The sequence below is a fragment of the Azospirillum brasilense genome, assembly GCF_003349955.1.
Taxonomy (GTDB): Bacteria; Pseudomonadota; Alphaproteobacteria; order Azospirillales; family Azospirillaceae; genus Azospirillum; species Azospirillum brasilense_B.
This window is the reverse complement of record NZ_QLKQ01000011.1, coordinates 54,871-107,500: the sequence shown is the minus strand read 5'-3', so window position 1 is coordinate 107,500 and position 52,630 is coordinate 54,871. Positions and strand designations below refer to the sequence as shown.

At 69.9% G+C, this 52,630-nt stretch carries 55 protein-coding genes and 1 riboswitch (2 of these 56 running past the window's edge); of the genes, 37 read left to right on the top strand and 18 right to left on the bottom strand.

The window, feature by feature from the left end; genetic code table 11:
* Both DXK32_RS33415 and DXK32_RS07565 read left to right on the top strand, forming a co-directional pair.
* Positions 1 to 59, top strand: the end of a protein-coding gene (locus tag DXK32_RS33415; protein ID WP_114857949.1) for an exonuclease SbcCD subunit D. Its footprint begins 1,198 nt before the window's first position; only the last 59 of its 1,257 coding nucleotides appear in the window; the start codon falls outside the window, past its left edge; it ends in the stop codon at positions 57 to 59.
* On the top strand, positions 59 to 3,820 hold the full coding sequence (locus DXK32_RS07565; protein ID WP_114857941.1) for an AAA family ATPase: 3,762 nt from the start codon (positions 59 to 61) through the stop codon (positions 3,818 to 3,820). Before DXK32_RS33415 ends, DXK32_RS07565 begins: the two co-directional genes overlap by 1 nt.
* Positions 3,821 to 3,841: 21 nt before the next feature.
* On the opposite strand, the gene DXK32_RS33410 is transcribed toward DXK32_RS07565, so the two are convergent.
* Entirely contained in the window at positions 3,842 to 5,077 is a 1,236-nt protein-coding gene (locus DXK32_RS33410; RefSeq protein WP_114857940.1) for a trypsin-like peptidase domain-containing protein, read from the bottom strand.
* A gap of 160 nt (positions 5,078 to 5,237) precedes the next feature.
* Positions 5,238 to 6,209, bottom strand: a complete 972-nt coding sequence (locus DXK32_RS07555) for a replication protein RepA (protein ID WP_014197970.1) — start codon at positions 6,207 to 6,209, stop codon at positions 5,238 to 5,240.
* Between the two features lie 1,093 nt (positions 6,210 to 7,302).
* On the opposite strand from DXK32_RS07555, the gene DXK32_RS07550 reads away from it, so the two are divergent.
* Positions 7,303 to 8,322 carry a ParA family protein gene (locus DXK32_RS07550; protein ID WP_051140539.1) on the top strand — a complete coding sequence of 340 codons (1,020 nt, stop codon included), beginning with the start codon at positions 7,303 to 7,305 and terminating at the stop codon, positions 8,320 to 8,322.
* Positions 8,312 to 9,190 carry a ParB/RepB/Spo0J family partition protein gene (locus DXK32_RS07545; RefSeq protein WP_114857939.1) on the top strand — a complete coding sequence of 293 codons (879 nt, stop codon included), beginning with the start codon at positions 8,312 to 8,314 and terminating at the stop codon, positions 9,188 to 9,190. Before DXK32_RS07550 ends, DXK32_RS07545 begins: the two co-directional genes overlap by 11 nt.
* Positions 9,191 to 9,230: 40 nt before the next feature.
* Here DXK32_RS07545 and DXK32_RS07540 read toward each other — a convergent pair whose 3' ends face one another.
* The 3 genes from DXK32_RS07540 to DXK32_RS07530 form a co-directional block, all read right to left on the bottom strand.
* Complete coding sequence (locus DXK32_RS07540; RefSeq protein WP_114857938.1) at positions 9,231 to 9,767, bottom strand: mismatch-specific DNA-glycosylase; 537 nt, start codon at positions 9,765 to 9,767, stop codon at positions 9,231 to 9,233.
* A 52-nt stretch (positions 9,768 to 9,819) separates the two neighbouring features.
* Positions 9,820 to 10,536, bottom strand: a complete 717-nt coding sequence (locus DXK32_RS07535) for a YoaK family protein (protein WP_114857937.1) — start codon at positions 10,534 to 10,536, stop codon at positions 9,820 to 9,822.
* An 81-nt stretch (positions 10,537 to 10,617) separates the two neighbouring features.
* Positions 10,618 to 11,526, bottom strand: a complete 909-nt coding sequence (locus DXK32_RS07530) for a LysR family transcriptional regulator (RefSeq protein ID WP_114857936.1) — start codon at positions 11,524 to 11,526, stop codon at positions 10,618 to 10,620.
* A gap of 102 nt (positions 11,527 to 11,628) precedes the next feature.
* Between DXK32_RS07530 and DXK32_RS07525 the strand changes: the two genes are divergently transcribed.
* From DXK32_RS07525 to DXK32_RS07515, 3 genes are all read left to right on the top strand, one after another.
* The gene (locus DXK32_RS07525; protein ID WP_114857935.1) at positions 11,629 to 12,027 is read left to right on the top strand and encodes a RidA family protein; all 399 of its coding nucleotides are present in this window, start codon (positions 11,629 to 11,631) and stop codon (positions 12,025 to 12,027) included.
* A gap of 123 nt (positions 12,028 to 12,150) precedes the next feature.
* Positions 12,151 to 12,459: a hypothetical protein gene (locus DXK32_RS07520; protein ID WP_114857934.1), complete on the top strand. Its 309-nt coding sequence runs from the start codon at positions 12,151 to 12,153 to the stop codon at positions 12,457 to 12,459.
* Between the two features lie 61 nt (positions 12,460 to 12,520).
* Positions 12,521 to 12,775, top strand: coding sequence for a DUF4167 domain-containing protein (locus DXK32_RS07515; protein WP_114857933.1), 255 nt, complete (start codon positions 12,521 to 12,523; stop codon positions 12,773 to 12,775).
* 152 nt (positions 12,776 to 12,927) lie between these two features.
* Here DXK32_RS07515 and DXK32_RS07510 read toward each other — a convergent pair whose 3' ends face one another.
* Positions 12,928 to 13,263, bottom strand: coding sequence for a tyrosine-type recombinase/integrase (locus DXK32_RS07510; RefSeq protein WP_162801112.1), 336 nt, complete (start codon positions 13,261 to 13,263; stop codon positions 12,928 to 12,930).
* A gap of 163 nt (positions 13,264 to 13,426) precedes the next feature.
* Between DXK32_RS07510 and DXK32_RS07505 the strand changes: the two genes are divergently transcribed.
* From DXK32_RS07505 to DXK32_RS07500, 3 genes are read left to right on the top strand one after another with little or no spacing between them, the layout of a single operon-like run.
* Entirely contained in the window at positions 13,427 to 13,732 is a 306-nt protein-coding gene (locus DXK32_RS07505) for a molybdopterin dinucleotide binding domain-containing protein (RefSeq protein WP_247877030.1), read from the top strand.
* Positions 13,707 to 13,955: a hypothetical protein gene (locus DXK32_RS32970; protein WP_247877029.1), complete on the top strand. Its 249-nt coding sequence runs from the start codon at positions 13,707 to 13,709 to the stop codon at positions 13,953 to 13,955. Before DXK32_RS07505 ends, DXK32_RS32970 begins: the two co-directional genes overlap by 26 nt.
* Complete coding sequence (locus DXK32_RS07500; protein WP_247877028.1) at positions 13,946 to 14,305, top strand: uroporphyrinogen-III C-methyltransferase; 360 nt, start codon at positions 13,946 to 13,948, stop codon at positions 14,303 to 14,305. Before DXK32_RS32970 ends, DXK32_RS07500 begins: the two co-directional genes overlap by 10 nt.
* 11 nt (positions 14,306 to 14,316) lie before the next feature.
* On the opposite strand, the gene DXK32_RS07495 is transcribed toward DXK32_RS07500, so the two are convergent.
* Positions 14,317 to 15,111: an NlpC/P60 family protein gene (locus DXK32_RS07495; RefSeq protein WP_114857948.1), complete on the bottom strand. Its 795-nt coding sequence runs from the start codon at positions 15,109 to 15,111 to the stop codon at positions 14,317 to 14,319.
* A gap of 114 nt (positions 15,112 to 15,225) precedes the next feature.
* On the opposite strand from DXK32_RS07495, the gene DXK32_RS07490 reads away from it, so the two are divergent.
* On the top strand, positions 15,226 to 15,858 hold the full coding sequence (locus DXK32_RS07490) for a hypothetical protein (protein WP_114857947.1): 633 nt from the start codon (positions 15,226 to 15,228) through the stop codon (positions 15,856 to 15,858).
* Positions 15,859 to 15,998: 140 nt separating this feature from the next.
* On the opposite strand, the gene DXK32_RS07485 is transcribed toward DXK32_RS07490, so the two are convergent.
* Complete coding sequence (locus DXK32_RS07485; RefSeq protein ID WP_114857931.1) at positions 15,999 to 18,086, bottom strand: YgiQ family radical SAM protein; 2,088 nt, start codon at positions 18,084 to 18,086, stop codon at positions 15,999 to 16,001.
* Positions 18,087 to 18,394: 308 nt separating this feature from the next.
* Here DXK32_RS07485 and DXK32_RS07480 point away from each other — a divergent pair, with 308 nt between their 5' ends.
* The gene (locus DXK32_RS07480; RefSeq protein WP_114857930.1) at positions 18,395 to 18,580 is read left to right on the top strand and encodes a hypothetical protein; all 186 of its coding nucleotides are present in this window, start codon (positions 18,395 to 18,397) and stop codon (positions 18,578 to 18,580) included.
* 63 nt (positions 18,581 to 18,643) lie between these two features.
* Positions 18,644 to 18,832 (top strand): hypothetical protein, encoded by a 189-nt coding sequence (locus DXK32_RS07475; protein WP_114857929.1) that lies wholly within the window; start codon positions 18,644 to 18,646, stop codon positions 18,830 to 18,832.
* 62 nt (positions 18,833 to 18,894) lie between these two features.
* On the opposite strand, the gene DXK32_RS07470 is transcribed toward DXK32_RS07475, so the two are convergent.
* Positions 18,895 to 20,715, bottom strand: a complete 1,821-nt coding sequence (locus DXK32_RS07470) for a hypothetical protein (RefSeq protein ID WP_247877027.1) — start codon at positions 20,713 to 20,715, stop codon at positions 18,895 to 18,897.
* A gap of 565 nt (positions 20,716 to 21,280) precedes the next feature.
* Between DXK32_RS07470 and DXK32_RS07460 the strand changes: the two genes are divergently transcribed.
* The 3 genes from DXK32_RS07460 (at position 21,281) to DXK32_RS07450 (ending at position 22,560) form a co-directional block, all read left to right on the top strand.
* Positions 21,281 to 21,832: a YcbK family protein gene (locus DXK32_RS07460; RefSeq protein WP_114857927.1), complete on the top strand. Its 552-nt coding sequence runs from the start codon at positions 21,281 to 21,283 to the stop codon at positions 21,830 to 21,832.
* Between the two features lie 261 nt (positions 21,833 to 22,093).
* Positions 22,094 to 22,288: a hypothetical protein gene (locus DXK32_RS07455; protein WP_014197998.1), complete on the top strand. Its 195-nt coding sequence runs from the start codon at positions 22,094 to 22,096 to the stop codon at positions 22,286 to 22,288.
* A 47-nt stretch (positions 22,289 to 22,335) separates the two neighbouring features.
* Complete coding sequence (locus tag DXK32_RS07450; RefSeq protein ID WP_247877026.1) at positions 22,336 to 22,560, top strand: hypothetical protein; 225 nt, start codon at positions 22,336 to 22,338, stop codon at positions 22,558 to 22,560.
* Between the two features lie 103 nt (positions 22,561 to 22,663).
* Here DXK32_RS07450 and DXK32_RS07445 read toward each other — a convergent pair whose 3' ends face one another.
* The 4 genes from DXK32_RS07445 to DXK32_RS07430 all read right to left on the bottom strand — a co-directional run bounded on the left by DXK32_RS07445 (position 22,664) and on the right by DXK32_RS07430 (position 27,403).
* Entirely contained in the window at positions 22,664 to 22,873 is a 210-nt protein-coding gene (locus DXK32_RS07445; RefSeq protein WP_094305637.1) for a hypothetical protein, read from the bottom strand.
* Between the two features lie 264 nt (positions 22,874 to 23,137).
* Positions 23,138 to 24,982: an excinuclease ABC subunit UvrC gene (gene uvrC / locus DXK32_RS07440; RefSeq protein WP_114857926.1), complete on the bottom strand. Its 1,845-nt coding sequence runs from the start codon at positions 24,980 to 24,982 to the stop codon at positions 23,138 to 23,140.
* Positions 24,983 to 25,081: 99 nt separating this feature from the next.
* Entirely contained in the window at positions 25,082 to 26,206 is a 1,125-nt protein-coding gene (locus tag DXK32_RS07435) for a LacI family DNA-binding transcriptional regulator (protein ID WP_114857925.1), read from the bottom strand.
* A 264-nt stretch (positions 26,207 to 26,470) separates the two neighbouring features.
* The gene (locus DXK32_RS07430; protein WP_114857924.1) at positions 26,471 to 27,403 is read right to left on the bottom strand and encodes a LysR family transcriptional regulator; all 933 of its coding nucleotides are present in this window, start codon (positions 27,401 to 27,403) and stop codon (positions 26,471 to 26,473) included.
* A 147-nt stretch (positions 27,404 to 27,550) separates the two neighbouring features.
* On the opposite strand from DXK32_RS07430, the gene DXK32_RS07425 reads away from it, so the two are divergent.
* Positions 27,551 to 28,741: a urate hydroxylase PuuD gene (locus tag DXK32_RS07425; protein WP_114857923.1), complete on the top strand. Its 1,191-nt coding sequence runs from the start codon at positions 27,551 to 27,553 to the stop codon at positions 28,739 to 28,741.
* Here DXK32_RS07425 and uraH read toward each other — a convergent pair.
* On the bottom strand, positions 28,726 to 29,088 hold the full coding sequence (gene uraH / locus DXK32_RS07420; protein ID WP_114857922.1) for a hydroxyisourate hydrolase: 363 nt from the start codon (positions 29,086 to 29,088) through the stop codon (positions 28,726 to 28,728). The two genes, DXK32_RS07425 and uraH, sit on opposite strands and share 16 nt — an antisense overlap.
* A gap of 178 nt (positions 29,089 to 29,266) precedes the next feature.
* Here uraH and uraD point away from each other — a divergent pair, with 178 nt between their 5' ends.
* The 6 genes from uraD to DXK32_RS32595 all read left to right on the top strand — a co-directional run bounded on the left by uraD (position 29,267) and on the right by DXK32_RS32595 (position 35,010).
* A complete protein-coding gene (gene uraD, locus DXK32_RS07415) occupies positions 29,267 to 29,764 on the top strand; it encodes a 2-oxo-4-hydroxy-4-carboxy-5-ureidoimidazoline decarboxylase (RefSeq protein WP_247877025.1) in 498 nt (165 codons plus the stop codon).
* A complete protein-coding gene (locus DXK32_RS07410; RefSeq protein WP_247877024.1) occupies positions 29,761 to 31,002 on the top strand; it encodes an allantoate amidohydrolase in 1,242 nt (413 codons plus the stop codon). Before uraD ends, DXK32_RS07410 begins: the two co-directional genes overlap by 4 nt.
* On the top strand, positions 30,999 to 32,246 hold the full coding sequence (locus DXK32_RS07405; protein WP_247877023.1) for a M20/M25/M40 family metallo-hydrolase: 1,248 nt from the start codon (positions 30,999 to 31,001) through the stop codon (positions 32,244 to 32,246). Before DXK32_RS07410 ends, DXK32_RS07405 begins: the two co-directional genes overlap by 4 nt.
* Before the next feature lie 144 nt (positions 32,247 to 32,390).
* Entirely contained in the window at positions 32,391 to 33,434 is a 1,044-nt protein-coding gene (locus tag DXK32_RS07400) for a GMP reductase (RefSeq protein WP_114857920.1), read from the top strand.
* Between the two features lie 158 nt (positions 33,435 to 33,592).
* Positions 33,593 to 34,846, top strand: a complete 1,254-nt coding sequence (gene glf, locus DXK32_RS07395; protein ID WP_114857919.1) for a UDP-galactopyranose mutase — start codon at positions 33,593 to 33,595, stop codon at positions 34,844 to 34,846.
* Positions 34,843 to 35,010 carry a hypothetical protein gene (locus DXK32_RS32595; RefSeq protein WP_205215665.1) on the top strand — a complete coding sequence of 56 codons (168 nt, stop codon included), beginning with the start codon at positions 34,843 to 34,845 and terminating at the stop codon, positions 35,008 to 35,010. The genes glf and DXK32_RS32595 overlap by 4 nt, the downstream gene beginning before the upstream one ends.
* Before the next feature lie 51 nt (positions 35,011 to 35,061).
* On the opposite strand, the gene nadC is transcribed toward DXK32_RS32595, so the two are convergent.
* The 4 genes from nadC to DXK32_RS07375 all read right to left on the bottom strand — a co-directional run bounded on the left by nadC (position 35,062) and on the right by DXK32_RS07375 (position 39,131).
* Complete coding sequence (gene nadC, locus DXK32_RS07390) at positions 35,062 to 35,895, bottom strand: carboxylating nicotinate-nucleotide diphosphorylase (protein WP_114857918.1); 834 nt, start codon at positions 35,893 to 35,895, stop codon at positions 35,062 to 35,064.
* The gene (locus tag DXK32_RS07385; protein WP_114857917.1) at positions 35,880 to 37,502 is read right to left on the bottom strand and encodes an L-aspartate oxidase; all 1,623 of its coding nucleotides are present in this window, start codon (positions 37,500 to 37,502) and stop codon (positions 35,880 to 35,882) included. Before DXK32_RS07385 ends, nadC begins: the two co-directional genes overlap by 16 nt.
* A gap of 154 nt (positions 37,503 to 37,656) precedes the next feature.
* Positions 37,657 to 38,667, bottom strand: a complete 1,011-nt coding sequence (gene nadA, locus DXK32_RS07380; protein ID WP_114857916.1) for a quinolinate synthase NadA — start codon at positions 38,665 to 38,667, stop codon at positions 37,657 to 37,659.
* Between the two features lie 101 nt (positions 38,668 to 38,768).
* Positions 38,769 to 39,131 carry a hypothetical protein gene (locus DXK32_RS07375; protein WP_114857915.1) on the bottom strand — a complete coding sequence of 121 codons (363 nt, stop codon included), beginning with the start codon at positions 39,129 to 39,131 and terminating at the stop codon, positions 38,769 to 38,771.
* 95 nt (positions 39,132 to 39,226) lie between these two features.
* Here DXK32_RS07375 and DXK32_RS07370 point away from each other — a divergent pair, with 95 nt between their 5' ends.
* The 14 genes from DXK32_RS07370 to DXK32_RS07305 all read left to right on the top strand — a co-directional run.
* A complete protein-coding gene (locus DXK32_RS07370) occupies positions 39,227 to 39,832 on the top strand; it encodes a biotin/lipoate--protein ligase family protein (RefSeq protein ID WP_114857914.1) in 606 nt (201 codons plus the stop codon).
* On the top strand, positions 39,829 to 40,353 hold the full coding sequence (locus tag DXK32_RS07365; RefSeq protein ID WP_114857913.1) for a DUF3305 domain-containing protein: 525 nt from the start codon (positions 39,829 to 39,831) through the stop codon (positions 40,351 to 40,353). The genes DXK32_RS07370 and DXK32_RS07365 overlap by 4 nt, the downstream gene beginning before the upstream one ends.
* On the top strand, positions 40,346 to 40,924 hold the full coding sequence (locus DXK32_RS07360) for a DUF3306 domain-containing protein (protein WP_114857912.1): 579 nt from the start codon (positions 40,346 to 40,348) through the stop codon (positions 40,922 to 40,924). The genes DXK32_RS07365 and DXK32_RS07360 overlap by 8 nt, the downstream gene beginning before the upstream one ends.
* A 130-nt stretch (positions 40,925 to 41,054) precedes the next feature.
* Complete coding sequence (locus tag DXK32_RS07355; RefSeq protein ID WP_114857911.1) at positions 41,055 to 41,735, top strand: TorD/DmsD family molecular chaperone; 681 nt, start codon at positions 41,055 to 41,057, stop codon at positions 41,733 to 41,735.
* Positions 41,725 to 41,940 (top strand): twin-arginine translocation signal domain-containing protein, encoded by a 216-nt coding sequence (locus DXK32_RS07350; RefSeq protein ID WP_114857910.1) that lies wholly within the window; start codon positions 41,725 to 41,727, stop codon positions 41,938 to 41,940. Before DXK32_RS07355 ends, DXK32_RS07350 begins: the two co-directional genes overlap by 11 nt.
* Positions 41,941 to 41,971: 31 nt before the next feature.
* Positions 41,972 to 44,905: a formate dehydrogenase subunit alpha gene (locus DXK32_RS07345; RefSeq protein ID WP_114857909.1), complete on the top strand. Its 2,934-nt coding sequence runs from the start codon at positions 41,972 to 41,974 to the stop codon at positions 44,903 to 44,905.
* Between the two features lie 25 nt (positions 44,906 to 44,930).
* Positions 44,931 to 45,566 carry a formate dehydrogenase FDH3 subunit beta gene (gene fdh3B / locus DXK32_RS07340; protein WP_114857908.1) on the top strand — a complete coding sequence of 212 codons (636 nt, stop codon included), beginning with the start codon at positions 44,931 to 44,933 and terminating at the stop codon, positions 45,564 to 45,566.
* A 153-nt stretch (positions 45,567 to 45,719) separates the two neighbouring features.
* A complete protein-coding gene (locus DXK32_RS07335) occupies positions 45,720 to 46,724 on the top strand; it encodes a formate dehydrogenase subunit gamma (RefSeq protein ID WP_114857907.1) in 1,005 nt (334 codons plus the stop codon).
* 74 nt (positions 46,725 to 46,798) lie between these two features.
* Positions 46,799 to 48,082 carry an acetylornithine deacetylase/succinyl-diaminopimelate desuccinylase family protein gene (locus DXK32_RS07330; RefSeq protein WP_114857906.1) on the top strand — a complete coding sequence of 428 codons (1,284 nt, stop codon included), beginning with the start codon at positions 46,799 to 46,801 and terminating at the stop codon, positions 48,080 to 48,082.
* A 45-nt stretch (positions 48,083 to 48,127) separates the two neighbouring features.
* Positions 48,128 to 48,700, top strand: a complete 573-nt coding sequence (locus DXK32_RS07325; RefSeq protein WP_114857905.1) for a class I SAM-dependent methyltransferase — start codon at positions 48,128 to 48,130, stop codon at positions 48,698 to 48,700.
* A 122-nt stretch (positions 48,701 to 48,822) separates the two neighbouring features.
* Positions 48,823 to 48,952, top strand: a riboswitch (TPP riboswitch).
* Between the two features lie 74 nt (positions 48,953 to 49,026).
* Positions 49,027 to 50,106, top strand: a complete 1,080-nt coding sequence (locus DXK32_RS07320) for a long-chain fatty acid--CoA ligase (protein ID WP_114857904.1) — start codon at positions 49,027 to 49,029, stop codon at positions 50,104 to 50,106.
* Positions 50,103 to 51,566 (top strand): acyl-CoA reductase, encoded by a 1,464-nt coding sequence (locus tag DXK32_RS07315; RefSeq protein WP_247877022.1) that lies wholly within the window; start codon positions 50,103 to 50,105, stop codon positions 51,564 to 51,566. The genes DXK32_RS07320 and DXK32_RS07315 overlap by 4 nt, the downstream gene beginning before the upstream one ends.
* Positions 51,567 to 51,576: 10 nt before the next feature.
* The gene (locus DXK32_RS07310) at positions 51,577 to 52,347 is read left to right on the top strand and encodes an ABC transporter ATP-binding protein (RefSeq protein WP_247877021.1); all 771 of its coding nucleotides are present in this window, start codon (positions 51,577 to 51,579) and stop codon (positions 52,345 to 52,347) included.
* Positions 52,347 to 52,630, top strand: the beginning of a protein-coding gene (locus tag DXK32_RS07305) for an ABC transporter permease (protein ID WP_114857902.1). 463 nt of this gene lie beyond the right edge of the window; 284 of the gene's 747 nt are visible here — the first part of the coding sequence; the start codon lies at positions 52,347 to 52,349; the stop codon falls past the right edge of the window. Before DXK32_RS07310 ends, DXK32_RS07305 begins: the two co-directional genes overlap by 1 nt.

Here is a 52,630-nt window from a genome sequence, read left to right as displayed (position 1 = left end):
AGCCGGCCTTGCTCGCCGCCTTCCACGAACTGGTCGCGACCGTGCAGGAGGGTGCGTGATGCGGATTCTGGCGATTCGCGGCGGCAATCTGGCCAGCCTGGACGGGACCTTCGCGGTGGAACTGGCCGGCGGACCGCTCCGCCACGCCGGGCTGTTCGCCATCACCGGCCCGACCGGGGCGGGCAAGAGCACCATCCTGGACGCGCTGTGCCTCGCTTTGTTCGACCGCATGCCGCGGCTGCCGGACGGGCGCGGCGTGGCGCTGGGCGCCAGCGGCGACACCGACGCCATCAGCACCACCGACGTGCGCAGCGTTTTGCGCCGCGGCGCCGGGTCCGGCTGGGCCGAGGTGGATTTCGCCGGGATCGACGGCGCCGCCTACCGGGCGCGCTGGGAGCTGCGGCGGGCGCGGCAGAACGCGCGCGGCCAATTGCAAAAGCAGACGATGAGCCTGACCGCGCTGGCCGACGGCAAGCGGCTGGGCGACGGCAAGACCAGCGTGCTGGACGAGATTTCCACCCGGCTGGGTTTGAGCTTCGAGCAGTTCCGCCGTGCCGTCCTGCTGGCCCAGGGCGATTTCGCCAATTTCCTCAAGGCCCCGGCGATGGAGCGCTCCGCCCTGCTGGAACTGCTGACCGGCACCGAGATCTATTCCCGCATTTCCGTCGCCGCGCACGAGCGCTCCCGGGAGGAGCAGCGGGCGCTGGAGGCGCTGGAGGCGCAATGCGCGGGCATCGGCGTGCTGACCGACGACGAGCGCGCCGCCCTGGACACCGAAGGCGGAGCGGCGGCCGAGGCGGTCCGGCAGGAGGAAACCGCGTTCGAGCAGGCCCGCGCCGCCGTCGTCTGGCATGAGCAGGACGCCCGGCTGGCCAAGGCCGAGGCGGACGCCGCCGCGGCGAGCGCACGGGCCGAACTGGTCTGGCAGGAGGCCGCCGCGCGGCGGGAGGAAGCCGCTCTGCTGCGCCGGCTTCAGCCCCTGCGGGTGCGGTTGAGCGAGGCGGACCGCTGTGCCGCGGCGGCATCGGACGCCGGGACGGCGCTGGACCGCGCCCACGCGGCGGTGACGGAAGCGCAGGGGCGGCTGGCCCAGGCCGAGGCCCGGCATCGCGAGGTGCGCGGCGCCTACGAGGCCGCCCGCGGCGCCGTCGACGCCGCCGAACCGGAGCTGGAGCGGGCCGCCGCCCTGGACGCCGAGATCGCCGCGCTGGCCGGCCAACGGGCCGGGGCGCTTGCCGACGCCGCGACGGCGGAGGCGGACGCCAAGGGGATTGCGGAGAGCTGGAGCGCCACCCGGACGGCGCTGGAGCGGACCCGTGCCGACTCGGCGGAGCGCGAGAGCTGGCTGGCCGGCCAGACGGAATTGTGGCCGGTGGCCGACCAATGGGCGCGCTGGGATTCGCTGCTGCTGCGCCACCGCGACTCCACGAGGGTGGCGCGTGAGGCGGAGGCGGAAACCGGCCGCGCCGCCGCGGAGGCCACGACCCATGAGGCCGAATTGGCCCGCCTTGCCGCCGTCCGGCGGGACGCCGCCGAACGACGGGACGCGGCCGAGCGGACGCTGGCCGCGCTGAAGGCCGAAACGGTGGACTCGCTGGACAGCCTGCGCGGGCGCCGCACGGCGCTGGCGGAACGGCGCGACGGGCTGGTGGCCTTGGCCCAGCTGGCGGAGCGGGCCGCGCGGCTGGCGGCGGACAGCGCGGAGGCCGAAGCGGAACGGCAGCAGCAGTGCGCGGCCGCCGCGGAGGAGGAGGCCCGCGCCGGTGAGACGAAGCTGCGGCTGGAGCAACGCCGGGCGGCGTTGGAGGAGGCGGATCTCGCGCTGCGCCGCCTGCGCCTTGCCCGCAGCGAGACCGTGGCGTCCCTGCGCGCCCAGCTGGTGGACGGCGAGGCCTGCCCGGTCTGCGGCGCCGCGGAGCACCCGTGGGGCACCGGCCACACGCCGCTCGACCGGCTGGCCGAGGACCAGGAACGCCACGTCGCCGGCCTGAGCGGCGAGGTGACCGAGCTGGCGATGGATCACGGCGCCCGGACCGCCGCGGCGAAGGCGGCGCTGGAGCGTGCGGGAAGCCTGGCCGGGCGGCTGGCCGCCCTGGCGGTGGAACGGGCGGCGACGGAGGAGCGCTGGGCGGAACGGGCACCGGCCTTCGGCCTGCAGGCCGGGCCGGATGCGGAAACCGTCGCCCGGCGGCTGGCCGGCGTCGATGCGGACCTGGCCGAGGTCGGGCGGGCCGAGGCGGCGGCGCTGGACCATAAGGCACGGCTCGACGCGGCGGTGCAGGCGTGCCGGGACCGGGACGCGACGCTGGCCGACGCCGACCGGGCCATCGAGACGCGGACCCGACAGCGTGATTCGGCCCGCCACGCCGAGTCCCTGTCCCGGGCACGGCGCGATCAGGCGGCGGAAGCCCGGCAGACGGTGCGGACGGAGCTGGCCCAGCCCTTCGCCGGGTTGGGGGACTGGGCCGCCGACCTCGACGGCGATTCCGAAGGGTTCCGCGAGGGCCTGCGCCAGCGGGTCGCCGAGGTCCTGCGCCAGCGCGAGGGCTTGGCCCAGGCGCGGCGCGACCTGGAGGCCCTGGAACGGCAGGACGGCGCCAAGGCGGCGGAGCTGGAGGGGGCGCGGCAGGCCGAGCGGGCGGCGCGGCGCCGGTGCGAGGGGCTCGCCGCGACGCTGGAAGAGCGGCGCGCGGCACGGGCGTCCCTGCTGGGCGGACGGGCGGTGGCCGCGGTGAAGAAGGAATTGACCGAGGCCCGCCAGCGGGCGGAGGCCCTGGTCGAGCAGGCCACCGTCGCCCGGCAGGACGCGGCGGCCCGCCTGTCGGGGGCGGAGCAGACCGTCGCCACGCGCGGCGAGGCCGCCCGCCGTTGCGCCGCCGAGGCGGAGGCCGCGGCCGACGCGCTGGCCGCTGCGGCGGAGCGCTGCGGCGTGACGGTGGAGACGGCGCGCGCCCATCTGGTCCGGGACGAGGACTGGCTGACTGGGGAGGAGCGGGCTCTGGCCGCCCTCGAGTCGGCGCGGCGCGAGACGGCGCTTCTGGCGGCGGAGCGGACGCGGCTGCGGCGGGAGCACCACGCCGCCGGGCGCCCCCTGCTCGGTGCGGAGGAGGCCGCCGCGGGCGGCGCCGAGACGGGCCGGCGCCTTCAGGAGGCCCGCGGCCGGCTGGGCGAGGTTCAGGCCCGGCTGCGCGCGGACATGGAGAATCGCGGTCGCCTCGCCGCCGTGCTCGACCGGGTGGAGGCGCAGCGCAAGGCACAGGGGCTGTGGGCGACCATGGCGCAGCTCATCGGCTCGGCCGACGGGCGGAAGCTGCGCAACTTCGCCCAGAGCCTCAGCCTCGACCTGCTGCTGGTGCAGGCGAACCGCCATCTGGCGGATCTCGCCCGCCGCTACCGGCTGGAGCGGGTGGGCGGGGCCGACCTGGAGATCCAGGTGGTGGACGGCGAGATGGGCGACGAGCGACGCGGCGTGCACAGCCTGTCCGGCGGCGAGATGTTCCTGGTGTCGCTGGCCCTGGCGCTCGGCCTGTCGGCCATGGCGGAAGGCGGCGGCGCCGGGATCGGCACGCTGTTCATCGACGAGGGGTTCGGGACGCTGGACCCCGGCAGCCTGGATCTGGCGCTGTCCTGCCTGGAGGCGCTCCAGGCCACCGGGCGGCAGGTCGGCGTCATCAGCCATGTGCCGGCGCTGGTGGAGCGGATCGGCGTGCAGGTCCGCGTCATCCCGCAGGGCGGCGGGCGCAGCGCCGTGACGGTCACCCGCGGGACGCTGGCAACGCCAGAGGCGGCGGCGGAACGGGAACTGCTGTTGCCGCTGTAGCGCCGCCGGTTCCAGACGGCGTCAGGCCAGACGGAAGGCCAGATAGCTGTCGGCACCGACCTGCCCCGGCATGGTGATGACCGAACCGACGGCTTTTCCGGTGAAGGTGATGCTGCCGTCGATGCTGCCGTTGCCGTCGAAGTCGATGTGCGCCGTTGCGCCCTTGTACCCCTCGGCACCGGCCATCGCCTCCCAGGTGAGCGTCGACAGCCCCTCCTTCCATCCCCAGGCGGTGGCCCACTCGTTCGGTTCGAAATCGGTGATGGTGGACCAGGTCACGCCCCCGCCGCGCCCGTCCAGGAAGAAGGTGTCGGTGCCGGAGCCGCCGGTCAGGAAATTCGAGCCGGTGCCACCATCGAGAACATCGTCGCCGCCCTTGCCGTCCGCCGCATCGTCGCCGGCGCCCAGGTTGAAGAAATCGCCGACGTCGCTGCCGATGATGATCTCGATGGATTTGGTGCCCAGGAAGAGGTTCTTCAGCGTGGCGACCGGACCGACATAGATTTCCATCTGCACTTCGCGGCTGGACGAGCCGTTGCTCACCACGGCGCGCCGCTCCGATTCGGGAGCCGGCGGTGCGCTTGAGATGTAGGAATCGTTGGCCGTCAGGGCGTCCTTCAGCCAATAGGCGTGACCGCCAAGCGCGGTGGCCCCGACGGCGGTCGACACGACGCCGACGGCAAACACCTTGTCTCCGGAGCTGTAATAGATCGGCCCCCCGGAATTCCCGGGATTGATCTCCAGATCCGCGTTCACATAGTAGACCGTGTCGACGGTCGACCGGCGGATGGTGCCGCTGTCGTAGGTTTCGTAGCGCCCATACTTGACGGGATAGCCCAGGACGCTGGCCGCACCGCCGCCGTAGGACCAGTCGATCCCGAAATAGCCGTAGCTGTCGCCGATGGGCTGGGACAGGGTGAGCAGGGCGACGTCGATCTCCGACCCGCTCTGCGTGGTCCGGTAGAAATCGCCGGTGATGACCTTGCCGTCGGAATCCGGATCGAAATTGGTGAAGAACTGGGATTTGGCGACGCCGTAGGCGACGTTGTCCGACTTGCCGGGATTGTAGGACGGGTAGATCTTCAGGCTGCTCGGCTTGCCGCCGAGAGCGGCGTTGTAGACGACGTGGGACGCGGTGATGACGTCGTTTCGGCCGACCAGGAAACCTGAACCGACAAACGTCCGGTTTCCCCAGGTGGCCTCGATCGAGACCACGGCGCGCGCTGGATAGAGATCGTCGTCGACCCTGTAGGACATTGGAATTGGCCCTTTCGCGGCATCCGCTGCGGGAACTGCGCGGCATGGCTGCAACCAATGAACAATGTCACGTCTTGGCGGTGTCTTTCAACGACTCACAGCACGCACCGGGTCACATGCTCTGCGGCACACAACCGCAACCCACTCAGCCGCAACCCCATCAGCCGCGGACGGGGCGCAGGACGAGATGCTTGTTGGACGGCACGGCCGGCGCCGAGGGACGCAGCACGAGTCCCTTGGAGGTCGGCTCGATGTTCGCGTCGGGATAGACGGCCATGACGTCCTTCAGGGCTTCCTTCAGGCGGAAGGCCAGGACGCGGTGTTCGCTGACCGAGCCGAAATGCTGCGACAGGGCGTGCCAGGGAACCACCGTCTGCTTGTCCAGCCGGTGCAGGCGGTGGACCAGCCAGACATAGGCGTCGAGCGCCAGGGCGGAGTTCTTCAGCTTGGCGATGGCATGCTCGTCCAGCGGGACGGCGTGCTCCATCAGATGCTCGAAGAAGCTCTGGGTCAGGCGGACGAAGCGCACCCACTCGCCGCCGGTGCGGAACAGGTCCGGCGTGTCCTCCTCGTCCCGCCACAGCTTGATGCCGTCGATCAGGCGCTGGTCGGAAATCTCCGCCGTCGAGGGGCCGGTGGTGGTGCGCAACGTGAATTCGCTACGGGCGATCCGCAGCACCTGCTCGCGCACCGGTTTGTAGTTGCCGCGCTCGCCGCCCGTCGGGGCCAGCCCGAGACGACGCAACCACGCGCTCATGCTCGGCCCCAGATCCACATGGGCGCTGCGCGTCTTGCGGGCCTCGGTCTGCAGGTAGATCATGATCAGGCGCGCCTTGGCGCCATAGGGAACGCCGACGTCCAGGACCGTCCCGTCGCGCAGCGGCAGGATGCCGGGGCGGACCACGAGCTGGTACTTGCCGTTGTTGCGCACCCAGGGGGCGGTCTCGTCCTTGGGTTTGCGGTGCGGCAGCGAGGCCTGGCAGAAACCGGCGTGGAGATAGCCGATCGCGTCCATCTCGTTGGACAGCGCTTCATGGGCCATCATCACACGGCGGCGCTCCTTGGGGTCTTCGGTGCGGGCAAGAACCGCCTCGAATCCCTCCAGGGTAAGCTGCTCGTGGATTTTCGCCATGGGACCCCTCCGGCCTCGTTCGGTCACGTTCCTGTCATTTCAGAAAACACAAAATGTGGTGGCTGTGAAGCGCGTCCATCCCACGAATCGCTGAAGTCGCAACGGAAGCTGCAGATTCCGACTCAACTTCAGCGAAGCGGCCTTTGGCGAACCCGACCGTCCCCTTCCCCACGGCGATCCCCGAGCCAGCGTTCCAGCCGGTGTTTCAAAATCAGCGTCGCCAACGGAGCATCCAGGGCCGCCGAGCCGCTTGTCCACAGCCGAACGGGCTTGTCCACGCTGAGTTGGAATCGCAACGGGCGAAACCAGCCGGATCGGTTCGCTGATTCCGCAACGGGGCGGACGCCGAAGTCGCAACGGGGACTCGCTCATCCACGCTGAAGACGAGTCACGAAAGGCGGTTATCCACGCTGAACTCGCAACCATGTCCTATATGAGTCCCTATAGGATTCTCCGGTTAGACCGGTTGCGCGGGTGCTGGCGCGACCCCCTTCGCTGAAAACGCAACGTCGGAAGGGTCGGAGAATCGCCAACCGGGCATTCGAGGGTGATCCGAACCCCCTTCCTCCACCGAAGCGTGCAGCGGAGCGGATGGACGATTCCAGACGCGGACCGTCAACTGTCAAGCGGACCCGACGCTGAATTTGATACAAAGGCGACTCGGCTCCAACGCTGAATTGGTAACATTCGACTCGGAAACCCAAGGCTTTCCAGGGCTTAGCCGACTCGGCGAGTCTCGCGCAGATCTTGAAACGCCGGCAGAAACCCTCGAATCGGCATACGACGCTGAATTTGAAACGGCGGACTCCAGGCGATTCAAGGGCCGAATCGAAGCGGCTCCCTCCACCCAACGCTGAATTGGTAACGCTTCGAAAAATGGGCTTGACGGGGTCACGGTCGATTCGACTGCGGAACGGTTTTCCGCGGTTCGCCGCGACCGGCACGAAGCCTGCTTTTCTATGACCATAGTCCCATACGACGTCGCATGACCCCCGCTCCCACCGCCATTTGACGCAATTCGGCGCGCTCCGGCTTGACCAGTTGCGTCACATTTTGCAAGAAAGGACCTCACACAGGGAAAGCCGGAGGCCCGATGAACGGGGAAGAACTGCGCGCCATCCGCGAACGGCGCGCCGAGGACCAGTTGAGCTTCGCGACATGGCTCAACGGCGCACTGAACCGCCGCTACGACCGCTCCCGGATCAGCCGGTGGGAAAGCGGGGCAGAGCGCATCCCCCAGCAGGTCGCCGGTTTCCTGGCCGGTCAGGGCGGGATGGCCGCCGTGCCGCAGAACACAGGGATGCCCAAGATTCAGCGCGCCGTAGTGGCGGTGGCCAACCAGAAGGGCGGCGTCGGCAAGACGACGACGGCGGTCAACCTGTCCTACGCGCTGTCCACGCTGGGCCTGAAGGTGATGCTTCTCGACAGCGATCCCCAGGGCAACGCCACCGTCCATATGGGGCTCGACCCCGGCGAGATCGAAACCCAGCGCAAGGGCATCTATAATGTTGTGCGCGGCGGGGCGTCCTTCGACAGCATCCTCCAGCCGGTGTGCGGCGGCGCCGTCATGCTCGCCCCCTCCAGCATCGGGCTGGCCGCGGCGGAGACCGAGCTGGTGGCCGAGCCGGACAACTCGCTGGTCCTCAAGGAGAAGCTGGCGGAGGTGCGGAACCGTTACGATGTCATCGTGATCGACTGCCCGCCCAACCTCGGCCTTCTCACCATCAACGCGCTGGCGGCCAGCGATCTCGTGCTGATTCCCGTGCAGACGGAGGTGTTCGCCGGGCTCGGCGTGCCGCTGCTGCTGGAAACCATCGCCAAGATCCGCCGCCGCTCGAACCCGTCGCTGAACATCTTCGGCATCCTGCCGACCATGTTCTCGTCGCGCTTGACGCAGGATCAGGCCAGCCTGCGCGAGATTCAGGAGCATTACGAGGGGCGCACCCGCGTTCTGAACGCGGTTCCGCGCGCCACCCTGTTCGCCCAGGCGTCGGGCGCCGGCCGTCCGGCCATCGAGGCCGATCCGAATTCCAACAGCGTCCAGGCCTACGGCGAACTGGCGCGCGAATTGGCCGCTCACCTCCAGACTGCGGAAGACGCCCATGTCTCGTAAACTCGAACGGACCAGCACCCGCATTTTCGACAAGGCGGCACAGCGCGGCGGGGACGCGCTGTTCGGGCTCTCCGCCGACTTCCCGCGGCTGATCGAGGTCGATCTCGACCGGGTGCACCCCAATCCCGACCAGCCGCGCCGCCATTTCGACGACCAGTCGCTGCAGGAGCTGGCCAACTCCATCGCCCGCCACGGGCTGAAGCAGCCGGTTCTCGTGCAGGATCTCGGCGACGGAGACTACCGGCTGATCGCGGGTGAGCGGCGCCTGCGCGCCTGCGGGTTGGCCGGGCGCCAGACCATCTTCGCCATCGTCACCGACGGCGACCCCGACGAGCTGGCGCTGATCGAGAACATCCAGCGCGTCGACCTCGACGCCATGGAGTTGGCCCGCGCCTTCGCCCGGCTGATCGAGCGGCACGACTACACGCACGAGGCGCTGGGGCAGGTGATCGGGCGCAGCCAGGCGGAGGTCACCCGCACCCTGTCGCTGCTGCGTCTGCCGGCCGACATCGTCGCTGAATTTGAAACGCGCCACCGTTCCGTCCCGAAAAGCATCCTGACGGAGATCGCCGCGGTGGACGATCCGGTCCTCCAGAGGAAGCTGTGGGACACCATCAAGGACGGCGGCACCGTCAAGGCGCTGCGCGAGGCCAAGCGCGCCCAGATGGGTGGAGAGCCGGACTCCGCGGCGGCGGCGAAGGTTCAGCCGGCCCCGGCGGTGCGCTTCGTCTCCGCCGTCCAGCGCATCGCCAAGGACTTTTCCACCGTCGACGCCGGGGAGCTGCGGGCGCACCGCAAGCAGCTCAGCGAGGCGCAATGGCAGGAGCTGCGCCGCCTCCACGCCCTTCTCGACGAGTTGCTGGCCTGACCGTCGGCAACGCTGAATTTGTAACGGACACCCGCTGACGTCAGCGGCGGGTGTCAACTTCAGCGTCGATGACCCGCTTGACCTCGCAAAACCAGCGCAGCTTTTCCGCGAAGGGCAGCCGGGCGAGCCCGCTGGGCGAGGGCAGCACGACGTCCACCGGACCATCGAACAGGCTGTCCGGCTGCACGCCCCACTCCGCCCGGTCGCGGTCGGCGGCGGCGAGATACACCCCCTTCCCCGTGTAGGCGATCACCCGCGGCCGGAATTCCGCGACCAGGGCGCGCAGCCGCGGCACGCCGCCGCGCAGCTCCGCGCGGCTGAGATCGGCGGCGCCCGGCGTCGCCCGCGCCACGAGGTTGGTGGAGCCCAGCCCGAACTCCGGCAACAGCCGGTCCTCCTCCGGGCGCAGCAGGCGCGGCGTCAGACCGGCCGCCGCCAGCAATCTCCAGAACTGGTTTCCCGGCCCCGCGTAATTGTGGCCGAGCTGGCCGGAGCGTGTTCCGGGATTGAATCCCACGAACAAAGCGTCCAGGCCGGGGGCGATGATGTCGGGGATCGGGCCTGCGGAATCGGTCATGGTGCGTCAACACTCCAAGGCGGCGTCCGGCAACGCTGAATTTGAAACGCTCCTACTCCGCGACGCGCCATTCGGCGAGAATCACCGGGGCGGCGAAGCCGGCGAGGATGGCCGCCAGCGTCACGAACAGCATCGCTCCCCAGGCGCTGTAGCCCAGCACCCCCAGCACGCCGCCCAGAAAGAACGAGCCGACGGTCGGCAGATGCGTCTTCAGCTTGTCGAGCGTCACCCGGATCCGATCCCGGCCGTTGCGGTGGTAGAGGTCGTCGATCAGGTTGCCCAGCTCGATCCCGATGTCGGTGATCATGCCGGTGACGTGGGTGGTGCGGACGCGGGCGTTGGAGATGCGCGTGACGATGGCGTTCTGCAACCCCATCAGGAAGCTCAACCCCATGACCAGCGCGGCGCCGCGAAGCTCGTGCAGCCAGACGTCGGCGGCGCCGAGTCCGGCGAGCAGCAGGGCTTCGAGACAGACGCTGTAGGCGTAGATCGCCGACAGGCCGCGGCGCTGCCCGGCGTTGATAAGCATCGCCGACACCATCGCCCCGGCGATGAAGGTCGCCACGATGGCCAGCGCCATGCCGAAGGCGCCCATCTCGCCCAGCGCCAGATGGTCGGCCATGGTCGAGACGGTGCCGGTCATGTGCGAGGAATAGAGGCCGGCGGCGTAGAATCCCGCGGCGTTGACGGCGCCGGCGATGCCGGCCAATGACCAAGCCAGACTGCGGTCCGCCGACACGCCACGATGTTCACCCTGCCGGACCAGCATGCCCCACCACTCCCTGAACCAAACGGGGCGCCATCATAGTGGCGGCCGCAGGCGTCGGGGACCCGCTTGTTTGTGGGGTCATCAATGCGTTCCCGCACCGACCGGCATGGTCTTGACGACGTCGAGGAACGCCCGCAGGGCCGGCGGCACGGCGCGGTGCCCGGGATAGTACACCGCCGCCCGCTCCGGCTTGTGCATCCAGGCGGGCAGGACGGTCCGCAACCGCCCCTCCGCCAGCGCGGCCTCGGCGGCCCAGTTCGCCACATAGGCGATCCCCAGCCCCTGCGCGGCGGCGTCCGCCATCAACTCCTCATCGTCGAGAATCAGCGGTCCGTTGACATCGACCGTCAATTCCCGCCCGGCCCGCTCGAACTCCCAGCGGTACAGCCGGCCGCCCGGCAGGCGGTGGCCGATGCAGCGATGGCGCTGGAGTTCATCCGGCGTCGTCGGCTCCCCGGCGCGGTCGAGATAGGCGGGGGAGGCGACGCAGACGAAGCCGATCGGGTCCGGGAAGGGCACCGCGATCATGTCCTTCGGGATGGAGTCGATCAGGCGGACGCCGGCGTCGAAGCCGCCGGACACGATGTCGATCAACCGCCCCTCGACGACGATGTCCACCGTCACGTCGGGAAAGCGCTTGACCATGCGGGGAAGGACGCCGCGGACAAGGGCCGCCGCCGCCACGCGCGGCGCGTTGATCCGAACCCGGCCGGCGACGTTGCCGCGAAAGGCGGTGACGGCGTCGAGCGCTTCGTCCAGGGAGGTCAGCGCGACCGTCAGGCGGCCGAGCAGCTCAAGCCCCGCTTCGGTCGGCGAGACGCTGCGGGTCGTGCGGTTGAGGAGCCGGACGCCGAGCCGATCCTCAAGACCGCGCATCGCGTGGCTCAATGTGGACGGCGCCGTTCCCAGCTCATCCGCCGCGCGGCGAAAGCTGCGGTGGGTGGCGACGGCCACGAAGGCGCTGAGATCGTTCAGGGAGGGGCGTATCATTGATGGCGATCTTGCATCGGCCCGTGCCGATTTCAACGTCTGATCGCGCACCCCCGTGGCTGCTATCTCCTGGTCCAGGTCCAATCCGAACGGGAGACATCCATGTCCAGGCGCGACGCCCTCTTTCCTGCCGGCCGGCAGGCGCTCTACGAGATCCACCGCTACTCCGCCGCCATCCGGTCCGGCGATCTGCTCTTCGTTTCGGGGCAGGTCGGCGGCCGTGAGGACGGGTCGCCCGAGCCCGACTTCGCGACGCAGGTTCAGTTGGCCTTCGACAATCTTCGCGAGGTTCTGAAGGCGGCCGGCGCCACCTTCGACGACATCGTGGACGTGACGACCTTCCACACCGACCCGGAGGCCCAGTTCGAGACCGTCCTGGCCGTCAAGGACAAGGCGTTTCCTCGCAAGCCCTATCCCAACTGGACCGCGGTTGGCGTGAACTGGCTCGCCGGCTTCGATTTCGAGATCAAGGTGATCGCCCGGCTGCCACAGACCGACTGAGCCGCCGTCGGCTTTGCTCCCCTACCACCGCGCACATCCGGCAATCCGCCCTATTCGCTGGAGCGGATTGCTGGAAACCTGATAGGTTGGGCGAGGCTTCAACCGGTGCAGGGGGTGTCTTGGATGCCGCTGACAGAATGGACCGCCCAAGGCGATCAGTATGTCCTTCCCGGTGCGGAGCGCCGGACCGAGCCCGGCCTTCCTTACGCCGCCGAACCCAACGGTCAACTCGCCCTGCATTTCTACGAGCCTCCGCGTGCCGACGAGCGGGACCCCGGCAAGCCGCCGCCTTTGCCGCGACCGCTTCCCCGTCCCACGCCGATCAGCGAAGGACCGCTCGCCGGCCGCGTTGCGTTCTTCCCGCAGGTCATGAATGATGTGACCGAAGCCTTCCGAGCTTTTTCCGGTGTGACGAAACAACGCCAGGATTGAGGGTTCGGGATGGTCCTTCGCTCCTGATTACGGTCTGCGGACCACTCGAGGATCAACATTCATGCCATTCGACAATCCGGCGGGCGATCGGGGCCGTCGGCAGCCACGGTTCGGAAAAGCGGCCCAACGGCAATCCGTGCAGGGAGAACCGGCGCGCGCGCATCCGAAGGTCAACGGCTCCGCCCAGCAGAAGCACGGCCAGTGGCTCGCCCGCGCCGTCGATGCCGAGCGGTCCGGCGACACCGTCGAAGCCGAAACCTGCCGTCAGCACGCCGAGCACTGGTTCCGTGTGGCCCACGGCCGCAACGAACCCTGAGGCGCGCTCTCCAGTCTAGGAAGCAAATCGGCGCTTTGGTATAATCTTTACTCCGAAGCGCTTGATTTGAAACGCATCACAGCTCGATCTGGGCGGCGGTGATGACGCTTTGCGCGATCTCGGCGCCCCGGCGCCCCTGCACAAGAGTGTCATCAGAGCCCCAGTTTACCGGTGGAGCTTCGCCGAAACACATTCGCCTCACGGATGTAGCGTCGGGTCATCTCCGGACTGTGGTGCCCGAGATGGGCCTGGATCGCCCGCTCGTCGCCGTCGTTTCCGGCGACCGTAGTGGCGTGGCCAATGCGCAGGCTGTGCCCGGACACCTTGATCGGGTCGAGGCCCGCTTTCTCGGGCGCGCTCTTGATGGTCAGAGCCACGCTGCGGTCGTTCAGGCGGTCGGGCTGGACACGACCACTTCGGTGAATGGAGCGGAAGAGCGGCCCACGCACGATGCCGGCGGCGTCCAGCCAGTCCAGAAGCGCCTGCACCGGGCAGGCCCGCCGACGTTTTCCGCAAGCACGCCGCCCTTTCCGCCTTCGAGAACGATGGCACGCGCGCCTTCGACATCGGTGGCCTCGCCGGGCTGTGCGACGCTGAATTTGAAACGCTCGCCCCCGCCCCCTGCCCCGCTCCGTGGAGCCGGGTTCGCTGATGTTGAACACCGGCCGCCTGCGCGACCACTGGCACACCATGACGCGCACCGGTCTGTCGCCGCGCCTCTCCGCCCATGCGCCGGAACCCTGCCTGGACCTTCATCCGCGGGACGCGGCGGCGCGCGGCTTGACGGACGGCGCCCTGGTCAACCTGCCCAACCGCCTGATCGCCACCATCCAAAGCCAAAGCCTGACCACGGTCCAGGAGGTCGGGGAGGCCTTGCGGGCCGGAACCAACTGCGGCTCCTGCATCCCCGAACTCAAGGAGATCCTTGCCGATGCCCAGCGCAGCCATGTGGCTTGAAGATTGGCTTGACGGTCTCGCCTCCCGGTCCGGGGGCAAGCGTTTCAACTTCATCGTCGCCTTGCGCGCCGCGCTGGACTCCGCGCTGCGTCCGCGCACCGTCTGCCGCGTCGCCCGCGCCATTCCGCAGACGGGCACGCGGACCCCGCACGTCACGCTGGTCGGCGCCGGGCCGGCGAAGAGATCGAGCATCTGGAGCGTGTCGGAATCAGCGTGTCGGTGATCCCCGGAATCACCGCGGCGCTCGGCTGCGCGTCCAGCGCCGGGCTGTCGTTGACCAAGCGCGGCGTGTCGCGCGCCGTCACCTTCGTCACCGCTCACGCCCGCGAGGGCGACGCGACCGAGCCGGACTGGGCGCGGCTGGCCGACCCCAAGAGCACGCTGGCGATCTACATGGGCCATCAGGCCGCCCGCCGCGTCGGGCGCGGCCTGATGGCCGGCGGGCTGTCACCCGACACGCCGGTGCTGGCGGTGGAGAACGGTTGCCGTCCCGACGAGGCCACCACCGCACGACGCTGGGCGTCATGGCCGAGCGGGGCGTGGCGGCGGGCGACGGTCCGACGCTGCTCCTGATCGGCTGGGCGCTAGAGGCCCGGGTGCTGGAAGACGGGGCGGCGCACGCCGGTGATGCCCTCGGCGCGGGCGGCCACGTCGGCCAGGGGTTCGGTCACGACGGACATGGTGAAGACGGTGGCGTGCAGCAGCGTGGCGCCGTCCAGCATGATGCCGACATGGCCGGGGAAGAAGACGATGTCGCCACGCTGATAATCGACCCCCTGCCCGTCTGCCGAGACCATCGGCCCCAGCCGGTCGTCGTTGCGCTGCATGCCGCTGCTGTGGTGGGTGGTGATCCCCGCCGCCCTCAGCGCCACCTGGACGAGGCCGGAGCAGTCGATGCCGAAGGCGCTCCGCCCGCCCCAGACATAGGGCGTCTCCAGGAAGCGCAGCGCCGTCTCCACCGGAACGCGGTCCAGCGGCACGGCCACCGGCTCCAGCAGCTTGCCGAAGGTCCACAGCCCGTTGTCGAGCCGGACCCAGCCGCTTTCGGTCGGTTCCGCCACGGTCACCAGACTGCCGAAGCTCAGCGCCGCCACCGGCACCGCCTTGTGGGTGGGTGCCGGGTGCAGGTTCGCCACGCGCCCGGACACGCGGTGGGTCGGGGCGGCCGGCTCCGTGAGGTCCGTGCCGGGGGGAAGCCAGCCGACATGCCCGTCGCTGCGGTTTTCCACCTTCACCCAGTCGCCATCCCGGTCGAGCGGCGTACATGTTTCACCGAACAGCATCTCGCTGGTTTGCGGGACACCGTGCCTGGGCTGTTCCAGAAGAACGGCCTGCGGGGTGGCGAGGCGTTGGATCGGGGTGGTCTGTGCATCGGTCATGCCGGTCACGCTAGAGCCCACCCCGCCGGAATGCAAGCCAGAGGACCGTTCCGGACAATCCTCCGGGATAAGGGGATTTGCTATGGATTTGACGCTTTTCGACAGGAGAGTGCGATGGCGGACCGTGTGAGGCGTCTGGGACTCGCGGCGGCGGTGGGCTCATGCCTGCTGGCCGGTGCGGCCACGGCGCAGATGGCCACCCAGACGGCCACCCAGGGCCCCCTGCGGCTCGTGCCGACGCCCAGTCCGTCTCCTTCTCCGGTGGTGGAGCAGCCCCCTGCCCCGCCGGTCCCCGTTCCACCGCAGCCGTCCCCGGCGGCCACGGTGGTCCGGCCGGGTCAGCCCGCGGCCAACCCTGCGTCCATCCCGCAGCCGTCCGCAAGCGCTGACCCGGCCCAATTCATTCCGCCGACTCACCGCCCCCAGCCGACCGACCGGGTCGCGGCGGTGCGCGCTTTCTACGAGGCCCTGGGACAGGCCGACGCCGCGCGGGCCAACACCTACGTCATTCCCGAGAAGCGTGGCAGCGGGGCCTACGACATCGCGTCCATGACGCGCTTCTACGGCAACATGAGCGTTCCCGTCCGCCTGCTGGCCGCGGAGCCCATCGGCCGGGACGCCGTGCGCGTGCGCTACCACTATGTCCATGTGAGCGGCCGCACCTGCGACGGCGCCGCCGAGGTCGCCCTGGCCGAGCGCGACGGGCTAGCGTTGATCGAACGCATCCGCGCGCTCAACGACTGCTGAGTCTCCATCCCCTCTCCCCTCCGGGGAGAGGGTCAGGGTGAGGGGGTTGCGCGTTTGCCGAACACACCAACACGCGCATCCCCCTCACCCTCCCCACGCCTACGGCGTGGGTCCCCTCCCTCTCCCCGGAGGGGCGAGGGCTACCTCGCCCCTCCCGTCGGCTTGCCGGGCTTGGCCGGCGCCCGGCGGCCCTTGCCCGCCTGCTGGGTGTAGAAGGTCTTGCCCGGTTTCGGCCTGTCGGTTCCGGCTTTGCCCAGCCCCCCCGTCGTCTGCCAAGCCGGAACGAGCTGGTGCTCGCCCGGACCGATCAGGTCGCTGCGGCCCATCGCCTTCAGCGCGTCGCGCAGCACCGGCCAGTTCTCCGGGTCGTGGTAGCGCAGAAAGGCCTTGTGCAGGCGGCGCTGCTTCAGCCCCTTGGCGGAGAACACCGTCTCCGACCCCTCGCGGCGGATCGGGCGCAGCGGGTTGCGGTCGCTGTGGTACATCGCCGTGGCGAGCGCCATGGGCGAGGGCAGGTAGGTCTGCACCTGATCGGCCTTGAAGCCGTTCCGCTTCAGCCACAAGGCGAGGTTCATCATGTCCTCGTCCGTCGTGCCGGGGTGGGCGGCGATGAAGTAGGGGATGAGGTAGAGCTTCTTGCCCGCCGCCTTGGCCGCCGCCTCGAACATCTCCTTGAAGCGGTCGTAGGTGCCGATGCCCGGCTTCATCATCTTGGACAGCGGGCCGGGCTCGGTGTGCTCCGGCGCGATCTTCAGGTAACCGCCGACATGGTGGGTCACCAGCTCCTTCACATACTCCGGGCTGCGGACGGCGAGGTCGTAGCGCAGGCCCGAGGCGATGTTGATCTTCTTCACGCCGGGGATGGCGCGCGCCTTGCGGTAGAGCTGGATGAGGTCGCTGTGGTCGGTGTTCAGGTTCTTGCAGATGTCGGGGAAGACGCAGGACGGGCGGCGGCAGACCTTCTCGATCTCCGGGTCCTTGCAGGCCATGCGGTACATGTTGGCGGTCGGCCCGCCCATATCCGAGATGACGCCGGTGAAGCCCTTCACCTTGTCGCGGATCTCCTCGATCTCCTTGAGGATCGAGCCCTCCGACCGGCTCTGGATGATGCGCCCCTCATGCTCGGTGATCGAGCAGAAGGAACAGCCGCCGAAGCAGCCGCGCATGATGTTCACCGAGAAACGGATCATCTCCCAGGCCGGGATGCGCGCGTCGCCGTAGGACGGGTGGGGCGCGCGGGCGTAGGGCAGGCCGTAGACGCCGTCCATCTCTTCCGTGGTCAGCGGGATCGGCGGGGTGGTCAGCCAGACCTCGCGGTCGCCGTGCCGCTGCACCAGCGCGCGGGCGTTGCCGGGGTTGCTCTCCTGGTGCAGCACGCGCGAGGCGTGGGCGTAGAGCGCCTTGTCGGCGCTGACCTGCTCGAAGGAGGGCAGGCGGACCACCGTGCGGTCGGCCCCGGCGGCGCGCGGCGCGGCGGGGGTCAACTCGTCGATGCTGCTGCTGTCGATGACGGTCCAGCCGTCCGGCACGCGGCTGCGAACGATGGAGGTACCGCGGACATCGTCGATCTCCCGCGCCTTCTCCCCGGCGGCGATGCGGTGGGCGACGTCGATGATCGCGCGCTCGGCGTTGCCGTAGCACAGGATGTCGGCCTTGGAGTCCACCAGGACGGAGCGGCGGACCTTCTCGCTCCAATGGTCGTACTGGGCGATGCGGCGGAGGCTCGCCTCGATGCCGCCCAGCACGATGGGCACGTCCTTGTAGGCTTCGCGGCAGCGCTGGCTGTAGACGATGACCGCGCGGTCGGGCCGCTTGCCGCCCTCGTCGTTGGGGGTATAGCTGTCGTTGTGACGCAGGCGGCGGTCCGAGGTGTAGTGGTTCACCATCGAATCCATGTTGCCGCCGGTCACCCCGAAGAACAGGTTCGGCTTGCCCAGCGCCTTGAACGGCTCCGCGCTGCTCCAGTCCGGCTGGGCGATGATGCCGACGCGGAAGCCCTGCGCCTCCAGCAGCCGCCCGATGATCGCCATGCCGAAGCTGGGGTGGTCCACATAGGCGTCGCCCGTCACCACCACGATGTCGCAGCTGTCCCAGCCCAGCCGGTCCATCTCCGCCCGCGTCATCGGCAGGAAGGGCGCCGGGCGCCGGGCCTCCGTCCGGTGCCGGGGGAGGGAGAAGATGTCCCGCGCCGCCGGAACGGCGACGGTGGGCGTGGCTTCGTTGAGCATGACGCTCTCCGTTCGGGCCGCCGGTGCGCGGAACGCGCGGCCGGGGCGGGGTGCTTGATGGTCGGGTGCCGGTTCATACCGGCAATGTCCGGCATGGTCCACCGCGCGAGTCCCTACGGAAGTGCCGCGGCGCGGTCAAGGATTGCCTGACTGTCCGGGTCAACTTTATACGCGATTATGACGCCGTGATGTGTGCAGCCGGGGCGCCATCGGCAAGGGGCCATGGGAACGTGGGGTCGCAACGGCCATGCCGGCATCCTGTTGGAAAGAGCGGAGACGGACGCTTCTCCCATAAGCAGGAGCTGATCATGAGCACCGACAAACGCTACGGCGACGAGCGCGACGTGCCGCTCGACATCAAGGACACCCGCGCCGACCCCGCCATCGACGAGGAGAAGATGGGCTTCCAGAACATTGAAGGGCCGGGTGCGGAGACCAGAAAGGATAAGGCGCCGGACACCGACGACTCTCCGGACAGCGCACCCCGGCCGTGACGCGGACCCCTGCGGGTGCTCGGGGCGTTGTTTGCTGGAGCCACAACAAAGCGGAGGTTCGCCATGGCTGAAGAGAAGACACCGGACACTCCTCCCACCGCGGGGCCGGGCCAGGACTCGCCGTTGGAGGACAAAACCAAGACGCCCGGTGACGGGACGCTCCAGGACGCCGTGCCCGCTGGAACCACCTCCGGCGAATTGCGGCGGCGGGCGGAAGAGGATGACGGGTCCGTCCAGCCGGGCACCGGCTGACGTGCCGGAAGCGTCGTCGGTTTCATCATACGACGTCGTATGAGAGCGACGGGGTATGAGAGCTACCGGGTGACGCTGTCGCCCGCGGGCGCGGCCAGTCCGACCATGGCATAGCTGCTGCGGATGGCCGCGTCCAGCGTCGGGGGCAGGGGCTGGATGCGCTGCTCCCGCGCCGCGCGGCGGGCGAAATCGGGGTCCGCGGCCAGGGCCCGCGTCGCCGCCGCCTTGGCCTCGTCCATGCGCCCCATCTCGACGAAGGCGATGGCCAGGGCGGCCTGGGCCGGGGCGGCGGCGGTCACCTCGAATTCCAGCTTCGTGCTGTCCGGGTGTCCATGACGTTGCAGGGCGAGGCTGTAGGCGGGCAGGAGCCGTTCCCGCTGCGCGGGGTCGCGTTCCATGGCCTGTTCCAGCAGGGGCAGGCCCTTCGCCGATTGCCCGGCTTCGACATGCCACAGACCGAGGTCGCCCAGCACCTGGGCGTTTCCGGGGGACGCCCGCAAAGCGCGCTCTCCGGCGGCGAAGCAGGGGGCGTACTGCCCGCGCAGGCAATAGGCGGTGTAGAGCGCCGTCAACGGGCGCGGAGACGCCGGTTCCAGTTCGGTGGCGCGCAGGGCGGCGGCCAGGGCGTCGTTCAGCGCGGCGTCGTTCCGCTCCGCCCGATAGGCGTCGGACTGCAGCAGGGACAGCGCCGACCACAGGCGGGCGGACTCGCCGGCGCCGGCGGTCAGCGCGCTGGCCCCGGAGGTCAGGCAACCGTTCAAGGCGGCCCGCTCGGCCGGGGGGATCTCGTGCCGGCCGGTGGCGAGGAAGGCGCATTCGCGCGGCGACAGGCTGGCGGCCGGTTTGGCGCGCAGACGCGCGGCGGCAACTGGCAGGAGGGGGCCTTGCGCAGCGGTGAGCGGGTCGATGATGCCGGCCGCCAGATCCTGCGGCGTGGGTGACCCCTGCGCTCCGGCCGGGCGGTCCAGGCTGGTGGACCAGAGCACCGTTCCGGTGGCGAGGTCGGTCAGATGCACGACCAGCCGAACCGCCGCGTCATGCTCCTGAAGGCTTCCGGACAGACGGAATCCCTGATGGGGCAGCCGGGCGGACGGCGGCGGGTCGATCCGCACCGGAAGGTCGGTCCGGTTGGCTAATCCGCTGGCGATCTCATCGGTCAGCATGGCGGCGAGGGCGCCGTCCTCCGCCGACCGGCCGGTGGTCCGGAAGGGGCCGACGAGGATGGTCATCGACGCGTCGGCCGCCGCGGATGCGGGCGCGGGCAGGGGTGCCGCCGGCCCGATCTCCAATGGTCCAATCCCCAGCGGCTCCGCGCTGGCCGCGATCGGGTGCGGGCTGAGCGCCAGCGCTTCCTCCACGTCGATCGGGGTGGCGAGGTTTCGTCCGACCAGCAGGCCGGCCAGCCCGACGGCGATCAGCACCACGGCCGCCAAGCCGGCGATGCGCAGGGAAACGGGCCTCCGCACCGTCTCCGCCGCCGCGACGGCGTGAGGGCGGGGCAGGGCGGGGGACGACGGTTCGTTCTGCCGTTCGAAGCGGGGAACGTAGCCGCCCTTCGGAACGACAATGCGGATCGGGTCGTTGCGGCCCGCGGTCAGATAGTAATGGTCCAGGCTGCGGCGCAGCCGCCCGGCTTCCAGCCGTACGATGGGGTCGGATTGCGGATCGAAGCTCGGCTCGCGGTTGAAGACGCTGACGGCGATGCAGTAGGCTTTGATCTGCTGCGCCCGACCCGCCAGGCACTCCTCGACCACATAGCGCAGGAAGCGGCGGTTGCGGTCCGACGCGTCGAAATGGTCGCTCGCCAAAATCCGTTCAAGCTGAGTCCTGACGGCACGATCTTCCCATGCCCACTCCTGCGCGGGCGGCGTTTCCTCGGTCATCCGTGACATCTCCCGAACGTTGAGAAAGACGGCGTAGGATCCTTCTCAAAAGGGGTGGGTCGATGTGTTGCCGGCATTCTTTCATCGCGAAAAACCGCTGTCCATCGGCCCTGTGCTTTTAGGCCGGACCCTATTCCCGAAGTCCGCCCGGATCTCTGTTCGTTGGGGTAGGGCGCTCATCCGAAGGCTGGCGCCGTCCGACCGAAGGCGGTGGAGGGCACCCCCGTCGAACGGGGGGTAAACTACCGTATGCTACCCGCCGCGGGGGAACGGCCGGGCCACTGTCCGGGTTACCCGCCGCCGGACAGGGGACTCGACAGGGCAGGGTCCGAACGATGGCAGAAGGCCCTTCCCGCTCCCACGGCACGCCTGGCTCACCGACGCGCGTCCCCCGCCGTCATCAGCGCGTGCCGACATTTTCCGGTTTTCCCTGTTCACGGCTTCGGTAACGCAACGCACCGGTGGTTCCATGCCTTTTCTGTCTTCGACTTTTTTGCCGTCCCTGAACGCTTTGTCCCATCGCTCTCCCGCTTCCCACCCTCAAGCGTCGTCCCCAAAATCCCGGATGGCCCAGTCCGCCGCGTCCGCGTTGACGCGCCGCGGCATCTTCGGGTTGGGGGCCGCCGTGGCGGTCGGTGTCTGCAACAGCCGCACCGCCGCGGCGTGGGAGCCGGCGCCGGAGCGCACCCTGCGGATCTACAATTGCCTGACGGGGGAGAGCTTCGACGGTGTCTATTGGGCGGAGGGACGCCCGATCGTGGAGGCGATGGCCCGCATCGACTGGGTGCTGCGCGATCATCGCAGCGACGATTGCCACCGCATCGATCCCGCCCTGCTGAACCGTCTGTCGGAGATGCAGGAGAAGCTGGACAGCCGGCATCCGTTCGAGGTGCTGTCGGCCTTCCGCTCCAAGGAGACCAACCGCCGAGTCAAGGGAGCGGCGACGGGCAGCCTGCATCTGCAGGGGCGGGCCGTCGATCTGCGCCTTCAGGGGCGGCGCGCGGTGGATCTCTACCGCTGCGCCCTGTCCTTCGGCGACGGCGGGGCTGGCTGCTACGCCAAGCGGAACTTCGTCCATGTGGACACCGGGCCGACGCGGCGCTGGGTCGGGGCCTGAGGGTGGCGGCGCGGAATCGGGACTTTTCGTCGCAGAACCTTTTGCCAGGGGGCATCGGGCGAAGGGCATTACGCCGATGGATGGATTGTGCGCAGGACGGAGGAAGCGCACCATAGCCCGAAAAAGAAGGCCATATGATCAGGCCAATGCTCTTTGGGCCAAGCTCTTTGGGAGGAGCCCATGCTAACCCCAACCGACCTTGCGGACTCCCGGGGCCGCAGCTTATCGGCGCGCCGTCATCCTCTGGCGGACCCCGCCCGGATGGCCCAGGCCCGCACGCTGGCGGGCTGGATCGCCGTGATCGCCGAGGATCGTGGCCTTGACGAGCGGGGCGTCGCCGCCGCCACCGGCCTGGACATCGAGGATGTCCGGGCGGTTCTGGGCGGCACCGTGTTCATGATGCCCGTGAGCACGCTCGACCGCGCGCTGCGCCGCCTGGAAGGCCGCCCGCACTGAGGAGCCGCAAATCCGCCACTCCCTGCCCGCTGGCACAGGAGCACCGCATGACCCATCACGTCCGCAAACGGAGCAGCGCCATGGACCGTAGGGAGAAACGCGACGCCATCACCCGCATCCGCCACGCCGCCGAACAGCAGGGGCTGGACGCCGGTGATCTGGCCCGGATGACCGGTCTGGCACCGGGGCACGCCCGCGCGATCCTGTCCGGTTTCGGCTCGACGGTCCCGCGCGATGCCCTGGACCGCACCGTCACCGTTCTGCCGGAGTGACGGAACGCTCGGGACGCGTGCATTCATAAAGGCACGCTGAAATGGAAACGGCGGCGCACCGGGTGCGCCGCCGTTGTTCCTGGACCTTGCGGAGTGCCGCGGTTCAGGCGACCGAGAGCACGTCCAGATAGACGTTCGCCGGCTCGGTCAGGTGAATCCGGTACAGCATCCCCATCTGGTCGACGATGATGCTGGCGACGGGGTTCTTGGCCGCCATGTCGGTGACGGCGGCGCGCACGTTGCGCGGCAGGCTGTCGAGTTCGACGTCGCGGTAGCCGTTCTTGTCGGAGAACTTGATGATCTTCTGGCCCATGATCAGGCGCCCTGCGTGCATGCTCTGTTTGCGGTGGGCGGACCATGATCCCGTCGGGTTAAGGAAGCACTAACCAAAAACCGCGCAAACGCAGGACTGATGAGCGGCGGCTGCATCGGTGTCCTTGGAATAATTCGGGCGGCGGTTGCCCCCACCCTTCCCACGGCTTCGCCGCGGGCCCCTTCCCTCCCCCGCTTCGCAGGAGAGGGAAATTTAGTCCCCTCTCCTGCGAAGCGGGGGAGGGTTAGGGAGGGGGCCAGCGGCTCACCCATGGAAATGCTCGAACACCCGCCGGGCTAGCGCGGCGCTGATGCCGGGGGTGGCCTCCAGATCCTTCAGCCCGGCCGAAGCCACCGCGGTGGAACTGCCGAAATGGTGCAGCAGGGCCTTCTTGCGCGACGGGCCGACGCCGGGGATGCCGTCGATGCGGGTGTGGTCCATCGCCTTCAGGCGGCGGGTGCGGTGGGCGTCGATGGCCGTCCGGTGGGCCTCGTCGCGCAGCCGTTGCAGGAAGTAGAGCACCGGGTCGTTGGGCTCCAGCCGGAAGGGCTCGCGGTCCGGCAGGAAGAAGCGCTCGCGGCCGGCGTCGCGGTCCGGACCCTTGGCGATGGCGGCCAGCGGCACGCCCGTGATGCCCAGCCCGTCCAGCACCGCGCGGGCGGTGTTCAACTGGCCCAAGCCCCCGTCGATCAGCACCAGATCGGGCCATTGGCCGCCGCTGCGCCGCGGGTCCTCGCGCAGGGCGCGGCCGAAGCGGCGGGTCAGCACCTCGCGCAGCATGGCGTAATCGTCGCCGGCCGCCACGGGGTCCTTGATGTGGAAGCGGCGGCCCGCGTTGCGCTGGATGCCCTCCGGCCCGGCGACCACCATGGCGCCGACCGGGAAGGCGCCCTGGATGTGCGAATTGTCGTAGATTTCGATACGGGCCGGAGTTTTGGCCAAACCGAAGACGCGGGCCACCCCGGCCAGCAGCTTGCCCTGGGCGGAGCGTTCGGCCATGCGCCGCCCGTGCGCCTCGCGCGCGTTGGTCAGGGCGTGTTCGACGACGCGGCGCTTGGGGCCGCGCTGGGGCACCTCGACCTCCACCCGCCGCCCGGCGGCCAGCGTCAGCGCCTCGGCGAGCAGGGCGCGCTCGGGAATGTCGTGACTGAGCAGCAGGTGGCGGGGCGGCGGCGTGCCTTCGTAGAGCTGCGCGGCGAAGGCGGCGAGGATCGCGGCCGGCTCCTCCTCCCCGTCGTGCCGGGGAAAGAAGGCGCGGGTGCCCTGGTTGCGCCCGCCGCGGAAGAAGAAGGCCTGGACGCAGGCGGTCCCGCCCTCGGCATGGACGGCCAACACGTCGGCGTCCTCCAGCACGCCTTCCAGATTGATGTCCTGGCGGCTTTGCAGGGCGGTCAGGGCGCGGATGCGGTCGCGCCAGCGCGCGGCGTCCTCATAGGCCAGCCGGTCGGAGCAGTCCATCATGTGGCGGGCGAACTCCGCCTGAATGGCGGCGCTGCGCCCGGACAGCACGTCGCGCACGCCCTGCATCTGGGCGGCGTAGTCCTCCGCCGAGACGCGGCCGACGCAGGGGGCGGAACAGCGCTTGATCTGGTGCTGAAGGCAGGGCCGCGTGCGCGACGTGAAGGTGGCGTCGTCGCAGTTGCGCAGCAGGAAGGCGCGCTGCAACGCCCCGATGGTCATGCCGACCAGGGCGGGGGAGGCGTAGGGGCCGAACAGGTCGCGCTTCCTGCCATGCCGGTCGGCGCTGCCACGGTGGTGCATCAGACGCGGGAACTCGTGCCCCTCGCCGAGCGCGATGTAGGAGAAGGAGCGGTCGTCCTTCACCAGCACGTTGAAGGGCGGCAGCAGGCGGCGGATCAGGTTGGCCTCCAGCAGGAGGGCCTCCGCCTCGGTGTGGGTGGTGACGAACTCCATGGAGCGGGTCAGCGCCACCATGCGGCGGGTGCGGTTGGGCAGCCCGTCCGTCCGGGTGTAGCTGGCCACCCGGCGTTTCAAGTTCTTCGCCTTGCCGACATACAGAATGCGCCCGTCCGCCCCGATCATCCGATAGACGCCGGGCGTGTCCGGCAGCGTCGGTAGGGTGGCGCGGATCACCGCAGCTCCGTCCATCACACGAACCCGGTGTGTTGATCACGATGGGGCGGAAGGAAGCAGGGGAACGAACCATGGACAAGGGACAATCGTCGGCCCTGTCCGTCAGACCAGGATTCACCCCGCCGTCTGCCGCTCCACGCCCGCCGCCGCGTCGGGGCGGGTGCTGTCGCGGACGACCAGTTCGCAATCCAGCCCATGATGCGGCTGGGCCACCGTGGTGCCGTTCAGCCGGGCCAGGATCTGGCCGGCGGCCAGCTCCCCGATCTCGCGCTGCGGCGGGCGCACGGTGGACAGCGGCGGCAGGCAGGCGGCGCTGAAGGTCAGGTCGCCGAAGCCGATCACCGCCAGATCGTCGGGCACGCTCAGCCCGCGCCGGTTCGCCTCGAACAGCACGCCCAGCGCCATGGCGTCGTTGGAGCAGACCACCCCGTCGATGTCTGGATGAAGGGCGAACACCTCGTCGATCAGCCAGATGCCGACGGGGGTGGAGGCGGTGTCGGGGGCGGTGAAGGCGATCGGCTCGTGCAGGCCGCGGCGGCGCACCTCGTCCTCATAGCCGTCGGTGCGGCTGCGCACGCGCATGTCCTGATGCACGGCGGCGCCGATGTAGGCGACCTTGCGGCTGCCCTGGTCGTAGAGGTGGCTGGCCTGCCGCCGCCCGACCTCGAAGTGGGAGAAGCCGACCGTCATGTCCACCGCCGGGGTCTGGGCGGAGGGGATGTCCCACATCTCCACCACCGGCACGCCGGAGGAGCGCAGCATGGCGCGCGTCCGCTCGGTGTGGTGCAGGCCGGTGACCACCACCGCGGCGGGCGACCAGGCGAGGAAGGCGCGGATCAGTTCCTCCTCCCGCTCCGGATCGAATTCGCTGACGCCCAGCAAGGTTTGGTAATGGGCGGTCTGGAAGGCGCTTTGCAGCGTGTTGTAGGTCTCCGCGAAGAAGGAGTTGGTGATGGAGGGCAGGATCACCCCCACCGTCCGGCTCTTCGCCGCGGCGAGGCTGCCCGCCACCAGATTGGGCACGTAGCCGAGCTGGTCGATCACCGTCCGCACACGGGTCGCCAGCTCCTCCGACACCGCCTCCGGCTTGCGCAGATAGAGCGAGACGGTGCTGGGCGACACGCCGGCGGCGTTGGCCACGTCCGTCATGGTCAGCCGCTGGGTGGCGCGGCGAGTCTTCTTGCGGATGGGCTTGGCGGGCTTCGGCGGGATCGGCTTGGCGGGCGGCTGTGCGGTCATTCTCGTCCTTCCCTGCGGCGAACCCCGCCGCGCGGCGTGGCGGCATCATAGCACGCCGTTGGAGAAGCGGGGGAAAGAGCGGGAGCGCCACCGGGGCAATCGCCTAAACGCAGGGAGCAGGAAATGCGAGCAAGATTCGACACGGATTTCACGGATCAACGCACGGATTTCACGGATTGTTTCCATGCCAAAATCAGGTCATGCCGCAAAGGACATCACGTCGAATGGTTCCGTGAAATCTGGTTAAAATCCGTGAAATCCGTGTCAATCCTTGTCCCCCAACGGAGCGACTTGTTTTGAATCGGCGAGCGCGGCGCGCGCCTGCTCGGCGAAGAAGTCGATGAAGACCCGGATCTTGGCGGGCAGCAGGTTGCGGTGGGGGTAGAGCACGGCGAGCGTCACCGGCTCGGGCGGGCAGTGCGGCAGGACGACGCGCAGCTCCCCACGGCGCAGATGGTCGGCGACCTCCCACAGCGGCTTCAGAACGATTCCCTCCCCGGCCAGCGCCCAGCCGGTCAGCACGTCGCCGTCGTCGGCGTCGAACTGGCCGGACACCGGCAGCGTCATCGGGCCTTGCGGGGTGTTCAGCGTCCACTGGAACTGCTGCGATCCGGGAAAGCGCAGCAGCAGGCAGTGGTGGGACAGCAGGTCCTCGGGCCGGGCCGGCACGCCCCGCCGCTCCAGATAGGACGGCGCGGCGCAGAGCACCCGCGGCAGGTCGGCGATCTTGCGCGCGACGAAGCTGGAATCCTTCAGCGGCGCCATGCGGATGGCGACGTCCGTCGCCTCGCGCAGCAGGTCGAGCAGATGGTCGGACAGGCGCAGCCGCAGGTCGACCTGGGGGTAGGCGGCGTGGAAGCGCGGCACCATCGGGGCCAGGATGCGCCGGCCGAAGCCCAGCGGCGCCGTCACCCGCAGGCTGCCCACCGGCGCCCCGCCGATGGCGCCGACGCTGCTCTCCGCCCGCTCCGCCGCCTCCAGCACCTCCAGGCAGTGTTCGAAGAAGACTTTGCCGGCCTCGGTGAACTGCACCTGCCGGGTGGTGCGGTTGAGCAGGCGGGCGTTCAGATGCTCCTCCAGGCTTTGCAGCCGGTGGCTGACCACGGCGGGCGACAGGCGCAGGCTGCGCCCGGCGGCGGACAGGCTGCCCAGCTCCACCACCCGCACGAACACCCGCATGTTCTCCAGCAGCGCCACGCTTGGCCCTTTCCCCACACGCCCTGGGGAATCCTCCCACCTTTCCGTTTTTTTTGAAAGTGCTGGCGCACGCATCCGCTTCCCCGCTGCGCTGCGGCAACCGTAGAGTTCAGGGTGGGGATCACCGAACGGAAGAGGCCGCGACGCATGGAGCCGATCGTCTGGGAGTGGGTCAATTTTCTGGTGCGCTGGCTGCACGTCATCACGGCCATCGCCTGGATCGGGTCGAGCTTCTACTTCATCCACCTCGACCTGTCCCTGCGGCGGCGCGACGGCCTGCCCAACGGCGTGGCGGGGGAGGCGTGGCAGGTCCACGGCGGGGGCTTCTACAACATGATGAAATACACGGTCGCCCCGCCGGAACTGCCGGAGAAGCTGACCTGGTTCAAATGGGAAGCCTACGCCACCTGGCTCAGCGGCTTCTGCCTGCTGTCGGTGCTCTACTACCACGGCGCCGAACTCTACATGATCGACCCGGCGGTGCTGGACATTCCCTGGTGGGGCGCGGTGCTGCTCAGCCTGGGCGCGCTCGGCATGGGCTGGCACGTCTATGACCGGCTGTGCAAGTCGCCGCTGGGCAAGGACGATGTGAAGCTGGCGGCGGCGGGCTTCGTCTTCCTGGTGCTGGTCGCCTGGGGCCTCAGCCACGTCTTCAGCGGGCGGGCGGCGATGCTGCATGTCGGTGCGCTGATCGGCACGATGATGTCGGCCAACGTCTTCCGCATCATCATCCCCAACCAGACCAAGGCCGTCGCCGCCATGAAGGCGGGGCAGGTGCCCGACCCGGCGCTGGGCAAGCAGGCCAAGCAGCGCTCCCTGCACAACAATTACCTGACGCTGCCGGTCGTCTTCCTGATGATCTCCAACCACTACCCGCTGGCCTTCGGCACGCGCTACAGCTGGGTGATCGTGGCGGTGGTGCTGGTGGTGGGGGCGGTGATCCGCCACTTCTTCAACAGCCGCCACGCCGGCAAGCCGACGCCCTGGTGGACCTGGGCGGTTGCCGCCGCGGGCGTCGCCGTCATCGTGGTCCTGAGCGCCGCCGGCACGCGGACCGAGAGCGCCGCCGCCGCGTCGGACAAGGTCGAGTTCGCGCAGGTGGAGGAGGTGGTGCTCTCCCGCTGCTCCATGTGCCACGCGGCGCAGCCGGTGTGGGAGGGGATCGGCGTTCCGCCGCGCGGCGTGATGCTGGACAGCGCGGAGGCGATCGGCCGGCACGCCTCCCAGATCCGCGTCTGGGCGGCGCTGTCCGACGCGATGCCCCCCGGCAACGTCACCGGGATCACGCCGGAGGAGCGCCGCCTGCTCGCCGCCTGGACCGATCAGCTTCCCCGGTAGGTCGAGTAGCTGTAGGGGGAGACGAGCAGCGGCACGTGATAATGCTGGTCCGCGTTGGCGACGCCGAAGCGGATCGGCACCACGTCGAGGAAGGCGGGTTCGACGATCTCCAGGCCGGAGGCGCGGAAATAGGCGCCGGCCTCGAACACCAGCTCATAGACGCCCGGCGTCAGGTCGGCCCCGGCGAGGAGCGGCGCGTCGCAGCGCCCGTCGGCGTTGGTGCGGGTCTGGGTCAGCCGCTCCCGCCGCTCCCCGTCGATGCGGTAGAGGGTGACGGCGATCCCGGCGCCGGGCCGTCCGTGCGTCGTGTCGAGAACATGGGTGGTCAGGCGCCCGCTTCCGGACATGGGTCTCTCTCCTCGCCGTGGAATGCCGCGAGGACAGCTTATACCGCACCGCCGCGCACTCTGAACGGGGGCTGGGCAAAAAGACTTTCAAACGGATCGAAAAAGCGGACCTCGGCGATTGCGGGTATGCTGCGGGGCAGGGGACCGATCAGGGAAGGCCGGGATGCGACCGAGCGAGATGGACCGTGCAAGTTTCGTCGCCCGATTCGGCGGCGTGTTCGAACATTCGCCTTGGGTCGCCGAAGGCGCCTGGGATGCCGGAACCGTGCCGGACGACGCGGAGGGCTTGCACGCCGCGATGGTCGCCGTCCTGCGCGCCGCCGGCCATGAGCGGAAGCTGGCGCTGCTGAACGCCCACCCCGATCTGGCGGGCCGGCTGGCGCTGCGCGGCGAGCTGACCGCCGACAGCACGGCGGAGCAGGCCAGCGCCGGGCTGGACCGCTGTACGCCGGAGGAGTTCGCCCGCTTCACCGAATTGAACGACGCCTACAAGGCGCGCTTCGGTTTCCCCTTCATTCTGGCGGTCAAGGGCCGCAGCCGCGCCGACATCCTGGAAGCCTTCGAGACCCGCCTGTCCAACGGCCCGGAGGAGGAGTTCGCCACGGCGCTGGCCCAGGTCGAGCGCATCACGTGGCTGCGCCTCAAGGATTTGCTGCCCAAGGACATCCTCCCATGACGGTGTTCGGCGCGGACCTGATGGCGCGGCTGGACGCCTTCGCCGGTTTCACGGAGGAGCCGGGGCTGCTGACCCGCCTGTTCCTGACGACCCAGCACCGCGCCGCCGCGGACTGGCTGATGGAACTGATGGGCAAGGCCGGGATGAACGCCCGGCTCGACCCGGCGGGCACGGTGGTCGGCCGTTACGAGGGGACCGTGCCGGGGGCACCGGCCCTGCTGATCGGCTCCCACATCGACACGGTGCGCAACGCCGGCCGGTATGACGGGAATCTGGGCGTGCTCGCCGCCGTCGCCGCGGTGGCGGAGCTGGACCGGCGCGGCGAGCGCCCGCCCTTCGCCATCGAGGTGCTGGGCTTCGGCGACGAGGAGGGGGTGCGCTTCCCCGTGACCCTGACCGGCAGCCGCGCCGTGGCCGGCCGCTTCGACCCGGCGGCGCTGGAGACGCGCGACCGCGACGGCGTGCGCATGGCCGACGCGCTGCGCGCCTTCGGCGGCGACCCTGAGGCCATCGCCACGGCGGCCCGCAAGCCGGGCGAGGCGCTGGCCTTCCTGGAGCTGCACATCGAGCAGGGGCCGGTGCTGGAGGCCGAAGGGTTGCCGGTCGGCATCGTCACGGCCATCAACGGCGCCACGCGCTTCGCCGTCCGGCTGCGCGGCATGGCCGGCCACGCCGGCACGGTGCCGATGGCGCTGCGCCGCGACGCGCTGGCCGCCGCCGCCGAGATGACCCTGGCGGCGGAGCGGGTGGCCGCGGCCTCGGAATCCGGGCTGGTGGCGACGGTGGGCCGGATCGAGGCGAAGCCGGGCGCCGTCAACGTCATCCCCGGCGAGGTCGTCTTCACCCTCGACGTCCGCGCGCCGGAGGACGCCGTGCGGCGGGACGCCTGCGCCGCCATCCTCGCCGACTTCGAGGGCATCGCCGCCCGCCGTGGCGTGGAACTGGCGGTGGAGACCACCCACGACGCCGCCGCCGCCCCCTGCTCCCCCGGCATCCGGCGGCAGATCGAGGCCGCCGTTGTCCGCGCCGGCGTCCGTCCCCTGTCGCTGCCCAGCGGCGCCGGGCATGACGCCATGGCCTTCGCCGGCGTGCTGCCGATGGGCATGCTGTTCGTCCGCTGCAAGGGCGGCATCAGCCACAACCCCGCCGAATCCATCACCTCGGAGGACGCCGATCTGGCGGTGCGGATCCTCCTCGACATCATCCGCCACTTCGAGCACGAGACCCCGACCGCATGACCGATACCGTCCGGACCGATACCGCCCAACAGGCCATCCGCGCGTTCCTGGAGCAGACCCGCGACGCGCAGGTCCGCTTCCTGGCCGAACTGGTCAAGGTGCCCTCCGACAACCCGGCCGGCGACTGCGCGCCCCACGCGGAGCGCGCCGCCGAACTGCTGGAGGCCATGGGCCTGACGGTGGAGCGCCACCCGGTCCCGGCAGAGCTGGTGCGGGCCAACGGCATGATCTCCGCCACCAACCTGATCGTGCGCCGCCGCTTCGGCGACGGGCCGACCGTGGCGCTGAACGCCCACGGCGACGTGGTGCCGCCGGGCGAGGGCTGGACCCGCGACCCCTATGGGGCGGAGGTGGTGGACGGCTGGATGTACGGGCGCGGCGTCGCCGTCTCGAAGTCGGACTTCGTCACCTACACCTACGCGCTGCTGGCGTTGGAAAAGGCCGGGCTGGACCGCGGCACGGTGGAGCTGCACCTGACCTATGACGAGGAGGCGGGCGGCGAGATCGGGCCGAAATGGCTGCTCGACGAGGGGCTGACCAAGCCGGACCTCGCCATCGCCGCGGGCTTCAGCTACGGTGTCGTCACCGCGCACAACGGCTGCCTGCATCTGGAGGTCGAGGTCACCGGCAAGTCCGCCCACGCCGCCCTGCCGATGACCGGCATCGACGCGCTGGAGGCGACCACGGCGATCCTCGGCGCGCTCTACGAACACCGCAAGGGCTATGCCGGCACCGTATCGGCGGTGGGCGGCATCGGCTCGCCGCAGTTGACGGTCGGCCTCATCAAGGGCGGCATCAACACCAACGTCGTCCCCGACCGCGTGACCCTGCGCCTCGACCGCCGCATGATCCCGGAGGAGGCGCCGGAAACGGTGGAGGAGACGTTGCGCGCGGTCATCGCCGAGGCGGCCACGGCTTTCCCGAAGGCCCGCGTCGAGGTCCGCCGCGTCCTGCTGGCCCGCCCGCTGACCCCGCTGCCCGGCACCGACCGGTTGGCCACCGTTCTCTGCGCCCACGCCAGCCGCGTCATGGGTGAGCCGGTGGAGACCAAGGGCGTGCCGCTCTACACCGACGCGCGCCATTACTCCGACGCGGGCGTGCCCATCGCCCTGTTCGGCGCCGGCCCCCACACCATCGAGGAGGCCAACGCCCACCGCGCCGACGAGCGCCTGCCGCTGTCCGACCTGTTCAAGGCGACGGAGGTTGTGGCGCTGTCGCTGTTGGAGGTGTTGGGGGAGGGGTGAGGCTGCACTGGTGCTGACCTTGCCCCCACCCTAACCCTCCCCCGCTTCGCAGGGGAGGGGACTTTACTCTCCCTCCCCTGCGAAGCGGGGGAGGGCCGGGGAGGGGGCAACGGCCCTCCCCACAACAACAAGGACGACCCGCCGGTGATCATCGAGAACGATCTGAAGCTGGACTTCAAGGATGTGCTGATCCGCCCGAAGCGCAGCACCCTGGAAAGCCGCAACGACGTGGACATCGAGCGGACCTTCCGCTTCGTCCACAGCGGGCTGGAATGGACGGGCTTTCCGCTGATCGCGGCCAACATGGACGTGGTCGGCACCATGGCCGTCGCCCGCGCCCTGTCGCGCTTCGGCGCGATGACCGCGCTGCACAAGCACTATCCGGCGGAAGCCCTGATTTCTTTCTTCCGCGACGAGGACACGGCCAACGTCTTCTACTCGCTGGGCACGACCGAGGCCGACTACGACAAGTTCCAGGCGGTGAAGGCCAAGGCCCCGGTGGGCAAGCTCTGCCTGGACGTCGCCAACGGCTACACGGAGCGCTTCGTGCGCGTCATCAGCCGGTTGCGGACGGAGAACCCGGACATGGTCATCATGGCTGGCAACGTGGTGACCGGCGACATGACCGAGGCGCTGGTGCTCGCCGGGGCCGACATCATCAAGGTCGGCATCGGTCCGGGGTCGGTCTGCACGACGCGCAAGATGACCGGCGTCGGCTATCCACAGCTCTCCGCCATCATCGAATGCGCCGACGCCGCGCACGGGCTGAAGGGGCAGGTCTGCGGCGACGGCGGCTGCACGGTGCCGGGCGACATCTCCAAGGCCTACGGCGCCGGGGCGGACTTCGTGATGCTCGGCGGCATGCTGGCCGGCCACGACGAGTGCGAGGGCGACATCCGTTACGAGGAGCGCGGCGGGCAAAAGGTGCCGGTGGCGATGACCTTCTACGGCATGTCGTCCGACACGGCGATGCACAAGTACGCGGGCGGCGTCGCCTCCTACCGCGCGTCGGAGGGCAAGACCGTGGAGGTCCCCTACCGCGGGCCGATCGACGGCACGATGCAGGAGATCATGGGCGGCGTGCGCAGCATGATGACCTACATCGGCGCCACCAAGCTGAAGGAGGTGTCGAAGCGGACCACCTTCGTCCGCGTCGGCGCGCAGCTCAACACCGTCTTCGGAGGCTGACACCGCGGGAGGTACCCAGCTTCGGGTACCTCCGTCTCCACCGTCTTCGTCCGGAACCACCGGCGGCTTCCACCGTTCGCAGGATGTGCGGACGGGTGGGGCGCCGGACGGCTTGCCCCGCTCGTCCGCCTTTTGGCGGGACGAGGAAGGCAGAGCTTATGCGTGATTTCGATGGAGCCGCTCCGGCTTATGTGGGGCGGACGGACGGGCCGGCGGTCTTCGATTACCTGATCGTCGGCGCCGGTTTCGCCGGCAGCGTGCTGGCGGAGCGGCTGGCGGCGGGGCTGAACAAGCGGGTGCTGCTGATCGACCGGCGCCCGCACATCGGCGGCAACGCCTACGACCATCATGACGACGCGGGCGTGCTGATCCATCGCTACGGCCCGCACATCTTCCACACCAATTCGCAGCCGGTGGCGGACTATCTGTCGCGCTTCACCCAGTGGCGTCCCTACGAGCATCGGGTGCTCGCCCATGTGGACAAGCAGCTGGTTCCCATTCCGATCAACCGGACGACGGTCAACAAACTCTACGGCTTGGACCTCGACGAGGCCGGCGTGGCGGCGTTTCTGAAGAGCCGCGCCGAACCGGTGGCCGACGTCCGCACCTCGGAGGACGTGGTGGTCGGCGCTGTCGGGCGGGAGCTGTATGAGAAGTTCTTCCGCGGCTACACCCGCAAGCAATGGGGCCTCGACCCGTCGGACCTCGACAAGGCGGTGACGGCGCGCGTGCCGACGCGGACCAACGACGACGACCGCTATTTCGGCGACAGCTTCCAGAAGATGCCGCTGCACGGCTACACGCGGATGTTCGAGACCATGCTCGACCACCCGAACATCACCATCCGCCTGGGCGCCGATTTCCGCGACGTGGTGAAGGACGCACGCTACCGCAACCTGATCTTCACCGGCCCGGTGGACGAGTATTTCGAATACCGGTTCGGCAAGCTCCCCTACCGTTCGCTGACCTTCCGGCACGAGACGGTGGACCAGGAGTGGTTCCAGCCCGTCGCCGTGGTGAACTACCCCGGCGAGGAGGTGCCGCACACCCGCATCACCGAATACAAGCACCTGACCGGCCAGACCAACCCAAAAACCAGCCTGACCTACGAATACCCGTCGGCGGAGGGCGACCCATACTACCCGATCCCCCGCGCGGAGAACGCCGCCCTCTACCGCAAGTACCAGGAGCTGGCCGACGCCACGCCGAACGTCCATTTCGTCGGGCGGCTGGCGACCTACCGCTACTACAACATGGATCAGGTGGTGGCGCAGGCGCTGGCGCTCTACACCCGCATCGCCAAGGCCGAGGGTGCTGTGGCGGAGGGCGCGCGCGGCATTTCCGGGATCGGCGCCGCTCCACAGGCCGCCCAACCGGCCGCTCCGGTCCACAGCAGGAGGGAAGCCTCATGAAAGCGTTCGGAATGGCCCTGGCCACCGCCGTGGTCCTCGCCATCGGCGCCAGCGTGATCCTGGAAGGCACGCTCGGCCGCACCGCCGACCAGACCTACGCCGCCCCCTCGGTCCGGCTGAGCGAGGACAACACCGTGCAGTACCGGAACTTCATGGGGCACTGAGAGCCGGGTTCCGGGAGGAGGGGACGGTGCGTCCCCTCCCCATTCAGTACCTTACATGTCGAGCCCGATGTCGAGATTCGGCGCGCTGTGGGTCAGCCAGCCGACCGAGATCATGTCGACGCCAGCCTCGGCGATGGCGCGGACGGTGGACAGGGTGACGTTGCCCGACGCCTCCGTCACCATGCGGCCGTCCACCATGGCGACGGCGCGGCGCAGTGTCTGCGGGTCCATGTTGTCGAGCAGGACGACGTCGACCGGCAGGGTCAGCAGTTCCTCCAGCTGCGCCAGCGTGTCCACCTCGACCTCAACCTTCACCATGTGGCCGATGGCGGCGCGGACGCGCTCGACCGCCGGGCGGATGCCTCCGGCCACGGCGATGTGGTTGTCCTTGACCAGAACCGCGTCGTCGAGCCCGAAGCGGTGGTTGAAGCCACCGCCCAGCCGCACCGCGTGCTTCTCCAGGACGCGCAGGCCGGGGGTGGTCTTGCGGGTGCAGACGATGCGGGCGCGGGTGCCCTCGACCTCGCGCACCAGCGCGCGGGTGGCGGTGGCGATGCCGGACAGGCGGCCCAGGATGTTCAGCGCCGTGCGCTCCGCCGTCAGCAGGGCGCGGGCGCGGCCCGTCACGGTGGCGATGGTGGCGCCGGGGGCCACGTCGGCGCCGTCGCCATGCTCCACCCGCAGCTCCGCCGCCGGGTCGAGGGTGCGGAAGGCGGACAGGGCGACCTCCAGGCCGGCGACGCGCCCGTCCCTGCGGGCGGCCACCCGCGCCGTCGCCACGGCGTCCGCCGGGACGATGCTGTCGGTGGTGATGTCGCCGGCCCGCCCGAGGTCCTCCGCCAGGGCGGCGCGGACGATCGGTTCGAAGGTCAGAGGATGGAGCATGCGGCGTCTCCGGAAAGGGGGCCGGCGGCCCCGGTCAGGTCGGTGAGGGTGAAGCGGTGGCGCTGCGCCGCCGGGTCTTCCTGCGGAAAATCGGTGCGGAAATGCGCCCCGCGGCTTTCGGTTCGGGCGAGGGCGGCGTGGACGATCAGCCGCCCGGCCAGCAGACGGTTGCGCGCCTCGCCCCAGCGGCGGACGGCGGCGAGGTCCGCCGGGCCGACGCCGCACAGCGCGTCGAGCGCCGCGGCGAGCCGGTCCAGCTTGCGTCGGGCGGCCAGCAGCCCCACCCCGTCGCGCACCAGCCCGGCGCCCTGATAGAGCGTGCGGCGGGATTCGTCGGTGATGGCGTCGAGCAGGCCGGCTCCGATCTCGCCGGCGACCGCCGGAGCATCGGGCAGGGCGACGGGCGGCAGGGGCGGCAGATCCCGCCCGGCCACGTCGCGCGCCACCCGTGCGCCGAACACCAGCGCCTCAAGCAGGGAATTGCTGGCCAGCCGGTTGGCGCCATGGACGCCGGTGCAGGCGACCTCGCCACAGGCCCACAGCCCGTCCAGGCTGGTCCGCCCGGCCGGATCGGTGACCACCCCGCCCATGTGGTAATGCGCCGCCGGGGCGACCGGCACCGGCTCCCGCCAGGGGTCCAGCCCATGGGCGGCGCAGAGCGCCAGCACGGTTGGGAAACCGTCCGGCCTAGCGGCCAGCGCCGGGCGCAGGTCCAGCCGCACCGGCTCCCCCGCCGCGACGCGGGCGCCGATGGCGCGGGCCACCACGTCGCGCGGCGCCAGCTCGGCCAGCGGGTGCTCCGCCGCCATGAAACGGACCCCGCGCCGGTCGAGCAGCAGCGCACCGGCGCCGCGCAGCGCCTCGGTCAGCAGCGGGGCGGGGTCGGCGTCCACGGCGAGCGCCGTCGGGTGGAACTGCACGAATTCGACGTCGGCGAGCAGCGCCCCGGCCCGCGCGGCCAGCGCCAGCCCGTCGCCGGTCGCCTCCGGCGGGTTGGTGGTGCGGGCGTAGGCCCCGCCGACCCCGCCGGTCGCCAGCACCACGCGCGGCGCGCGGTGGAACACCCAACCTTCGGCGTGGCAGGCCAGCACGCCGCAGACCCGCCCGTGGCGCACCGCCAGATCGACGGCGAAGGCGTTGCTCTCCACCCGGATCGACGGGGTGGCGCGCACCCGCTCGGCCAGCGCCGCGACCAGCGTCGCCCCGGTGGCGTCGCCGCCGGCATGGACGATGCGCGCCGCCCCGTGCGCCGCCTCCCGCCCCAGCAGAGGCATGCCGTCGGCGTCGCGGTCGAAGGGCAGCCCGGCGAGGAGCAGCGCCCGCACCCGCTCCGCCCCCTCGCGGGTCAGCAGCAGGGCGCGGTTCGCGTCCACGAAGCCGGCGCCGGCGGCCACCGTGTCGGCGGCGTGCGCCTCCGGCCCGTCGCCGGGGCCGATGGCGGCGGCGATGCCGCCCTGGGCGTGGTTGCTGGAGCCGCCCGGCAGGTCCGGCGTCTTGGTCAGCAGAGTGACGGCGCGGGGCGCCAGATGCAGGGCGGCGGTCAGCCCGGCCATGCCGGAACCGATGACGACCACCTCCGAATCGCGGACCGTGTAAGGGGTGGGCATGGGCGGGTTCTCGTGATGGAGAATCTAACCCTCTCCCCTCCGGGGAGAGGGTGGCCCGAAGGGCCGGTGAGGGGGTTGCGCTTTCGCCGGACGTACCGTAACGCGCACCCCCCTCACCCTGACCCTCTCCCCAGAGGGGAGAGGGAATGCGGGATCAGCGCGGCTTGACGGCCAGCATCCGTTCCACCGAACGGCGGGCGCGGTCGGCGACCTCCGGTGCGATGGTCACCCGCGGTTCCAGCGTGCGCAGGCTGTCCAGGATGTTCGCCAGCGTGATCTTCTTCATGTGCGGGCACAGGTTGCAGGGCCGCACGAACTCCGTCTCCGGCGCGGCGGCGGCGATGTTGTCGCTCATCGAGCATTCGGTGACCATCAGCACCCGCGGCGGGCGGCGGTCCGCCACGAAATCGACCATGCGGGCGGTGGAGCCGACGAAGTCGGCGGCTTCCAGGACGTCGGGCGGGCATTCCGGATGGGCGATGACGACCAGCTCGTCGAAGCGCCCGCGGAACTCGCGGATCTCGTCGCCGGTGAAGCGCTCGTGCACCTCGCAATGGCCCTTCCAGGCGATGATCTCGACGCTGGTCTGGGTGGCGACGTATTTCGCCAGATACTCGTCGGGCAGCATGATGACGCGCGGCGCGCCCAGCGATTCCACCACCTCCACCGCGTTGCCGGAGGTGCAGCAGATGTCCACCTCCGCCTTCACGTCGGCCGAGGTGTTGACGTAGGCGACCACCGGTACGCCCGGATAGCGCTCGCGCAGCAGCCGCACGTCGACGGCGGTGATCGACTCGGCCAGCGAGCAGCCCGCTCCGGTGTCGGGGATCAGCACCGTCTTGGCCGGGTTCAGCAGCTTCGCCGTCTCCGCCATGAAATGCACGCCGGCCACAACGATCACGTCGGCGTCGGTCTCGGTCGCACGGGCGGCAAGGGCGAGGCTGTCGCCGACGATGTCGGCCACGCCGTGGAAGATCTCCGGCGTCTGGTAGTTGTGGGCGAGGATCACCGCGTTGCGCTCGCGCTTCAGGCGGTTGATCTCATGGACCAGCGGGGCGTGGAACGGCCATTCGACGGCGGGGACCACGCGCTTCATGCGCTCGTAGATCGGCTGCGTCGCCGCGGCGATGTCGGGCGTGTAGGCAAGGCCGGTGGTATCGCGCATGGCGCATTCCTTTAATACTCGCTGTGAGCAAAACCATAAATGCTCGATTGGAGCATATCAAGGGGAAAAGGATGCGCCTTGGGAATCGTCCGTGGCCCGGCCTACTTGGCTTCCTGGCTGCTCAGGTCGGAGGGGTTCTCGGAGCGGGTCGGCTCGTGCCCCATGTCGGGTTCGCTGGCCCATTGGTTGGGGCGCGGCACCGGGTTGCCCTGGAGATCGGGCGGCGCCCGGCGGAGGTCGGCCAGGGCTTGCTGCAGCTGCGATCCCTGGGTTTCGTCGCTGGTGCTGGACTTGGGCGCGCGGACACCCTGTTGGTTGGGCGGCGGCTCCTGGCTCTGCTGCACCTTGATGTCGTTGGACAGCGACTCCTTGTTGACTTCCTGGGCGATGACGTTGCCGGTCATCAGCATTCCGGCGACCAGACCGGAGGAAATGAGGCCGGTGGACATGAGGGCGGCGAGCAAGGCGGCGGACTCCTTTTGGATGAAGGGGTGACAGGGCCGTCCCTTCCCCCAACAGGCGTTGGCACCAACCCTCCCGCTCGCGCGTTATCAGGGGCATGGACCCGACCGACGCCCCGACCCTGCCGCCCATCTTCCAGCCCTGGCCCGCCGAGGCCGATGGCCCCTTCGCCACCGCCCGCCGCTTCGCCGGGGAGGGGGCGGCGCCCGGCACGCTCGTCCACAGCGGCCGGCGCGACCGGCTGGACGTGGCGGTGGTGCTGGTCCCCGACCGCCCGGACGCCGGGGACGGCCTCGCCGCCGTCACCCTGGTCGCGCTGGCCGACGCGCTGGAGGCGCTGGGGCCACCGAACCAGAGCATCCGCTTCGACGGCGCGGGCCGCCTGCTGCTCAACGGCGCGGTGGTTGGCGGGGTGACCGTCGCGCTCGGCCCCGGCGCCGAGGACGGGCTTCCCGCCTGGGCGGTGGTCGGGGCGGAGCTGGACGTCCTGGGCGATCCTGACGATCCCGACCCGGGGCGCCACCCCGACCGCACGGCGCTGCGCGAGGAGGGCTTCGGCGACACCGACGCCGTGGCGGTTCTGGAGAGTTTCACCCGGCATTTCCTGACCTGGATCGACCGCTGGATGGACGCGGGCTTCGAGCCGGTGCGGCGGGTCTGGGAACGGCGGCTGGTTCACACGGCTGGAGGGACGCGGTCATGAGCGGAGCGGCCGAAACGCGCGGCGTCGGCATCGCGGTGGAGCGCCAGCGCATCGACAACCCGTGGGTGGACGCCCGCTGGCGGGTGACCGGCGCCCTCCCGGCGCTGCCCGACCGCGCGCCCTGGACGGTGCTGGCGCAGGACGGCGAGCGCACCGGCTATTACGCGGGGGCGGCGGAGATCGCGCTCCATCCCGGCGAGACGGAGAACTACGTCGCGAATCTGAAGGGCGGCCAGCCGATGCTCTACGTCATCCTGCGCCGCTGCGCGGAGGCGCCGGGGCTGCGGCTGCTGGCCGTCACCGTCGATCCCGGCGAGGTCGACGCCCATTCCGACGCGGGCGACGACCTGATCGAGGCGATCCCCCTGCCGCCCGATCTGGCCGGATGGATGCGCGATTTCGTGGCCCGCCACCACACCGACCGTCCCTTCCACAAGCGCCAGCGCGACCGTGCCGACCCGGAGGCGCTGGCCCGCCGCGCTCCGCTTGCTCACCCTGGGAAGGAGCAGCGCCATGGATGACCACGCCTTGGATGACGGATCCGAAACCTTTCTGTCCCGCTGGTCGCGGCGCAAGCAGGAGGCGCGCGGGGCACCCGTCGAGGCCCCCGAGCCGCAGGAGGAGCGGGACGCGGCGGATGAGCCGCAGGCCATCGCCGTTCCGCCGCCGGAACCCTTCGACCCGGAGAGCCTGCCGCCGGTGGAGAGCCTGGGCGCGGACAGCGACTACACCGGTTTCCTCGCCGGCAACGTCCCGCAGGAGCTGAAACGGCAGGCCCTGCGCAAGGCCTGGACCAGCGATCCCGTGATCGCGGGTTTCCGTGGCTTCGCCGAGTATGACTGGGACTGCAACGCCCCCGGCTACGGCAGGCTGCTCGCCACCGACCGCATCGCCGACCTGCTGGATCGCATCGCCACCGACGAGAAGCCGCCGGAGGAGGAGAAGCCGGAGGAGGTGGTGGTTGCTGGGGAGGGCGAGTCTGAGGAAAGTGAGAGTCTTGCCCCCACCCCGGCCCTCCCCCGCTGCGCGGGAGAGGGTGCCTTAGGCGAAGCGGCGTCCGTCCCCTCCCCTGCGAAAGCGGGGGAGGGTTAGGGAGGGGGCAATGCTTAGGGTTGGGGCAAGACCACCCCGCCCGGACCGCGCAACTTTTGTGCAGTCCCGCTGTTGTGCCTGATGAGCCGGACCTTGACCGGCCACGGAAAAGGCGAAGCGGGGCAAGGGCATGGCGGAAACGGCCATCATCGACGACGCGGATCGGCTGCGGGCGCAGGCGTACGGCCTGCTGGCCCATCTGTTGGCGCGCCCGCCGTCGCGCGACCTGCTGGGCACCATCGGGGCGCTGGCCGGGGACGGTTCGCCGCTCGGCCGGGCCATCAGCGATCTGGCCGTACGTGCGCGTACGCTCGCCGACGCCCCGGACGGCGAACACCGGGCCGAGCGCGAGTATCACGAGCTGTTCCTCGGGGTGACGCGGGGCGAGCTGGTTCCCTTCGCCTCCTACTACCGCACCGGCTTCCTGATCGACCGGCCGCTCGCCCGCCTGCGCGAGGACATGCAGGCGCTGGGCATCGAGCGCGCTCCCGGCGTCAGCGAGCCCGAGGACCACATCGCCGTCATCGCCGAGATCATGGGCGCGCTGGCCGCCGGGACCGTCGGCACGGCGGACGGCGAGCCGGACCTGCCGTGCCAGAAGCGCTTCTTCGAGCGTCACCTCGCCCCCTGGGCGGGCCGCTTCTTCCAGGACCTGGAGGAGGCGTCGGCGGCGCATCTCTACCGGCCCCTGGGCACTTTCGGGCGGCTGTTCCTGGACATCGAGACCAACGCCTTCGCGATGATCGCCGACGCCCCTTCGGCGGCGGCTCGTGGGGCCGACCAGCAGGAGGGCACGATCCATGCGCCGTGACGACAACCCGAAAGCCGGCAAGGCCGGGCTGGAACGCCGCAGCCTGTTGAAGGGCCTCGGGCTGGGTGCGGCGGGCGCCGCCGCTGCCGCCGCGACCCTGCGCGCCGCTCCGGCGGAGGCGATGGATCCTGGGCCTGAGGAGATGAGGTCCCGCTACCGCGACAACGACCATGTGAAGCGTTTCTACGCGCTGAACCGACTCTGACCGCGACGTTTCTTATCCAAGGGGCCGCCCCATGCTCGTCAAGCGCAACGCCGGAACCGCCGCCACCCGCGCCTCCCTCTCCCGTCGCCTGAATGGATTGTCCGCCAATGGACTGTCTGCGCGCACCGCCGGGCTGGGGGAAACCGTCGACCGCCGCGGCTTCCTGAAGACCTCCGGCCTCGCCGCCGGGGGCATGGCGGCGCTGGGCGCGCTGCCCGCCGCGATGATCCGGAAGGCCGAGGCCGGGCCGACCCTGCCCAACGTCGAGGTCGTCACCCGCAAGAACGTCTGCACCCACTGCTCGGTCGGCTGCACGGTGATCGCGGAGGTGCAGAACGGCGTCTGGACCGGGCAGGAGCCGGGCTGGGAAAGCCCGATCAGCCAGGGCGCGCACTGCGCCAAGGGCGCCTCGGTGCGCGAGCTGACCAAGGGCGAGCGGCGGGTGAAATACCCGATGAAGCTGGTCGACGGCCAGTGGCAGCGGATCTCCTGGGATCAGGCCATCGAGGAGATCGGGACCAAGCTGCTGGAGATCCGCCAGCAATCCGGGCCGGACGCCACCTTCTGGCTGGGCTCCGCCAAATTCTCCAACGAGGGCGCCTATCTGTTCCGCAAGCTGGCGGCCTTCTGGGGAACCAACAACGTCGATCATCAGGCGCGCATCTGCCACAGCACCACGGTCGCCGGGGTGGCGAACACCTGGGGCTACGGCGCCATGACCAACAGCTACAACGACATCCAGAACGCCAAGGCGCTGCTGATCATCGGCGGCAACCCGGCGGAGGCCCACCCCGTCTCGCTGCCGCACATGCTGCGCGGGAAGGAGCACAACCGCGCGCCCTTCATCGTCATCGACCCGCGCTTCACCCGCACCGCCGCCCACGCCACCGACTATGTGCGCATCCGCCCCGGCACCGACATCCCGGTCACCTGGGGCATCCTCTGGCACATCTTCGAGAACGGCTGGGAGGACAAGGAGTACATTCGCCAGCGCGTCTACGGCATGGACGAGATCCGCGCCGAGGTGAAGAAGTGGGATCCCGCCACGGTGGAGCGGGTCAGCGGCGTGCCCGGCGAGCAGCTCTACCGCGTGGCGGAGGCGCTGGCGAAGAACCGGCCGTCCACCGTCATCTGGTGCATGGGCATCACCCAGAAGACCACCGGCACCGCCAACGTCCGCGCCCTGTCGATCCTGCAGCTGGCGCTGGGCAACATCGGGGTGGCCGGCGGCGGCGCCAACATCTACCGCGGCCACTGCAACGTGCAGGGCGCCACCGACTTCGGGCTCGACGTCTCCACGCTGCCCTCCTACTACGGGCTGGCGGAAGGGGCATGGAAGCATTTCTGCCGCGTCTGGGACGTCGATTACGACTGGATGAAGAGCCGCTTCGGGTCCAAGGAGCTGATGGAGGCCAAGGGCATCCCGACCACCCGCTGGTTCGACGGCGTCACCTACAAGCCGGAGGAGATCGAGCAGCCCTCGCCGCTGAAGGCGATGGTCGTCTTCGGCCACGGCGGCAACACCGTCACCCGCATGCCGGAGATGCTGAAGGGGTTGCAGCAGCTGTCCCTGCTGGTCATCGCCGACCCGCACCCGACCACCTTCGCCGCCTTCAAGGACCGCAAGAACGGCACCTACATCCTGCCGGCCTGCACCCAGTTCGAGACGGACGGCTCGCGCACCTGCTCCAACCGGTCGATGCAGTGGGGCGAGAAGGTCGTGGAGCCGATCTTCGAGTCCAAGGACGACTACACCATCATCTATCTGCTGGCCCGCAAGTTCGGCTTCGCCGACGCGATGTTCAAGCACATCACGGTGGAGGAAACCCGCCCGGTGCCCGAGGACATCCTGCGCGAGATCAACCGCGGCTGCCTGTCCACCGGCTACACCGGCCAGTCGCCGGAACGGCTGAAGATGCACATGAAGCATCAGGCCGATTTCGACAAGATCACCATGCAGGCGACCAGCGGCCCGCTGAAGGGCGAGTATTACGGCCTGCCCTGGCCCTGCTGGGGCCATCCGGAGCTTCGCCACCCCGGCTGTGCCGTCCTCTACGACACCTCCAAGCATGTGATGGAAGGCGGCGGCGTCTTCCGCGCCCGCTTCGGGGTGGAGCGCAACGGCGTCAGCCTGCTCGCCGACGGCTCCTATTCCAAGGGGTCGGAGATCGAGGACGGCTATCCCGAATTCACCATGGCGATGCTGCGCAAGCTGGGCTGGGACAAGGACCTGACGGCGGAGGAGATGCGCGTCATCCAGGCCATCGGCGGCGACAAGGTGGACGAGGTGAGCTGGCAGACCGACCTGTCGATGGGCATCATCCGCGTCGCGCTGAAGCATGGATGTTCGCCGCACGGCAACGCCAAGGCCCGCGCCGTCGCCTGGAACCTGCCCGACCCGGTACCGCTGCACCGCGAGCCGATCTATTCGCCGCGGCCGGAGCTGGTGAAGGAGTACCCGGCGATCGAGGACCGGCGCGACTACCGCCTGCCGCAGCTTGCCCGCTCGCTCCAGTTCAAGATCGCGGACAGCGACATCCGCCAGCGCTTCCCCTTCATCCTGACCTCCGGACGGCTGGTCGAGTATGAGGGCGGCGGCGAGGAGACCCGCTCCAACCCTTGGTTGGCCGAGCTTCAGCAGTCGATGTTCGTGGAGATCAACCCCAAGGACGCCGAACGCCTGGGCATCCGCGACGGCGGCATGGTCTGGGTCTACGGGCCGGAGGACAGCTCCAAGGCGCGGATGCGCGCCCTGGTGACCGAACGCATCGGCGCCGGCACGGTCTTCATGCCCTTCCACTTCTCCGGCTACTGGCAGGGCAACAGCCTGCGGGAGAACTACCCGCCGGGCACCGACCCCATCGTCCTGGGCGAACCGGCCAACGGGGTGACGACCTACGGCTACGACCCCATGACCTTCATGCAGGAAACCAAGGTGACGCTGTGCCGCGTCGAACCGGCCTGACGCGCCGCAAGGAGGACACGAGACCATGGCCCGCATGAAATTCCTGTGCGACGCGGAACGCTGCATCGAGTGCAACGCCTGCGTCACCGCCTGCAAGAACGAGCACGACATCCCCTGGGGCATCAACCGCCGCCGCGTCATCACGCTGAAGGACGGCGTGCCGGGGGAGCGCTCCATCTCCATGGCCTGCATGCACTGCAACGACCCGCCCTGCGCCGCGGTCTGCCCGGTGGACTGCTTCTACCAGACGGCGGACGGGGTGGTGCTGCACTCGAAGGACCTGTGCATCGGCTGCGGCTACTGCTTCTACGCCTGCCCCTTCGGCGCGCCGCAGTACCCGCAGGCGACCAATTTCGGCGGGCGCGGCAAGATGGACAAATGCACCTTCTGCGCCGGCGGTCCGGAACCGGACAACTCGTTGGAGGAGTACCAGAAATACGGCGCCAACCGGCTGGCCGAGGGCAAGCTGCCGCTCTGCGCGGAGATGTGCTCCACCCGCGCGCTGATGGCTGGCGACGGCGACGTTCTGGCCGACATCTACAAGGAGCGGGTGGTGCGCCGTGGCTACGGCTCCGGCGCCTGGGGCTGGACCACCGCCTACCGCGAGAACGACCGTGGCAACGCCTTCGGCCCGGGCCGCGAGGGCACCGGCGGAAGCTGAGGGGGGTATTGCCCCCTCCCTAACCCTCCCCCGCTTTGCAGGGGAGGGGACGAAACTCCCTCCCCTGCGACAGCGGGGGAGGGCCGGGGTGGGGGCAAGCCTGTCCCGACGCGGCACCCCGCAAAGCGCATTGTCTCTAGGGAAGGACGCGACATGACGAAGCTCCTGCGCCCCCTGCTGGTCCTGTTCGTTCTGCTGCTCGCCGCCCCGGCGGTGCAGGCGCAGTTCTACCAGACGCCGGGGCCGACCTCGCCGACCTCGAAGGACGAGGTGCAGCTCTATCAGACGCCGGACGGCAAACTCTCCGGGCGGATCAGCATCCCGGACGCGAAGCTGGGCGTCCTGGTCCAGCCGGAGGGGCGGGAATGGCGCGAGTTCCGCATGGTCTGGCTGAAGATCATCGCGGGCGCGCTGATCCTGGGACCGATCGCGGCGCTGGGACTCTTCTACCTGATCCGTGGCACCATCCGCATCCAGGGCGGCCGGTCGGGGCGTCAGGTGCCGCGCTTCGGCGGCATGGACCGCTTCGCCCACTGGACGACGGCGGTCAGCTTCCTGCTGATGGCGCTGACCGGGCTGATCCTGACCTTCGGGCGCATGCTGCTGATCCCGCTGATCGGCCACCCGAACTTCACGATGCTGGCCGAGGCCAGCAAGTACATGCACAACTTCTTCAGCGTGCCCTTCGTCCTGGGCCTGCTGATGATCTTCGTGCTGTGGGTGCGCGACAACATCCCGGAGAAGGCCGACCTCGTCTGGCTGAAGACGCTCGGCGGCGTGCTGAGCAAATCCGGCGAGCATCCGGAGGCCGGGCGCTTCAACGCCGGCCAGAAGGGCGTCTTCTGGGCGGTGGTGTTCGGCGGCTTCGCGCTGTCGCTCACCGGCTTCCTGCTGATGATGCCCTTCGCCGTCACCGGGATCGGCGGTATGCAGATCCTCCATGTGGCGCACGGGGTGGTGGCGGCGCTGATGATCGCGCTGATCATCGGGCACATCTACATCGGCACCATCGGCATGGAGGGCGCCTTCGACGCCATGGGCAGCGGCGTGGTGGACGAGAACTGGGCCAAGGATCATCACCGCCGCTGGTACGAGGAGCAGCTCCGCAACGGGCAGGCCGATCCGGACGGACGGCTGCGGCATCATGCGGCGGAGTGAGGCGCGGAACCTCTCGACAGCCGCGCCGGCATGACCGATCCTTCCGCACAACCAATTGTGCGCAGGGGGGATGCATGCCGCTCGACCAACGGGAGTCGCTGTTCCGCCGGATCGCGGAGCGGCGCGACGAGCTTGTCGCGCTGACCCGCGACCTGATCCGCATCCCCACCGTGAACCCGCCCGGCGACGTCTACACCGACTGCGCGGAATTCCTCGGGCGGCGGCTGGCCGGGCGTGGCTTCGCCGTGGAGTATGTGCGGGCTGACGGCGCGCCGGGCGACAGCGACCGATACCCGCGCACCAACGTCGTCGCCCGCGTCGAGGGGCGCGAGCCTGGCCCCTGCGTGCATTTCAACGGCCACATCGACGTGGTGCCCGCCGGCCGGGGCTGGACGGTCGATCCCTTCGAAGGGGTGGTGAAGGACGGGCGCGTCTACGGCCGCGGCGCCTGCGACATGAAGGGCGGGATCGCCGCGTCGATCATCGCCGTCGAGGCGATCCTGGAGGCGGGCATCCCCTTCCCCGGCGCGCTGGAAATCTCCGGCACGGTGGACGAGGAGTCCGGCGGCTACGGCGGGGTCGGGCACTTGGCGACGCTCGGCTACTTCTCCCGCCCGCGGGTCGACCATGTCATCATTCCGGAGCCGCTGAACGTGGACCGCGTGTGCATCGGCCATCGCGGCGTCTGGTGGGCGGAGATCGAGACGAAGGGCCGCGTCGCCCACGGCTCCATGCCCTTCCTCGGCAACTGCGCGGTGCGCCACATGGGCGCCGTGCTGCACCGGATCGAGACGGAGCTGATCCCCCGGCTGGCCGCCAAGCGCACCGCCATGCCGGTGGTCCCGGAAGGGGCGCGGCAATCCACCCTGAACATCAACGCCATCCATGGCGGCCAGCCGGAGGATCACGGCGGCCTGCCCAGCCCGATGGTGCCCGACCGCTGCCGCATGGTCATCGACCGCCGCTACCTGATCGAGGAGGACCCGGAGGAGGTGCGGGCGGAGGTCGTCGGCATTCTGGAGGATTTGCGCCGCGAGCGTCCCGGCTTCGATTACGAGCTGCGCGAGGTGCTGGCCTTCCTGCCCACCCTGACCGACGCCGACGCGCCGGTGGTGCGGGCGGTGGGGGCGGCCATCGAGACGGTGCTGGGCCGCCCGGCGGCACAGGTGGTGTCCCCCGGAACCTACGACCAGAAGCACATCGCGCGGGTCGGGCATCTGAAGGACTGCATCGCCTACGGCCCCGGCATCCTCGACCTCGCCCACCAGCCGGACGAGTATGTGGGCATCGACGACATGGTCCATTCCGCGCAGGTGATGGCGATGGCCGCCCTGTCGCTGCTGCGGGGGGAGGTGTAGGGTCGCGATCGTGGCAACAACTTCGGCTGGCGGGAAGCGCGCGCGATGACGGACCTCAAGCTCAACCTCGGCTGCGGCGACACCCGGATGCCCGGCTACGTCAACGTGGACAAGTACGGCACGTTCGGGCCGGACATCGTGGCCGACCTGGAGGTCGTGCCCTGGCCGTTCGAGGAAGGCAGCGTCGCCGACGTCCAGCTCATCCACGCCCTGGAGCATATGGGCCAGACGACCGAGGGGTTCCTGAACATCATGAGGGAGCTGTACCGCGTCTGCCGCCACGGCGCGCGGATCACCATCAAGGTGCCGCACCCGCGCAGCGACGGCTATCTCGGCGACCCGACCCACGTCCGCCCGATCACGCCCAACGTGCTGAGCCTGTTCTCGATGGAGGAGAACCGGAAATTCATCGAACGCGGCTGGCCGAACACCCGCCTGGCGATGCATCTGAACGTCGATTTCCGCATCCTGTCGATCGCCTACGCCCCGACCCCGCGCTGGCACCACAAGCTGGCCTCCGGGGAGGTCTCGAACCAGGAGGTGATGGAGGCGATGGAGAGCCAGAACAACGTCATCGACGAGATCGCCATGGTCCTGGAGGTGGTGAAGGCGGCCTGAATCCGGGGAATTGCATATGGCATTAGCAACCCTCTCCCCCCTGGGGAGAGGGGAATCCAGATGCGAGGGTCTTACCCTAAACCCGACCTCCTTGACGGGCGGGGGCCGGTCCCTTAGCTTGCGAATGTTCCCTGGGGGGCCTCGCTAGGAGGCTGAGACTCCGCCGGTCCGGCGCTTTCATCCGGACAACGCGGTGACCCATCGAACCTGATCCGGGTCATACCGGCGTAGGGACGGGACTGAAGGGCGGCACGGCGTACCCCCATTCCATCCAGACACCGCTTGTCCCGGCAACAGTTTGTTGGCGCTGCAAAAGGTGTGCGGACGTGACCGAAGCCCGACTTGTCGAAGAGCTGCTGGCCTTCATCGCCGCCGGAAAGGCGGACGAGGAGGCGTTCAACCGCATGGCGCTGGCCGTCTTCGCCCACCAGTTCGAGACCAACGCCCCCTACCGCCGCTTCGCCACCCAGCGGGCGCGCACCCTGCGCACGGTGAAGAGCTGGCGCGACGTGCCCGCCGTGCCGATCAGCGCCTTCAAGGACCTGACGCTGAGCGGCCGCCCGCCGGAGGAATGCCCGCACGTCTTCATGACCAGCGGCACCACCAAGGGCGTGCGGGGCAAGAGCCACCACCCGACGCTGGCGGTCTACGACCGCTCGATGACCGTCAACTTCCGCCGCCGCTTTATGGGTGAGCATGATCGGCTGCGCATGGGCATCCTGTTCCCGACCGAGCAGGCGATGCCCAACTCCTCGCTCGCCCATTATCTGGCGCTGGCCAAGAGCGAATTCGGGACGGATGAGAGCCGCTATTTCGTCTCCGACGCCGGGCTGGACGTGGACGGGGCGATCGAGGCGCTGTCCCGCGTCGAGGCGACCGGCGAACCCTACGCCCTGCTGGGGGCGAGCTTCAGCGTCGTGCATCTGATGGACGCGCTGGCCGAGCGGGGGCGGAGCTTCGCCTTGCCGCCGGGCAGCCGCATCCTCGACACCGGCGGCTTCAAGGGCCAGTCGCGCGAGATGGCGGCGGAGGAGTTCTACGGCCGCCTGTCCGCCACCTTCGGCGTGCCGCGCCGTCTGTGCATCAACATGTACGGCATGACGGAGCTGAGCACCCAGTTCTACGACGACGGCAACGAGGCCTGCCCGTCGGTGAAGTCCGGCCCGCACTGGATCCGCAGCCGGGTCATCAACCCGCTGACCGGGCAGGAGGTGCCGCGCGGCAGCGTCGGCGTGCTGGTCCATCACGATCTGGCCCATTTCAACTGCGCGTCGGCCATCCTGACCGAGGATGCGGGGGTCGAGGTGGAGGGCGGCTTCCAGCTTCTCGGCCGGGCCGACGGGGCGGACGCCAAGGGCTGCTCCATGGCGGTCGAGGACTTCCTCAAAGCGGCGCGGGCCCAATGACCGTTGGCGTGATGGAGCGCGCCGGGCATCTGCCGGGGCTGTCCGCCGACGCGGTGGACTGGCGGACGCTGACCTTCCGGCGCGGCGCCGAGACGCTCGACGTGGCGGTGCCGGTGCTGAGCGAGGCGCAGGTCGCCGAATTGGCAACGCGGGTGCGCGCCAACGCGCGGATTTACCTGAAAAGCCGCACCGTGGCCGAGATCGCCGCCACCATCGACCGCGCCGTCGCCCGGCTGCTCGACCGCGGCGACCCGTGGCGGCAAAAGGCGGAACGGCTGCTGCCGCTGGTCACCGGCTACGACGCCGAAATGGTCCGGCTGGGGCTGACCGGCTATCTGAAGACCTTCCGTGGGCCGGAGCTGCGGAAGTTCATCGCCGAGGATTTCGCCAACCCGGCGGTGCTCGACGATTTCCAGCCCATGCCCAAGGGCGGCTTCGCCCGCGCCTTCGGGCCGGAGCTTCTGCTGCATGTCTGGGCGGGCAACGTGCCGGGCCTGCCGCTGTGGAGCCTGATTTCCGGCCTGCTGGTCAAGGCCGGAACGGTTGGCAAGCTGCCGAGCGCCGAGCCGCTGTTCGCCGGCTGGTTCGCGCAAATCCTGGCGGAGATCGACCCCAAACTGGCCGACTGCATCGCCATCGTCTGGTGGAAGGGCGGCGACGTGGCGGCGGAACGCGCGTGGCTGACCCGTGCCGACACGGTGGTCGCCTATGGCGGCAACGACGCGCTGGAGGCCATCCGGGCGCGGGTGCCGATCACCACGCGCTTCCTGCCCTACGGGCACAAGATCAGCTTCGCCATGGTCGCCCGCTCCGCGCTCGACGCCGGGAAGGCGGGGGCGGCGGCGCGGCAGGCGGCCTACGACGTGGCGCGCTACGACCAGCAAGGCTGCTACTCGCCCCAGACCTTTTTCGTGGAGCGTGGCGGGCGGGTGTCGCCGCGCGAATTCGCCGGCTATCTGGCGCACGAGCTGGACGCGCTGGGCAGCAAGTTCCCGCGCCGCCCCCTGTCGATGGGCGAGGCGGGCAGCGTCGCGTCCTGGCGCAACGCGGAGGAGACGAAGGGCTTTGCCGACCCCAGCCGCGCCCTGCTGGGCGATCCGGCGGGAAGCTGGGCCGTCGCCTACACCGACGCGGCGGACGGCCTCTCGCCATGCGGCCTGAACCGCACGGTGACGGTGGTGGCGGTGGACCGGCTGGCCGAGGCGGTGCCGGGGCTGGCGCCCTACCGCGCCTTCCTCCAGACCGTTGGCATCGCCGCGTCGCCGGAGGAGCTGTTCGCGCTCGCCGGGGCGCTGGGGGCGGTCGGGGTGACGCGCCTCTGCGCGCTCGGCCGCATGACCGCGCCCGAGGCGGGCTGGCACCATGACGGGCGGTTCAACCTGCTGGACCTCGTCACCATGACCGAGATCGAAGGCTCGGCGGAACGGGCGGCGGACGCGTTCGCCCCCTACACGGATTGAGGCGCCGGCCATGAGCTTCGTCAGCATCGAGCAGGCCGGCTACGGCGTCCCGAGCGGCGGCACCATCCTGGACCGCATCGACTGGACCATCGGGGAGGGCGAGTTCCACGCCCTGGTCGGGCGCAGCGGTTGCGGCAAGACGACCCTGCTGAAGCTGGTCGCCGGGCTGCTGGCCCCCTCGACCGGAACCGTCCGCATCCAGGGGCAGCCGGTGCGGGGGCCGGGCGCCCAGGTCGGCTTCGTCTTCCAGGCGCCGACACTGCTGGAGTGGCGCACGGTGCTCGACAACCTGCTGCTGCCGGTGTCGCTGGAGCGCCGCCCGCGGCCGGCGGACCGCCGCAAGGCGGAGGAACTGCTGGACCTCGTCGGCCTGACCGGGCTCGAAGAGCGCTATCCCAGCCAGTTGTCGGGTGGGCAGCAGAGCCGCGTCGCGCTGGCCCGCGCGCTGGTCACCGAGCCGCCGCTGCTCCTGCTCGACGAGCCCTTCGCCGCGCTCGACGCCATCACGCGGGAGGAGTTGCAGAACGACCTCTTGAAGCTCTGCGCCCGCCACCGCACCACCGTGCTGTTCGTCACCCACGACATCGCGGAGGCGGTCTATCTGGCCGACCGGGTGGCGGTGATGGAGGGCGGACGCTTGCGCCACGCCCTGCCGGTGCCGCTGGCCCGCCCGCGCGGGCGCGACGTGCGCTACAGCCCGCGCTTCAACGCCCTGTGCCTGGAGCTGCGCCATGCCATGGACGGCTCGAAGTCCGACGTGGCGTTGGAGCGCGCGTCGTGATGGTCCGTGCCGCCTCCGCCCTGCTGCTCGTCCTGCTGCTGGCGGGGTGGGAGGTCTATTGCCGGATGGCGGGGGTGTCGGCGCTGGTCGTGCCGCTGCCGTCGGCGGTGCTGCGCACGCTGTGGGACGGGCTGGCCGGCGGCTATCTGCTGCCGCATCTGTGGGTCACCACGGCGGAGATGGCGATGGGCCTCGCCGCCGGCTGCACCGTCGGCTTCCTCGCCGGGGTGCTGCTGGCCGAGGTGCCGATGCTGCGCCGCCTGTTCTACCCCTACATCCTGGC

What these genes read in the sequence shown, in the direction of transcription:
- DXK32_RS07565 (WP_114857941.1), top strand. Translation starts at nt 59, where the DNA reads ATGCGGATTCTGGCGATTCGCGGCGGCAATCTGGCCAGCCTGGACGGG.
- DXK32_RS33410 (WP_114857940.1), bottom strand. Translation starts at nt 5,077, where the DNA reads ATGTCCTACAGGGTCGACGACGATCTCTATCCAGCGCGCGCCGTGGTC.
- DXK32_RS07555 (WP_014197970.1), bottom strand. Translation starts at nt 6,209, where the DNA reads ATGGCGAAAATCCACGAGCAGCTTACCCTGGAGGGATTCGAGGCGGTT.
- DXK32_RS07550 (WP_051140539.1), top strand. Translation starts at nt 7,303, where the DNA reads ATGAACGGGGAAGAACTGCGCGCCATCCGCGAACGGCGCGCCGAGGAC.
- DXK32_RS07545 (WP_114857939.1), top strand. Translation starts at nt 8,312, where the DNA reads ATGTCTCGTAAACTCGAACGGACCAGCACCCGCATTTTCGACAAGGCG.
- DXK32_RS07540 (WP_114857938.1), bottom strand. Translation starts at nt 9,767, where the DNA reads ATGACCGATTCCGCAGGCCCGATCCCCGACATCATCGCCCCCGGCCTG.
- DXK32_RS07535 (WP_114857937.1), bottom strand. Translation starts at nt 10,536, where the DNA reads ATGCTGGTCCGGCAGGGTGAACATCGTGGCGTGTCGGCGGACCGCAGT.
- DXK32_RS07530 (WP_114857936.1), bottom strand. Translation starts at nt 11,526, where the DNA reads ATGATACGCCCCTCCCTGAACGATCTCAGCGCCTTCGTGGCCGTCGCC.
- DXK32_RS07525 (WP_114857935.1), top strand. Translation starts at nt 11,629, where the DNA reads ATGTCCAGGCGCGACGCCCTCTTTCCTGCCGGCCGGCAGGCGCTCTAC.
- DXK32_RS07520 (WP_114857934.1), top strand. Translation starts at nt 12,151, where the DNA reads ATGCCGCTGACAGAATGGACCGCCCAAGGCGATCAGTATGTCCTTCCC.
- DXK32_RS07515 (WP_114857933.1), top strand. Translation starts at nt 12,521, where the DNA reads ATGCCATTCGACAATCCGGCGGGCGATCGGGGCCGTCGGCAGCCACGG.
- DXK32_RS07505 (WP_247877030.1), top strand. Translation starts at nt 13,427, where the DNA reads ATGTTGAACACCGGCCGCCTGCGCGACCACTGGCACACCATGACGCGC.
- DXK32_RS32970 (WP_247877029.1), top strand. Translation starts at nt 13,707, where the DNA reads ATGCCCAGCGCAGCCATGTGGCTTGAAGATTGGCTTGACGGTCTCGCC.
- DXK32_RS07495 (WP_114857948.1), bottom strand. Translation starts at nt 15,111, where the DNA reads ATGACCGATGCACAGACCACCCCGATCCAACGCCTCGCCACCCCGCAG.
- DXK32_RS07490 (WP_114857947.1), top strand. Translation starts at nt 15,226, where the DNA reads ATGGCGGACCGTGTGAGGCGTCTGGGACTCGCGGCGGCGGTGGGCTCA.
- DXK32_RS07485 (WP_114857931.1), bottom strand. Translation starts at nt 18,086, where the DNA reads ATGCTCAACGAAGCCACGCCCACCGTCGCCGTTCCGGCGGCGCGGGAC.
- DXK32_RS07480 (WP_114857930.1), top strand. Translation starts at nt 18,395, where the DNA reads ATGAGCACCGACAAACGCTACGGCGACGAGCGCGACGTGCCGCTCGAC.
- DXK32_RS07475 (WP_114857929.1), top strand. Translation starts at nt 18,644, where the DNA reads ATGGCTGAAGAGAAGACACCGGACACTCCTCCCACCGCGGGGCCGGGC.
- DXK32_RS07470 (WP_247877027.1), bottom strand. Translation starts at nt 20,715, where the DNA reads ATGACCGAGGAAACGCCGCCCGCGCAGGAGTGGGCATGGGAAGATCGT.
- DXK32_RS07460 (WP_114857927.1), top strand. Translation starts at nt 21,281, where the DNA reads ATGGCCCAGTCCGCCGCGTCCGCGTTGACGCGCCGCGGCATCTTCGGG.
- DXK32_RS07455 (WP_014197998.1), top strand. Translation starts at nt 22,094, where the DNA reads ATGGCCCAGGCCCGCACGCTGGCGGGCTGGATCGCCGTGATCGCCGAG.
- DXK32_RS07450 (WP_247877026.1), top strand. Translation starts at nt 22,336, where the DNA reads ATGACCCATCACGTCCGCAAACGGAGCAGCGCCATGGACCGTAGGGAG.
- DXK32_RS07445 (WP_094305637.1), bottom strand. Translation starts at nt 22,873, where the DNA reads ATGGGCCAGAAGATCATCAAGTTCTCCGACAAGAACGGCTACCGCGAC.
- uvrC (WP_114857926.1), bottom strand. Translation starts at nt 24,982, where the DNA reads ATGGACGGAGCTGCGGTGATCCGCGCCACCCTACCGACGCTGCCGGAC.
- DXK32_RS07435 (WP_114857925.1), bottom strand. Translation starts at nt 26,206, where the DNA reads ATGACCGCACAGCCGCCCGCCAAGCCGATCCCGCCGAAGCCCGCCAAG.
- DXK32_RS07425 (WP_114857923.1), top strand. Translation starts at nt 27,551, where the DNA reads ATGGAGCCGATCGTCTGGGAGTGGGTCAATTTTCTGGTGCGCTGGCTG.
- uraH (WP_114857922.1), bottom strand. Translation starts at nt 29,088, where the DNA reads ATGTCCGGAAGCGGGCGCCTGACCACCCATGTTCTCGACACGACGCAC.
- uraD (WP_247877025.1), top strand. Translation starts at nt 29,267, where the DNA reads ATGGACCGTGCAAGTTTCGTCGCCCGATTCGGCGGCGTGTTCGAACAT.
- DXK32_RS07410 (WP_247877024.1), top strand. Translation starts at nt 29,761, where the DNA reads ATGACGGTGTTCGGCGCGGACCTGATGGCGCGGCTGGACGCCTTCGCC.
- DXK32_RS07405 (WP_247877023.1), top strand. Translation starts at nt 30,999, where the DNA reads ATGACCGATACCGTCCGGACCGATACCGCCCAACAGGCCATCCGCGCG.
- glf (WP_114857919.1), top strand. Translation starts at nt 33,593, where the DNA reads ATGCGTGATTTCGATGGAGCCGCTCCGGCTTATGTGGGGCGGACGGAC.
- DXK32_RS32595 (WP_205215665.1), top strand. Translation starts at nt 34,843, where the DNA reads ATGAAAGCGTTCGGAATGGCCCTGGCCACCGCCGTGGTCCTCGCCATC.
- nadC (WP_114857918.1), bottom strand. Translation starts at nt 35,895, where the DNA reads ATGCTCCATCCTCTGACCTTCGAACCGATCGTCCGCGCCGCCCTGGCG.
- DXK32_RS07385 (WP_114857917.1), bottom strand. Translation starts at nt 37,502, where the DNA reads ATGCCCACCCCTTACACGGTCCGCGATTCGGAGGTGGTCGTCATCGGT.
- nadA (WP_114857916.1), bottom strand. Translation starts at nt 38,667, where the DNA reads ATGCGCGATACCACCGGCCTTGCCTACACGCCCGACATCGCCGCGGCG.
- DXK32_RS07370 (WP_114857914.1), top strand. Translation starts at nt 39,227, where the DNA reads ATGGACCCGACCGACGCCCCGACCCTGCCGCCCATCTTCCAGCCCTGG.
- DXK32_RS07365 (WP_114857913.1), top strand. Translation starts at nt 39,829, where the DNA reads ATGAGCGGAGCGGCCGAAACGCGCGGCGTCGGCATCGCGGTGGAGCGC.
- DXK32_RS07360 (WP_114857912.1), top strand. Translation starts at nt 40,346, where the DNA reads ATGGATGACCACGCCTTGGATGACGGATCCGAAACCTTTCTGTCCCGC.
- DXK32_RS07355 (WP_114857911.1), top strand. Translation starts at nt 41,055, where the DNA reads ATGGCGGAAACGGCCATCATCGACGACGCGGATCGGCTGCGGGCGCAG.
- DXK32_RS07350 (WP_114857910.1), top strand. Translation starts at nt 41,725, where the DNA reads ATGCGCCGTGACGACAACCCGAAAGCCGGCAAGGCCGGGCTGGAACGC.
- DXK32_RS07345 (WP_114857909.1), top strand. Translation starts at nt 41,972, where the DNA reads ATGCTCGTCAAGCGCAACGCCGGAACCGCCGCCACCCGCGCCTCCCTC.
- fdh3B (WP_114857908.1), top strand. Translation starts at nt 44,931, where the DNA reads ATGGCCCGCATGAAATTCCTGTGCGACGCGGAACGCTGCATCGAGTGC.
- DXK32_RS07335 (WP_114857907.1), top strand. Translation starts at nt 45,720, where the DNA reads ATGACGAAGCTCCTGCGCCCCCTGCTGGTCCTGTTCGTTCTGCTGCTC.
- DXK32_RS07330 (WP_114857906.1), top strand. Translation starts at nt 46,799, where the DNA reads ATGCCGCTCGACCAACGGGAGTCGCTGTTCCGCCGGATCGCGGAGCGG.
- DXK32_RS07325 (WP_114857905.1), top strand. Translation starts at nt 48,128, where the DNA reads ATGACGGACCTCAAGCTCAACCTCGGCTGCGGCGACACCCGGATGCCC.
- DXK32_RS07315 (WP_247877022.1), top strand. Translation starts at nt 50,103, where the DNA reads ATGACCGTTGGCGTGATGGAGCGCGCCGGGCATCTGCCGGGGCTGTCC.
- DXK32_RS07310 (WP_247877021.1), top strand. Translation starts at nt 51,577, where the DNA reads ATGAGCTTCGTCAGCATCGAGCAGGCCGGCTACGGCGTCCCGAGCGGC.